At 62.0% G+C, this 55,476-nt stretch carries 53 protein-coding genes and 1 riboswitch (1 of these 54 only partly in view); of the genes, 34 read left to right on the top strand and 19 right to left on the bottom strand.

Annotation, left to right across the window (positions count from 1 at the left end; all coding sequences use genetic code 11):
• The 14 genes from AC07SU_RS03515 to madM form a co-directional block, all read left to right on the top strand.
• Positions 1-5,604, top strand: the 3' portion of a protein-coding gene (locus tag AC07SU_RS03515) for an Hpt domain-containing protein (protein ID WP_494996220.1). 216 nt of this gene lie to the left of the window's left edge; 5,604 of the gene's 5,820 nt are visible here — the last part of the coding sequence; its start codon lies off the left edge, out of view; it ends in the stop codon at positions 5,602-5,604.
• Positions 5,597-6,052, top strand: coding sequence for a chemotaxis protein CheW (locus AC07SU_RS03510; RefSeq protein WP_494996219.1), 456 nt, complete (start codon positions 5,597-5,599; stop codon positions 6,050-6,052). Before AC07SU_RS03515 ends, AC07SU_RS03510 begins: the two co-directional genes overlap by 8 nt.
• Before the next feature lie 253 nt (positions 6,053-6,305).
• Positions 6,306-6,689, top strand: a complete 384-nt coding sequence (locus tag AC07SU_RS03505; RefSeq protein ID WP_176996754.1) for a polymorphic toxin type 44 domain-containing protein — start codon at positions 6,306-6,308, stop codon at positions 6,687-6,689.
• The gene (locus tag AC07SU_RS03500; protein ID WP_494996315.1) at positions 6,667-7,086 is read left to right on the top strand and encodes a hypothetical protein; all 420 of its coding nucleotides are present in this window, start codon (positions 6,667-6,669) and stop codon (positions 7,084-7,086) included. Before AC07SU_RS03505 ends, AC07SU_RS03500 begins: the two co-directional genes overlap by 23 nt.
• Before the next feature lie 141 nt (positions 7,087-7,227).
• Positions 7,228-7,461, top strand: coding sequence for a DUF6124 family protein (locus AC07SU_RS03495; protein WP_494996218.1), 234 nt, complete (start codon positions 7,228-7,230; stop codon positions 7,459-7,461).
• A 299-nt stretch (positions 7,462-7,760) separates the two neighbouring features.
• The gene (mdcA, locus tag AC07SU_RS03490) at positions 7,761-9,431 is read left to right on the top strand and encodes a malonate decarboxylase subunit alpha (protein WP_494996217.1); all 1,671 of its coding nucleotides are present in this window, start codon (positions 7,761-7,763) and stop codon (positions 9,429-9,431) included.
• A complete protein-coding gene (locus AC07SU_RS03485; protein WP_494996216.1) occupies positions 9,432-10,265 on the top strand; it encodes a triphosphoribosyl-dephospho-CoA synthase in 834 nt (277 codons plus the stop codon). It begins immediately after the preceding gene.
• The gene (locus tag AC07SU_RS03480) at positions 10,265-10,564 is read left to right on the top strand and encodes a malonate decarboxylase subunit delta (RefSeq protein ID WP_494996215.1); all 300 of its coding nucleotides are present in this window, start codon (positions 10,265-10,267) and stop codon (positions 10,562-10,564) included. Before AC07SU_RS03485 ends, AC07SU_RS03480 begins: the two co-directional genes overlap by 1 nt.
• A complete protein-coding gene (locus AC07SU_RS03475; RefSeq protein ID WP_494996214.1) occupies positions 10,557-11,399 on the top strand; it encodes a biotin-independent malonate decarboxylase subunit beta in 843 nt (280 codons plus the stop codon). The genes AC07SU_RS03480 and AC07SU_RS03475 overlap by 8 nt, the downstream gene beginning before the upstream one ends.
• Positions 11,396-12,166, top strand: a complete 771-nt coding sequence (gene mdcE, locus AC07SU_RS03470) for a biotin-independent malonate decarboxylase subunit gamma (protein ID WP_494996213.1) — start codon at positions 11,396-11,398, stop codon at positions 12,164-12,166. Before AC07SU_RS03475 ends, mdcE begins: the two co-directional genes overlap by 4 nt.
• Positions 12,160-12,747: a malonate decarboxylase holo-ACP synthase gene (locus AC07SU_RS03465; protein ID WP_494996212.1), complete on the top strand. Its 588-nt coding sequence runs from the start codon at positions 12,160-12,162 to the stop codon at positions 12,745-12,747. Before mdcE ends, AC07SU_RS03465 begins: the two co-directional genes overlap by 7 nt.
• Positions 12,744-13,643: a malonate decarboxylase subunit epsilon gene (mdcH, locus tag AC07SU_RS03460; protein ID WP_494996211.1), complete on the top strand. Its 900-nt coding sequence runs from the start codon at positions 12,744-12,746 to the stop codon at positions 13,641-13,643. Before AC07SU_RS03465 ends, mdcH begins: the two co-directional genes overlap by 4 nt.
• A 67-nt stretch (positions 13,644-13,710) precedes the next feature.
• Positions 13,711-14,115 carry a malonate transporter subunit MadL gene (madL, locus tag AC07SU_RS03455; protein ID WP_429474993.1) on the top strand — a complete coding sequence of 135 codons (405 nt, stop codon included), beginning with the start codon at positions 13,711-13,713 and terminating at the stop codon, positions 14,113-14,115.
• Position 14,116: 1 nt separating this feature from the next.
• Positions 14,117-14,881: a malonate transporter subunit MadM gene (madM, locus tag AC07SU_RS03450; RefSeq protein ID WP_176996745.1), complete on the top strand. Its 765-nt coding sequence runs from the start codon at positions 14,117-14,119 to the stop codon at positions 14,879-14,881.
• 154 nt (positions 14,882-15,035) lie between these two features.
• On the opposite strand, the gene AC07SU_RS03445 is transcribed toward madM, so the two are convergent.
• The 3 genes from AC07SU_RS03445 to AC07SU_RS03435 are packed head-to-tail and all read right to left on the bottom strand — an operon-like array spanning position 15,036 to position 17,096.
• Positions 15,036-15,950, bottom strand: coding sequence for a LysR family transcriptional regulator (locus AC07SU_RS03445; protein ID WP_176996744.1), 915 nt, complete (start codon positions 15,948-15,950; stop codon positions 15,036-15,038).
• A 37-nt stretch (positions 15,951-15,987) separates the two neighbouring features.
• The gene (locus AC07SU_RS03440) at positions 15,988-16,530 is read right to left on the bottom strand and encodes a chromate transporter (RefSeq protein ID WP_259172171.1); all 543 of its coding nucleotides are present in this window, start codon (positions 16,528-16,530) and stop codon (positions 15,988-15,990) included.
• Complete coding sequence (locus AC07SU_RS03435) at positions 16,530-17,096, bottom strand: chromate transporter (RefSeq protein ID WP_494996210.1); 567 nt, start codon at positions 17,094-17,096, stop codon at positions 16,530-16,532. Before AC07SU_RS03435 ends, AC07SU_RS03440 begins: the two co-directional genes overlap by 1 nt.
• Positions 17,097-17,338: 242 nt before the next feature.
• Here AC07SU_RS03435 and trhA point away from each other — a divergent pair, with 242 nt between their 5' ends.
• Positions 17,339-17,956, top strand: a complete 618-nt coding sequence (gene trhA, locus AC07SU_RS03430; protein ID WP_176996741.1) for a PAQR family membrane homeostasis protein TrhA — start codon at positions 17,339-17,341, stop codon at positions 17,954-17,956.
• A gap of 88 nt (positions 17,957-18,044) precedes the next feature.
• Here trhA and AC07SU_RS03425 read toward each other — a convergent pair whose 3' ends face one another.
• The gene (locus AC07SU_RS03425) at positions 18,045-18,953 is read right to left on the bottom strand and encodes a LysR family transcriptional regulator (protein ID WP_494996209.1); all 909 of its coding nucleotides are present in this window, start codon (positions 18,951-18,953) and stop codon (positions 18,045-18,047) included.
• A gap of 108 nt (positions 18,954-19,061) precedes the next feature.
• Between AC07SU_RS03425 and AC07SU_RS03420 the strand changes: the two genes are divergently transcribed.
• Genes AC07SU_RS03420 through AC07SU_RS03410 form a run of 3 tightly spaced genes read left to right on the top strand, consistent with a single transcriptional unit; the run spans position 19,062 to position 21,582 of the window.
• A complete protein-coding gene (locus tag AC07SU_RS03420) occupies positions 19,062-20,294 on the top strand; it encodes a D-amino acid dehydrogenase (RefSeq protein WP_494996208.1) in 1,233 nt (410 codons plus the stop codon).
• Positions 20,295-20,303: 9 nt separating this feature from the next.
• Positions 20,304-20,654, top strand: a complete 351-nt coding sequence (locus AC07SU_RS03415; protein WP_494996207.1) for a RidA family protein — start codon at positions 20,304-20,306, stop codon at positions 20,652-20,654.
• A 25-nt stretch (positions 20,655-20,679) separates the two neighbouring features.
• The gene (locus AC07SU_RS03410; RefSeq protein WP_494996206.1) at positions 20,680-21,582 is read left to right on the top strand and encodes a transporter substrate-binding domain-containing protein; all 903 of its coding nucleotides are present in this window, start codon (positions 20,680-20,682) and stop codon (positions 21,580-21,582) included.
• Positions 21,583-21,724: 142 nt separating this feature from the next.
• Here the strand turns inward: AC07SU_RS03410 and AC07SU_RS03405 are convergent, their stop codons facing one another.
• Positions 21,725-22,444 carry a 16S rRNA (uracil(1498)-N(3))-methyltransferase gene (locus AC07SU_RS03405; RefSeq protein WP_176996736.1) on the bottom strand — a complete coding sequence of 240 codons (720 nt, stop codon included), beginning with the start codon at positions 22,442-22,444 and terminating at the stop codon, positions 21,725-21,727.
• Positions 22,445-22,567: 123 nt separating this feature from the next.
• Positions 22,568-23,974: an adenosylmethionine--8-amino-7-oxononanoate transaminase gene (locus AC07SU_RS03400; RefSeq protein WP_494996205.1), complete on the bottom strand. Its 1,407-nt coding sequence runs from the start codon at positions 23,972-23,974 to the stop codon at positions 22,568-22,570.
• A gap of 272 nt (positions 23,975-24,246) precedes the next feature.
• Between AC07SU_RS03400 and AC07SU_RS03395 the strand changes: the two genes are divergently transcribed.
• Together AC07SU_RS03395 and AC07SU_RS03390 are read left to right on the top strand one after the other, a co-directional pair.
• The gene (locus AC07SU_RS03395) at positions 24,247-24,798 is read left to right on the top strand and encodes a cytochrome b (RefSeq protein ID WP_176996734.1); all 552 of its coding nucleotides are present in this window, start codon (positions 24,247-24,249) and stop codon (positions 24,796-24,798) included.
• 32 nt (positions 24,799-24,830) lie between these two features.
• Positions 24,831-25,409 (top strand): YceI family protein, encoded by a 579-nt coding sequence (locus AC07SU_RS03390; RefSeq protein ID WP_176996733.1) that lies wholly within the window; start codon positions 24,831-24,833, stop codon positions 25,407-25,409.
• Positions 25,410-25,644: 235 nt separating this feature from the next.
• Here AC07SU_RS03390 and rhlE2 read toward each other — a convergent pair whose 3' ends face one another.
• The 5 genes from rhlE2 to ahcY all read right to left on the bottom strand — a co-directional run bounded on the left by rhlE2 (position 25,645) and on the right by ahcY (position 32,198).
• Entirely contained in the window at positions 25,645-27,522 is a 1,878-nt protein-coding gene (gene rhlE2 / locus AC07SU_RS03385; RefSeq protein WP_494996204.1) for an RNA helicase RhlE2, read from the bottom strand.
• Positions 27,523-27,743: 221 nt separating this feature from the next.
• A complete protein-coding gene (locus tag AC07SU_RS03380) occupies positions 27,744-28,547 on the bottom strand; it encodes a substrate-binding periplasmic protein (protein ID WP_494996203.1) in 804 nt (267 codons plus the stop codon).
• A 63-nt stretch (positions 28,548-28,610) separates the two neighbouring features.
• Positions 28,611-29,693, bottom strand: coding sequence for a hypothetical protein (locus tag AC07SU_RS03375; RefSeq protein ID WP_494996202.1), 1,083 nt, complete (start codon positions 29,691-29,693; stop codon positions 28,611-28,613).
• Between the two features lie 78 nt (positions 29,694-29,771).
• Positions 29,772-30,617, bottom strand: a complete 846-nt coding sequence (metF, locus tag AC07SU_RS03370; protein WP_176996729.1) for a methylenetetrahydrofolate reductase [NAD(P)H] — start codon at positions 30,615-30,617, stop codon at positions 29,772-29,774.
• Between the two features lie 171 nt (positions 30,618-30,788).
• Positions 30,789-32,198, bottom strand: coding sequence for an adenosylhomocysteinase (gene ahcY / locus AC07SU_RS03365; RefSeq protein ID WP_010207176.1), 1,410 nt, complete (start codon positions 32,196-32,198; stop codon positions 30,789-30,791).
• A 21-nt stretch (positions 32,199-32,219) separates the two neighbouring features.
• Positions 32,220-32,325, bottom strand: a riboswitch (S-adenosyl-L-homocysteine riboswitch).
• Between the two features lie 199 nt (positions 32,326-32,524).
• Between ahcY and AC07SU_RS03360 the strand changes: the two genes are divergently transcribed.
• The 3 genes from AC07SU_RS03360 (at position 32,525) to AC07SU_RS03350 (ending at position 35,881) form a co-directional block, all read left to right on the top strand.
• Positions 32,525-32,917, top strand: coding sequence for an acyl-CoA thioesterase (locus AC07SU_RS03360; protein WP_016977737.1), 393 nt, complete (start codon positions 32,525-32,527; stop codon positions 32,915-32,917).
• A gap of 100 nt (positions 32,918-33,017) precedes the next feature.
• A complete protein-coding gene (locus AC07SU_RS03355) occupies positions 33,018-34,937 on the top strand; it encodes a patatin-like phospholipase family protein (RefSeq protein WP_494996201.1) in 1,920 nt (639 codons plus the stop codon).
• A 56-nt stretch (positions 34,938-34,993) separates the two neighbouring features.
• A complete protein-coding gene (locus tag AC07SU_RS03350) occupies positions 34,994-35,881 on the top strand; it encodes a formate/nitrite transporter family protein (RefSeq protein WP_176996727.1) in 888 nt (295 codons plus the stop codon).
• Here the strand turns inward: AC07SU_RS03350 and AC07SU_RS03345 are convergent.
• Positions 35,875-37,134 (bottom strand): cation:proton antiporter, encoded by a 1,260-nt coding sequence (locus AC07SU_RS03345; RefSeq protein ID WP_494996200.1) that lies wholly within the window; start codon positions 37,132-37,134, stop codon positions 35,875-35,877. The two genes, AC07SU_RS03350 and AC07SU_RS03345, sit on opposite strands and share 7 nt — an antisense overlap.
• 195 nt (positions 37,135-37,329) lie before the next feature.
• Between AC07SU_RS03345 and AC07SU_RS03340 the strand changes: the two genes are divergently transcribed.
• Positions 37,330-37,716, top strand: a complete 387-nt coding sequence (locus tag AC07SU_RS03340; protein ID WP_176996725.1) for an MAPEG family protein — start codon at positions 37,330-37,332, stop codon at positions 37,714-37,716.
• A 125-nt stretch (positions 37,717-37,841) separates the two neighbouring features.
• Here the strand turns inward: AC07SU_RS03340 and mltA are convergent, their stop codons facing one another.
• A complete protein-coding gene (gene mltA, locus AC07SU_RS03335) occupies positions 37,842-39,026 on the bottom strand; it encodes a murein transglycosylase A (RefSeq protein ID WP_494996199.1) in 1,185 nt (394 codons plus the stop codon).
• Positions 39,027-39,155: 129 nt separating this feature from the next.
• On the opposite strand from mltA, the gene AC07SU_RS03330 reads away from it, so the two are divergent.
• Positions 39,156-39,605 (top strand): c-type cytochrome, encoded by a 450-nt coding sequence (locus tag AC07SU_RS03330; protein ID WP_176996723.1) that lies wholly within the window; start codon positions 39,156-39,158, stop codon positions 39,603-39,605.
• A gap of 6 nt (positions 39,606-39,611) precedes the next feature.
• On the opposite strand, the gene AC07SU_RS03325 is transcribed toward AC07SU_RS03330, so the two are convergent.
• From AC07SU_RS03325 to AC07SU_RS03305, 5 genes are all read right to left on the bottom strand, one after another.
• The gene (locus AC07SU_RS03325) at positions 39,612-40,007 is read right to left on the bottom strand and encodes a DUF1090 domain-containing protein (protein ID WP_176996722.1); all 396 of its coding nucleotides are present in this window, start codon (positions 40,005-40,007) and stop codon (positions 39,612-39,614) included.
• 71 nt (positions 40,008-40,078) lie between these two features.
• Positions 40,079-41,737, bottom strand: a complete 1,659-nt coding sequence (gene ligB / locus AC07SU_RS03320) for an NAD-dependent DNA ligase LigB (protein WP_494996198.1) — start codon at positions 41,735-41,737, stop codon at positions 40,079-40,081.
• A gap of 95 nt (positions 41,738-41,832) precedes the next feature.
• On the bottom strand, positions 41,833-42,183 hold the full coding sequence (locus tag AC07SU_RS03315) for a hypothetical protein (RefSeq protein ID WP_176996720.1): 351 nt from the start codon (positions 42,181-42,183) through the stop codon (positions 41,833-41,835).
• Between the two features lie 219 nt (positions 42,184-42,402).
• Complete coding sequence (gene metK / locus AC07SU_RS03310) at positions 42,403-43,593, bottom strand: methionine adenosyltransferase (RefSeq protein ID WP_176996719.1); 1,191 nt, start codon at positions 43,591-43,593, stop codon at positions 42,403-42,405.
• A 19-nt stretch (positions 43,594-43,612) separates the two neighbouring features.
• Positions 43,613-44,608 carry an ArsR/SmtB family transcription factor gene (locus tag AC07SU_RS03305; RefSeq protein ID WP_494996197.1) on the bottom strand — a complete coding sequence of 332 codons (996 nt, stop codon included), beginning with the start codon at positions 44,606-44,608 and terminating at the stop codon, positions 43,613-43,615.
• Between the two features lie 259 nt (positions 44,609-44,867).
• Here AC07SU_RS03305 and tkt point away from each other — a divergent pair, with 259 nt between their 5' ends.
• The 6 genes from tkt to fba all read left to right on the top strand — a co-directional run bounded on the left by tkt (position 44,868) and on the right by fba (position 51,213).
• Positions 44,868-46,865, top strand: a complete 1,998-nt coding sequence (gene tkt / locus AC07SU_RS03300; protein ID WP_176996717.1) for a transketolase — start codon at positions 44,868-44,870, stop codon at positions 46,863-46,865.
• 138 nt (positions 46,866-47,003) lie between these two features.
• On the top strand, positions 47,004-48,059 hold the full coding sequence (gene epd / locus AC07SU_RS03295; protein ID WP_494996196.1) for an erythrose-4-phosphate dehydrogenase: 1,056 nt from the start codon (positions 47,004-47,006) through the stop codon (positions 48,057-48,059).
• Between the two features lie 17 nt (positions 48,060-48,076).
• The gene (locus AC07SU_RS03290) at positions 48,077-49,240 is read left to right on the top strand and encodes a phosphoglycerate kinase (RefSeq protein ID WP_010207155.1); all 1,164 of its coding nucleotides are present in this window, start codon (positions 48,077-48,079) and stop codon (positions 49,238-49,240) included.
• Between the two features lie 29 nt (positions 49,241-49,269).
• A complete protein-coding gene (locus AC07SU_RS03285; protein ID WP_176996715.1) occupies positions 49,270-49,500 on the top strand; it encodes a hypothetical protein in 231 nt (76 codons plus the stop codon).
• A 47-nt stretch (positions 49,501-49,547) separates the two neighbouring features.
• Positions 49,548-49,883, top strand: a complete 336-nt coding sequence (locus AC07SU_RS03280; RefSeq protein WP_122488822.1) for an MliC family protein — start codon at positions 49,548-49,550, stop codon at positions 49,881-49,883.
• 265 nt (positions 49,884-50,148) lie between these two features.
• On the top strand, positions 50,149-51,213 hold the full coding sequence (fba, locus tag AC07SU_RS03275; protein WP_003177554.1) for a class II fructose-bisphosphate aldolase: 1,065 nt from the start codon (positions 50,149-50,151) through the stop codon (positions 51,211-51,213).
• Between the two features lie 161 nt (positions 51,214-51,374).
• Here fba and AC07SU_RS03270 read toward each other — a convergent pair whose 3' ends face one another.
• Complete coding sequence (locus tag AC07SU_RS03270; RefSeq protein ID WP_176996709.1) at positions 51,375-52,040, bottom strand: polysaccharide lyase family 7 protein; 666 nt, start codon at positions 52,038-52,040, stop codon at positions 51,375-51,377.
• A 307-nt stretch (positions 52,041-52,347) separates the two neighbouring features.
• Between AC07SU_RS03270 and AC07SU_RS03265 the strand changes: the two genes are divergently transcribed.
• The 3 genes from AC07SU_RS03265 to AC07SU_RS03255 are packed head-to-tail and all read left to right on the top strand — an operon-like array spanning position 52,348 to position 55,310.
• The gene (locus AC07SU_RS03265) at positions 52,348-54,453 is read left to right on the top strand and encodes a putative bifunctional diguanylate cyclase/phosphodiesterase (RefSeq protein WP_494996195.1); all 2,106 of its coding nucleotides are present in this window, start codon (positions 52,348-52,350) and stop codon (positions 54,451-54,453) included.
• Between the two features lie 41 nt (positions 54,454-54,494).
• The gene (locus tag AC07SU_RS03260; protein WP_176996707.1) at positions 54,495-54,995 is read left to right on the top strand and encodes a M48 metallopeptidase family protein; all 501 of its coding nucleotides are present in this window, start codon (positions 54,495-54,497) and stop codon (positions 54,993-54,995) included.
• Positions 54,996-55,013: 18 nt separating this feature from the next.
• Positions 55,014-55,310 carry a winged helix-turn-helix domain-containing protein gene (locus AC07SU_RS03255; protein ID WP_178920092.1) on the top strand — a complete coding sequence of 99 codons (297 nt, stop codon included), beginning with the start codon at positions 55,014-55,016 and terminating at the stop codon, positions 55,308-55,310.
• The last annotated feature ends 166 nt before the right edge of the window (positions 55,311-55,476 follow it).

Raw genomic sequence — 55,476 nt, 5'->3', positions numbered from 1 at the left:
GCCCTGGCACTCCAGGCCGGGCACGTCAGTCAGCGCGACGAAAGCATCCGCCTGCTGCAACAGGCCCTCAACCAGCTGCCGCTGTACCTGGACCGCGTGCACAGCGCCCGCCGCGACTTACCGCTGGTGGTCTTGCCACTGCTCAACGACCTGCGCAGTGCGCGCGGCGAAAGCCTGTTGTCGGAGACCAGCCTGTTCAGCCCGCAGTTGCTATCGATTGCGCCGCTGCCCGACGAAGCCCTGGCCCAGCGTGCGTTGCCCGACCTGCACGAACAGCTCCGTCAGTGGCACCAACTCTTGCAACAAGCCCTCGCCGGCCTGCTGCGCGAAGACCACGGCCCCAGCAACCTGGAAGACATGGCGCGGGTCTTTGCGCGCCTCGAAGCGCTGTGCCAAGGCGCGCCGCTGCTGCCGTTGTGGCAAGTCACCTCGGCGCTGGTCGAAGGCATGCTCACCGGCGTGATCGCCAACAGCCCGGCCCTGCGCAGCCTGCTCAAGGCCAGCGACAAGCAACTCAAGCGCCTGTTGGCCCAAGGCATCGGCGGCATCAACCAACCGGCGCCGGATGAACTGCTCAAAAGCCTGTTGTTCTACGTCGCCAAGGTGACCCGGCCGACGCCGCGCATGCAAAGCCTGAAAGAACGCTACGGGCTGGACGAAGCCTTGCCCGACAGTGCCGTGGTCGATGCCGAGCGTGCGCGCCTGGCCGGGCCGGACCGCAATGCCATGGGCTCGGTGCTTGGCGCGTTGTGCGAAGAACTGGTGCGGGTCAAGGAGCGTCTCGACCTGTTCGTGCGCAGCGATCGCCAGCACACCAGCGACCTTGAGGCCTTGCTCGCGCCGCTGCGGCAGATCGCCGACACCCTGGCGGTGCTGGGCTTCGGCCAGCCGCGCAAAGTGATCATCGACCAGTTGGCCGTGGTGCTGAGCCTGGTCCAGGGCCAACGCGAACCCAACGACGCCGTGTTGATGGACGTTGCGGGCGCCTTGCTTTATGTCGAAGCCACGCTGGCGGGCATGGTCGGCACCGTCGAACCGGAAAGCCGCGAAGAAAGCCGCCTGCCCACCACCGACCTGACTCAGATCCACCAGTTGGTGATCCGCGAATCCTGCCAGTGCCTCAAGCAAGCCAAGGAACTGGTGATCGACTGCATCGAGGCCCATTGGGACCGCCAGCGCCTGGAGTCTCTGCCGGAGTTGCTGAGCCAGGTGCGCGGCGCCCTGGCGATGATTCCCCTGCCACGCGCAGCGAGCCTGATGCGCGGCTGCACCGATTACGTCGATGAGCAGCTGATGAGCGGCGACACGACGCCGTCCGAGGTGCAACTGGGGCATTTTGCCGATGTGATCAGCAGCCTGGAGTACTACCTGGAACGCATGCTCCAGGACCCGGATGCCGCAGGCGAGCGGGTGCTGGAATTGGCCACCGAAGGCCTTGCGGCACTCGGTTACCTGCCGGCTGAAAAACCGTGGCGCCAGGCGCTGGTTGCGCCGGAGGGTGCGCTGACCACCGAAGCCACCCCGAGCCAGTCCCAGTTCGATGCGCTGGCCAGCCCGACGTCGCGCCTGAACCCGCCGGCCCTGCAACGCCCGGGCAGCCTGTTGCCACCCCCGGACGATGAAGAACCCATCGACGACGAACTGCGCGAAGTCTTCCTTGAAGAAACCGACGAAGTCCTCGAGGTGCTGCACCGCTACCTGCCCAACAGTGCCGACAAAACCGCCCAGGGCGAAATGCGCCGCGCCTTCCACACCTTGAAAGGCAGCGGCCGCATGGTGCGCGCCCTGGTGCTGGCCGAGCTGGCCTGGGCCGTGGAGAACCTGCTCAACCGCGTGCTGGAACGCAGCGTGGCTTTGGGCCCCGAAGTACAAGAAGTGTTGGATGAAACGGTGGCCTTGCTGCCGGAGCTGATCGCCGATTTCGCCACCGACGATCAACACCAGCGTGATGAAGTCGACGCCCTGGCCGCCCGCGCCCATGCCCTGGCCAGCGGCACGCCCGAGCCAGCGGCTGAAGCCCATGACCCGATGCTGCTGGAAATTTTCCGCAACGAAGCCCAGAGCCATCTGGACAGCCTCAACCACTTCCTGCGACAGGCCGCCGAGCATGTGCCGTTGCAAGTCAGCGATGAACTGCAGCGCGCCCTGCACACCCTCAAGGGCAGTGCCTATATGGCCGGCGTGTTGCCCATCGCCGAACTGGCCCGCCCGCTCGATCACCTGACCCGCGAGTACAAGGCCCACCGCCTGCCGCTGGACCTGGACGAAGTAGAGCTGCTGCTGGAGGCCGAGGGCCTGTTCCAGCGTGGGGTGCGCCAGCTGGACCGCGACCCGCTGGCGCCGATCAAGGGCGCCGAAGACTTGATCAGTCGCACCCAAAGCCTGCTCGACAGCCAACTGACCGCGCTGCTCGACGCCCCACACACGGGCCTGCGCATCAAGCGCGACCCGCAGTTGATCGCCAACTTCCTGGCCCAGGGCATGGACATCCTGCTCGACGCCGAAAACCTGCTGCGCCGCTGGCAACAGCACCCGGGCGAGCGTCAGGAACTGACGGCGCTGCTGGATGAGCTGACCACCCTGGGGGAGGGCGCGCACATCGCCGACCTGCATGCCATCGACGCCCTGTGCGAAGCGCTGCTCGACCTGTACGGCGCGGTGGAAGAGAGCAGCCTGGCGGTGAGCGAGCGGTTTTTCCATGAGGCCGAACAGGCCCATGAAGCCCTGATCAACATGCTCGACCAACTGGCGGCCGGCCAGGAAATCAGCCCGGCCCCTGCTCGGGTCGAGGCGCTGCGTGAGCTGCTGGATGAGGCGTTGGATCCATCTGCCACTGGCCTGATCAAAAGCGATGGCAGCCGAGCGCTGAGCATTGCCGAGCTGGGTGCCGCGACCCAGCAGTTGGAGCATGAAACGGCCATGGACGACGAGATCGTCGAGATCTTCCTCGAAGAGGCCGTGGACATCCTCGACAGTGCCGGGCAGTCGCTCAAGCGTTGGCTCCTGGAGCCTGAAAACGCCGCGCCGTTGTCGTCGTTGCAACGCGACCTGCACACCCTCAAGGGCGGCGCGCGCATGGCCGAAATCGGCCCGATCGGCGACCTGGCCCATGAGCTGGAATGCCTGTACGAAGGCCTGGTAGACCGTCGCTACAGCTACAGCGCCGAGCTGTCCCAGGTGCTGATGGCCAGCCATGAACACCTGGCCTTGCAGCTGGAAGAGCTGCAAGGCCAGCAACCCTTGAGCGACAGCCGTGAGCTGGTCGACAAGCTGCGCGCCGTGCGCCAGGGCAACCCACCGACGGCACCCGCGGTGGTGGCGCCAGCGTCGGGAGCCGACCCTGAGTTGCTGGATATCTTCCTCGAAGAAGCCGCCGACATTCTCGACAGCTCCAGCAGCGCCTTGGTGCGCTGGCAAGCCGAGCCTGGCAACCGCCAGGAAGTGGAAACCCTGCTGCGCGACCTGCACACCCTCAAGGGCGGTGCGCGCATGGTCGAGATCGGGCCGATTGGCGATCTGGCCCACGAGTTGGAGACGCTGTACGAAGGGCTTTCGGCGGGGTTGTTGGTGCCGTCGGCAGAACTGTTTGCGCTGCTGCAAGGCTGCCATGACCGCCTGGCCCAGATGATCGACGCGGTGGCCGATGGCTTGCCGGTGGGCTCGGTGGACAAGCTGATCCAACGCATCAAAAGCCTGGTACACCCCAGTGATGAGCCGGTAGTACCGGTGGCATTGCCGGCGGGCAAGGCCGAGGCGGCGGTCGATCCGACGGCCGACATGGTGAAGATCTCCGCTGAGCTGCTGGACGACCTGGTTAACCTGGCGGGTGAAACCTCGATCTTCCGTGGCCGCATCGAGCAACAAGTCAACGACGCGCGCATCGCCCTGACCGAAGTGGAAACCACCATCGAGCGGATGCGCGACCAACTGCGCCGGCTCGACACCGAGACCCAGGGCCGCATCCTCAGTCGCCAGCAGGCCGAGGCCGAACGCCTGGGTTATGAAGAATTCGATCCGCTGGAAATGGACCGCCATTCCCAGTTGCAGCAACTGTCGCGTGCGCTGTCCGAATCTGCCTCCGACCTGCTCGACCTCAAGGACACCCTCGACCGTCGCAATCAGGATGCCCATGACCTGTTGCAGCAACAGGCACGCATCAACACCGAGTTGCAGGAAGGCCTGATGCGCACGCGCATGGTGCCGTTCGAACGCATGCTGCCGCGCCTCAAGCGCATCGTGCGGCAAGTGGCGGGCGAGTTGGGCAAGGACGTGGAGTTTGTGGTCGGCAACGCCGAGGGCGAGATGGACCGCAACGTGCTTGAGCGCATGGCGGCGCCCCTGGAACACATGTTGCGCAATGCAGTGGACCATGGCCTGGAATCCCGCGATGCGCGGCTGCTGGCCGGTAAGCCGGAGAAAGGCCGCATCACCCTGGACCTGACCCACGAAGGCGGCGATATCGTTTTCGACATGCGCGACGACGGCGCCGGTGTGCCGCTGGAGGCCGTGCGGCGTAAGGCGATCAAGCGCGGGTTGCTCGACCCGAACCAAGAGATCAGCGACCGCGACGTGTTGCAGTTCATCCTGCAGCCGGGTTTTTCCACGGCCGAAAAAATCACGCAGATCTCCGGGCGTGGCGTGGGCATGGACGTGGTGCACGAAGAGGTGCGCCAGTTGGGCGGCTCGATGTTCATTGATTCGACGCCGGGGGTGGGCGTGCACTTCCGTATTCGCTTGCCGTTTACGGTGTCGGTCAACCGGGCGTTGATGGTGCAGTGCGCGGACGACCAATACGCGATCCCGCTCAACACTATCGAAGGCCTGGTGAGCGTGCTGCCCCATGAACTCGCGGGGCATTATCAGCAGGACCCGCCACGTTATGAATACGCCGGCCAGCGCTACGAACTCTTCTACCTCGGCGACCTGTTGCACACCGTCAGCCGTCCGAAACTGCTGGGCCAGTACCAGCCCGTGCCGGTGCTGCTGGTGCAGTGCAACGAGCGGCGCGTGGCGGTGCAAGTGGACGCCATGGCGGGTACGCGGGAGATCGTGGTCAAGGGGCTGGGGCCGCAGTTTGCGGGGGTGCAGGGCTTGTCCGGCGCGACCATCCTGGGCGACGGCCGTGTGGTGCTGATCATCGACTTGCTCGCGCACATCCGCGCTCGGCAGCCGGTCTTGCCGGCCCAGACATTCGACGCGCCGCTGGTCCTCAATGACCCGCTGAAAAAGCGCCCATTGCTGGTGCTGGTGGTGGACGACTCGGTCACCGTGCGCAAAGTCACCAGCCGCCTGCTGGAACGCAACGGCATGAACGTGCTCACCGCCAAGGACGGCATCGACGCCATCGCGGTGCTGGAAGAACACACGCCGGACCTGATGCTGCTGGACATCGAAATGCCGCGCATGGACGGCTTCGAAGTGGCCACCCAAGTGCGCAACGATCCTCGGCTGATGCGCCTGCCGATCATCATGATCACCTCCCGCACCGGCCAGAAACACCGCGACCGCGCCATGGCCATTGGCGTGAATGACTACCTCGGCAAGCCGTACCAAGAGTCGGTGCTGCTCGAAAGCATCGCCTACTGGAGCAAGTCCCATGCTTGACCACCGCACCAGCCAACTCACCGGCCTGCTGCTGCCCCTGGCCGACCGCCACCTGGTGTTGCCCAACGTCGCGGTTGCCGAGCTGATCGACTTCCAGCGCGGCGAACCCGCCAGCGACGCGCCGCCGTGGTACCTGCGGCAAGTGACGTGGCGCGATCAGCAACTGCCGCTGATCAGCTTTGAAGCCGCGTGCGGCGAAGCCATCGTCGCCGGCGAACGCTCACGCATCGTGGTGCTCAACGCCCTGGGCGGGCGGCCGACGTTGAAGTTCATTGCGCTGGTAATCCAGGGGATCCCCCGCTCGTACAAGCTCGACAGTCAACTCAGCTACGTGGACGTGCCGCTGTGCCCGCTGGAACTGGCGGCAGTGCAGGTGGGTGAGCATGTGGCGAAGGTGCCGGATTTGATGGGGCTTGAAGCCCTGTTGATAGAGTCCGGCCTGGCCTGAACCTACGCCCTCTGAAGATCCAATGTGGGAGCTGGCTTGCCTGCGATAGCGGCTTGTCAGTCACTGCATCAACAGCTGGCCTACCGCCATCGCCGGCAAGCCGGCTCCTACAAATTGCTGTGCGACCTCCACCCCTCGGTGTAGGGCCCGGACTGAAAGTGGGTCTGAAATCTCTTTAAGTCTCTCGCGGGGATTTTTGCCGATTGTTGAGTGCTAGCGTTTCTTGCTCAACCCCATCAGCAAGGACTCGCAAATGGCCGTTCCACCCGCGCCCCCAGGCGTTTCGCTGCAAGACAATATCGCTATCGCCAACAACCGCAGGCTGCATTTGAAGCCCGGTTCGGCGTTCATGTATTCGTGGTTCTACTCACAGGTCCGAGGGCGTGGCCCTTGGGATTACAAACAGAAAAGCCTGAAGTATGAGGCGTTCGGAAACTTCAATTATGGTGCCACAGGTACGGTGCTGGGCATTCCCGAGCATGTCCTGTTGCGGGCAGCAGGTGCCGCTCAAACATTCGCAGAAACCACCAAGCCGGAATATGGGTCATGGTGGGGAGGAGAACCTTTTGGCGATGATCCTCGCGATCAATATTGGATAAGGAGGGGGATTGAGTATGCAATTTCTCAGGGCTACTAAAGGCCTCTTGCCGGTCCTGCGCAACTGCCTGCTGGTAGCCTGCCTGATGTATATCGGGGGCAATTGGATCATGTCATCCGGCACGCCGGATTTGGACGAAGTGGTTTTGAAACACTCTTTGGGCAACGGCAACTCAATTTATGGAGCGCGTGACGGACAAGGCGGCGCGACAGTGGGATTTTCCTACAGGTACTACGTTTATAAGGACTTAGGCAGTGACCGGGAGATACTGACAGCGCTGATGTCGGCACACCCCTTTTTGAAAACCAAAGAGCCTGGTGTCCAAGTGACTCGGGTGGATGGCGTCATCCACCTCATTGTTCGTGGTGAGGTTTATGAGTACCGCAGCTATCCGCTCGAAGGTTTGGGGGGGGTGAGCATAGACATGAAGTTGTAGACCGGCGGGCTTCGGATTTTTCCTGCAGGATTTTGGGCTGTACATGAACTTGTCGCGTGCAGCCAGCGCGCCTAGTCTTCGTCCGGTCATCGCAAAAAAACGGTGACACGGACGTGCAAGTCCGACGAAATCTGTTTAAGCATGTCGAACCCTTCATCCAACCTCTTCAGCGTAAATCCGCACGAAAACACCGAAACCCTGCTGGTCAACGCCAGCGAAACCCTTTCGTCCCTCAGCGCATTGACCTGCAATCTCGCCTTCGACCTGGACACCTCCCAGCGCGCAATCCTGCTCGGCATCCAGCAAATGGCGGAGCTGGGGCTGCTATTGGTGGATCGGGCGTTGGAGCAAGTCAGCCCGGCGCCAGCTGCTTAAAACGGTCCCAAGCAGGGACTGATCTTTCCTTTTGGGGACCGCTATTTAACAAGCGCCACTGAACAAATGTGGGAGCTGGCTTGCCTGCGATGGCGGACTGTCAGTTGACCTATCTACAGCTGACCCACCGCTATCGCAGGCAAGCCAGCTCCCACAGTTTTAATATTCATTCGGGCGAAGTCCGTGTCTGTTGAGGTTTTGTTACTCCATCCGTAACGATCCACCACTCGGCTTGATTGATACCTCCCCCGATTCACTCCTAAGGTACAGCCCACGACAGCAAACCCCGTGGAGCGACCATGACAACAACCATCACCCCCGACTCGCGCTGGACGCGGCGGCGCGACGAGAAGCAGCGGCGGCTCGGGCTGGTCAAACAGTACGCAGACGGGGCCGTGTTGCCCAGCGACAAGATCGTCGAGGCTCTGGAAGCCCTGATCCTCCCCGGCGACCGTGTGGTGCTGGAAGGCAACAACCAGAAACAAGCCGACTTCCTCTCCCGCTCCCTGGCCAAGGCCGATCCCTCCAAGCTCCACGATTTGCACATGATCATGCCCAGTGTCGGCCGTTCCGAGCACCTGGACCTGTTTGAAAAAGGCATCGCCCGCAAGCTCGATTTCTCCTTCGCCGGTACCCAGTCCCTGCGCATCAGCCAGTTGCTCGAAGACGGCCTGCTGGAAATCGGCGCGATCCACACCTACATCGAACTCTACGCACGGCTGGTGGTGGACCTGATCCCCAACGTCGTGCTGTCTGCCGGTTTCATGGCCGACCGCGCCGGCAACATCTACACCGGCGCCAGCACCGAAGACACCCCCGCGTTGATCGAGCCCGCGGCCTTCAGTGATGGCATCGTGATCGTGCAGGTCAACCAGTTGGTGGACGACGTCACCGATTTGCCCCGCGTCGACATCCCGGCCAGTTGGGTGGACTTCGTAGTGGTGGCTGACAAGCCGTTCTACATCGAGCCGCTGTTCACCCGCGACCCGCGCCACATCAAGCCGGTGCACGTGCTGATGGCGATGATGGCGATCCGTGGCATCTACGAAAAACACAATGTGCAGTCCCTCAACCACGGCATCGGTTTCAACACCGCCGCCATTGAATTGATCCTGCCCACCTACGGCGAATCCCTGGGTCTCAAGGGCAAGATCTGCCGCAACTGGACTCTCAACCCGCACCCCACGCTGATTCCCGCCATCGAAAGCGGCTGGGTGGAAAGCGTGCATTGCTTTGGTACCGAGCTGGGCATGGAGAACTACATCGCCGCACGGCCGGATGTGTTCTTCACCGGCCGCGATGGTTCGATGCGTTCCAACCGAATGTTCTGCCAACTGGCCGGCCAATACGCGGTGGACCTGTTTATCGGCGCCACCCTGCAAGTCGACGGCGACGGCCATTCCTCCACCGTGACCCGTGGCCGGCTCGCCGGTTTCGGCGGTGCGCCGAACATGGGCCACGACCCACGTGGTCGTCGTCATGGCACCCCGGCGTGGCTGGACATGCGCCACGACGACGCGCCCGAAGCCCTGTTGGAGCGCGGCAAAAAGCTCGTCGTGCAAATGGTCGAGACCTTCCAGGAAGGCGGCAAACCCACCTTCGTCGACACCCTCGACGCGGTGGAAGTCGCGCGCAAAAGCGGCATGCCCCTGGCGCCGATCATGATCTACGGCGACGACGTCACCCACCTGCTCACCGAAGAAGGCATCGCCTACCTGTACAAGGCGCGCTCCCTGGAGGAGCGCCAGGCGATGATCGCCGCCGTCGCCGGCGTCACCGCCATCGGCCTGCGCCACAACCCCAAGGACACCGCGCGCATGCGCCGCGAAGGCCTGATCGCCTTGCCCGAAGACTTGGGCATCCGCCGCACCGACGCCACCCGCGAGCTGTTGGCCGCCAAGAGCGTGGCCGACCTGGTGGACTGGTCCGGTGGCCTGTACAACCCGCCCGCCAAGTTCAGGAGCTGGTAAATGCGCGCTCTAAAACTGCATGAATTGACCCTCGCCGACCGCCTGGCGGACATGGCCGTCGACGCCTTGATCGATGAGGCGGACCTGTCGCCCAAGCCGGCCTTGGTGGACCGTCGCGGCAACGGCGCCCACAGCGATTTGCACCTGGGCCTGATGCACGCCTCGGCGTTGTCGTTGTGGCCGATGTTCAAGGAAATGGCCGAAGCGGCTATCGAGTTTGGCGAAGTCGGCTTGCCCCTGCGTGAAGCCTTGGGGCGGATCGGCCGCGAAGGCGAGCAAGCCATGCTCGCCACCACCGATGGCGTGAATACCCATCGCGGCGCGATCTGGGCCCTCGGTTTGCTCACCGCTGCGGCAGCGCTGGCACCCCGTGCCGTCACGCTGACGGCTGCCCGCTTGGCCTTGCTCAACGACCGTTATGCCCCACAGCCGATGAGCCACGGTGCCCAGGTCGCGCAACGCTACGGCGCACGCGGCGCCCGTGAAGAAGCGCAATTGGGCTTCCCTTCGGTGATGCAGCGCGGCCTGCCGCAACTGCGCAAAAGTCGTCAACAAGACGCCGGCGAGCAGAACGCCCGGCTCGACGCCTTGCTCGCGATCATGACCGAGCTGGCCGACACCTGCGTGCTCTACCGCGCAGGCCCTGAAGGCATCAGCGCCATGCAACACGGCGCCCAGGCCGTGCTGGATGCGGGCGGCAGCGCGACCCTGGCCGGTCGCCGCCACCTGCATGCGCTGGACCAACACCTGCTGGCCCTGAATGCCTCCCCGGGCGGCGCCGCCGACCTGTTGGCCGCCTGCCTGTTTATCGACCGCCTCGACGGAGCGTTGTGATGGAAACCTTATCCTTTGAATTCCCCGCCGGGCAGCCGCCCAAAGGCCGTGCGCTGGTGGGGTGTGTCGGCTCCGGCGACCTGGAAGTGCTGCTGGAACCGGGCACGTCGGGCACCCTGACCATCCAGGTGCAGACCTCGGTCAACGGCGCCGAGCAGCGCTGGCAACACCTGTTCGAACGCATTTTCCAGGAACAGACGCCACCCGCCTTGAAGATCGATATCCACGACTTCGGCGCGACGCCCGGCGTGGTGCGCCTGCGCCTGGAGCAAGGGCTTGAGGAGGTCGGCCATGACTGACTTACTCGCCAAACACAGCTTCGTCGAACTGGGTGCCCGCCAGCGTGCCAAGGCCTTGCTGGACGCTGGCACTTACCGCGAACTGATCGACCCGTTCCAGCGCGTCATGTCGCCATGGCTCAGCCGCCAGGGCGTGGTGCCGCAAGCCGATGACGGCGTGGTGATCGCCAAGGGCAGCGTCGCCGGCAAACCGGTGGTGATCGCGGCCATCGAAGGTAACTTCCAGGGCGGCAGCCTCGGCGAAGTCGGCGGTGCAAAAATCGCCGGGGCGCTTGAGCTGGCGGCCGAAGACAACCGCCAGGGCATTCCCACGCGTGCCGTGCTGTTGCTGGAAACCGGTGGCGTGCGCCTGCAGGAAGCCAACCTGGGGTTGGCGGCGATTGCCGACATCCACGCGGCGATTGTCGACCTGCGCCAGTACCAGCCGGTGATCGGTGTGGTGGCGGGCAGCGTCGGTTGCTTTGGCGGCATGTCCATTGCGGCCGGGCTGTGCAGTTACCTGGTGGTCACCCGCGAAGCACGGGTGGGCCTGAACGGCCCGCAGGTGATTGAGCAGGAAGCCGGCCTGGACGAATACGACTCCCGCGACCGGCCATTCATCTGGAGCCTTACCGGTGGCGAACAACGCTTCAACAGCGGGTTGGCCGACCGTTACGTGGCCGATGATGTGGCCGAGATTCAGCAGACCGTCAACGCCTTGCTGGAGCAGGGCCTGCCCGCTCAACCACGCAGTCGCCAGGCCGAGCACTACCTGGCGCGCCTGGCCGAACTGGACGCCACGCCACAAATCGACGCGGCGACGGTGCGTGCGCTGTATCAAGGAGATCGCTCATGAGAGGTTTGCAGTGGTTCAACGCATTGAGCGCGGGGGCAACGCCTGTCGAGGGTTTGCCGGCTTCGCTGAAAGTGGCTGACGGCCTGTTGGGCGGACAACCTGTGCGCTTTATCGCCGTGGTCACCGACCCGCACAACCGCTTTCCCCGCGCACGCAACGGCGAGGTCGGTTTGCTCGAAGGCTGGGGCCTGGCCAAGGCGGTGGATGAAGCCATCGCCCGTGGCGACAAGCGCCCGCTGATCGCCATCGTCGACGTGCCGAGCCAGGCCTACGGCCGTCGCGAAGAAGCCCTCGGTATCCACAAGGCCCTGGCCGCCGCCGCTGACAGCTATGCCCGCGCACGGCTGGCCGGGCACCCGGTGATTGCGCTGCTGGTGGGCAAGGCGATGTCGGGTGCGTTCCTCGCCCACGGCTACCAGGCCAACCGCCTGATCGCCCTGCGCGACCCGGGCGTGATGGTGCACGCCATGGGCAAGGCCTCGGCGGCGCGGGTGACCCTGCGCAGTATCGAAGAGCTGGAAGCGTTGGCCGCCAGCGTGCCGCCCATGGCGTATGACATCGACAGCTATGCCAGCCTGGGTTTGCTGTGGGAGACCTTGTCGGTTAAGCAGATTGAACAGCCGACGCCACAGGATGTGGCGCGGGTGGGCGATTGCCTGGTGAATGCGATCAAGGACATCGACGGCACCGATTTGAGCAGCCGCCTGGGCGCCCCTCACCGTGCGGCGTCCAGCCATGTCCGCCAACTGCTGCGGGAGCAATGGTGAACGCGCACGACTTGCTCTGGGGCATGACCCCGGCGCACCTGCCCGCTGACGCCCCGGTGTGGGCGGCGCAGGCGGTGGGCACGGTGGTGGTGCGCCGCGCCACCGTTGCCGCTGGTTATGTCCCGGTGGGCGTGCGCGGCCGTTCGCGTGAGCAACGGTTTGCCGCGCTGATGCCGCTGGCTGCCGTGCAACGGCGGGTAGCACCGGAAGCATTGCGTGACGTTGTCTCTCGACGGGACTTGCCCGCATTGCAGGCTCTGGATCAATTGCGGCCGGTGCTGGCGACCTTGAATTGGGGGGTCACCGGCAGCGCCGGATTTGAATTGGCCACGGGCATTGAAGCGCTGCATGCCCAGAGCGACCTGGATCTGATGCTGCGCACGCCCCAGCCGCTGGACCGCAGCGAGGCGCGCGACCTGCTGGCAACCTTGGACCAGGCGGTGTGCGCCGTGGACCTGCAATTGCAAACGCCCTTCGGCGCAGTGGCCTTGCGCGAATGGGCCGGCTCCTCACGGCGGGTGCTGTTGAAAACCGCCAGTGGCGCCCATCTGGTGCTCGACCCTTGGCAGGCTGTGGTATGAGCAGCCTTCTGGTGTTCCCTGGGCAAGGCGCCCAACGGCCGGGCATGCTCCAGGCGCTGCCAACCGATGTGCTGGATGAAGCCAGCCAGGCCTTGGGTGAAGACGTTTGCACCCTGGATTCAGCGCACGCCTTGGCCGATACCCGCGCCGTCCAGCTGTGCCTGCTGATCGCCGGCGTGGCCCACGCCCGGCTGTTGCAACACACCCCGGATTACGTCGCGGGCCTCTCCATCGGGGCGTACCCGGCCGCCGTGATCGCCGGTGCCCTGGAGTTTGCCGACGCGGTGAAACTGGTCAGCCTGCGCGGCGAGCTGATGCAAAACGCTTATCCACACGGCTACGGGATGACGGCCATCATCGGCCCGCCGTTATCCACCGTCGAAACGCTACTGGCTGACGTGAATAGCCCTGACACCCCGGTGTACCTGGCCAACATCAACGCCGATAACCAGACCGTGATCGCCGGCAGCGACGTCGCCATGGCGCGTGTGGCCCAACGTATCAAAGGCAACGGCGTGGCCAAGCGCCTGGCCGTGAGTGTGCCGTCTCACTGTGCATTGCTGGAGCAACCGGCCCAGGTGCTGGCCCAGGCGTTTGTTGCGCTCAAGCCGCCGCGCATCACCTACCTGAGCAGCACCCGTGCGCGGCCTGTGCACAACCCCGAACAACTGCGTGACGACCTGGCGTTCAACATGTGCCGCGTCGTCGACTGGCGCGGCACGGTGCAAAGCGCCTACGAGCGTGGCGTGCGCCTGCAAATCGAACTGCCCCCCGGCGCCGTGCTCACCGGCTTGTCACGCCGCGTGTTCGAGCAAGGCACGGTGATCGCCTGCGAGGGCGCACGCCTGGACACCTTGCAGGCCCTGCTGCAAGAGGAGGAGCGCCGCCACCGATAAAGCACCACCCAAGGCTTTCGAAGCACAACAACAACAATTTCGATCGAGCACTTTGAGGACAACAACGATGATTATCTACGGTGTGGCATTGCTGGCGATCTGCACGCTGGCGGGCGTGATCATGGGCGACATGCTCGGCGTGTTGCTGGGCGTCAAATCCAACGTGGGCGGGGTGGGCATCGCAATGATTCTGCTGATCTGCGCCCGTTTGTGGATGCAAAAACGCGGCGGCATGACCAAGGACTGCGAGATGGGCGTGGGCTTCTGGGGCGCCATGTACATCCCGGTGGTGGTGGCGATGGCGGCGCAACAAAACGTGGTCACGGCCTTGCACGGCGGTCCTGTCGCGGTCCTGGCGGCGATTGGTTCCGTGGTGGTCTGCGGTTGCACTATCGCGCTCATCAGCCGCACCCATAAGGGCGAACCTTTGCCCGCCGAAGAGCCGCTGATCGCTGCTGCGGGAGGTCGCTGATATGTGGGATCTCATCGAAAAAGGGTTGGAGCATAACGGCCTGATCACCGCCTTTGCCTTCGTCGGCGTGGTGATGTGGATTTCCGTGGTGCTGTCCAAGCGCCTCACGTTTGGGCGCATTCATGGTTCGGCAATTGCCATCGTCATCGGCCTGGTTCTGGCGTGGGTCGGTGGCACGGTCACCGGCGGGCAAAAGGGCCTGGCCGACATGGCGCTGTTCTCCGGCATTGGCCTGATGGGCGGCGCGATGCTGCGTGACTTCGCCATCGTTGCCACGGCGTTTGAAGTGCAAGCCACCGAGGCGCGCAAGGCCGGGTTGATTGGTGTGATTGCGCTGCTGTTGGGCACGGTGTTGCCGTTCATTGTGGGCGCCAGCATGGCGTGGGCATTTGGTTATCGTGATGCGATCAGCATGACCACCATCGGTGCTGGCGCGGTGACGTACATCGTCGGTCCGGTGACCGGGGCGGCCATTGGCGCGACCTCGGATGTGATGGCGCTGTCGATTGCCACAGGCTTGATCAAGGCGATTTTGGTGATGGTCGGCACACCGGTGGCGGCACGTTGGATGGGCCTGGACAACCCGCGCTCGGCCATGGTGTTTGGTGGGTTGGCTGGCACCGTCAGCGGTGTGACAGCGGGGCTGGCGGCGACGGATCGGCGGTTGGTGCCCTACGGCGCGCTGACGGCGACGTTCCATACCGGGCTTGGGTGTTTGCTCGGGCCTTCGGTGTTGTATTTCATCGTACGCGGCCTCGTCGGCTAACCCCCGGCCCGGCGTTGTCTGGCCTGGCGTCTTCGCGGGCAAGCCCGCTCCCACATTTTGATTTGTGAATACAGTTAAATGTGGGAGCTGGCTTGCCTGCGATGGCGATTTTGAGGACGACATCGCCGGCAAGCCGAGCTCCTACAAGGGATGGTCAAGATTGGCGATTGGCGTACATCCGACACTCTGCCAACAACGCCAACAGGTTTGGGTCCCTTTCCTTGGCTTTGAGGAACACCACCCCAATCTGCTGCTGCAACCGGTACCGGGGTTGCAGCGGGATCAGCTTCACCCGGTTCTCGTACACCGCTGCAATCCGCCCCGGCAGCAGCGCATAACCCACGCCGGAGCTGACCATGCTCAGCAGGGTGAAAATGTCATTGACCTGCATCGCCACCTTCGGCTCGAACCCTGCCTGCTGGAACACGCGGTTGCCATCCTGGTGGGTGGCGAAGCCTTGGGTGAGGGTGATGAAGGTGGCGTCGCGTACATCCGCCAGGTCGATCTGCTGTTCGCGGTCGAAGGGTGAGTCGGCCGGGGTAGCCAGGAAGATGTCATCGGAAAACAGCGCGATCTGCTCGCAATCGGGGTCGTTGGCATGCTCATCCAGGGAGATGAGGATGGCGTCCACTTCCATGTTCTTGAGCTTGTAGAGCAGGTCGAAGTTGGAGCCCAGGATCAGGTCGATGTTGAGTTCGCTGCGGCGGATCTTCAGGCCCATGATCAGTTGCGGCACGGTCTTCACCGTGAGCGAATACAGTGAACCCAGCTTGAAGCGCTCCGCCGAATAACCCGCCGCTTCGCGGGTGAGGCGCACGCTGTCGACCACGTCGGCCACCAGTTTCTGTGCGCGTTCCTCCAACACGTAGGCGCTCTCCAACGGCGTGAGGTTGCGCCCTTCGTGCTTGAACAGCGGGCATCGCAGGGCGTTTTCCAGGGAGTGGATCGCGCGGTGCACGCTGACGTTGCTGGTTTGCAGCTCGGCGGCGGCACGGGCCAGGTTGCCGGTGCGCATGAACGCCAGGAAGATTTCCAGCTTCTTGAGGGTGAACTCTTCGTCGATCAGCATGGCGGTCACTCTTGTTCGAATGCCGTCGATTGTGCCCCTAAAACCAATTCACTCCCAGCCATGCACTGCCCAGGCCCAGCAGCACACCGAATATGATCAGCCAGATCGCGTTGAGCCGCGTGTAATAGACCACGGCGGCGCTGGCCAGGGTCAGGACCAGGCTGGTGGTGTTGTTTTCCAGGCTGTTCATCAGGATGTAGGTGGAGGCGAGGATCAGGCCGATGGAGATCGGCAACAGGCTGCGCTTGACCCGTTGCACCCAGGGCGTCTGGGTGTGTTTTTCCAGCCAGCCGGCGCCGACGTAGGCCAATACCGAGCAGGGCACGAGCTTGGCCAGCAAGGCCACCAGCGCCCCCGGCAGCCCTGCCGCCTGTTGGCCGATGAACACCAGGAACATGCCGTTGGGCCCCGGCAGCGCCTGTGACAGGGCGAAGAACGCGACGAATTGCGCGTCGGTGATCCAGTGCATGTCCACCACGGTGTAACGGTGGATGTCGCCAATGGCCACGGTATTGCCGCCAATCGCCATCAGCGACCACAGCGCGCATTGGATCATCAGGTGCAGGAGGACGGTCTGCATCAGCCGGCCACCTTTTTCGTGTCGATGAAACTCAAGGCCAGGGAGCTGGGGATGCTGATCAGCAATACCATCCACAGTGGCAACACCAGCACCGCCATCAACACGAAGGTCAGCACAAAGGCGCTGTAATTGGCCAGGTTGCGGGGCATGGCCTTGAGCAAGCGCAGTGTTGTACCCAGCATCAGCCCGGTGGCAATCGGCATCACCGCGCCGAAAATTTGCTGCACCACCTCATGGCTCCACCACTTGGCATAAGCGAAACCGGCCAACACGGTGATCAGCGAGGGGAACAGGTACAGCCCGCAGACGGTCACAACCGCACCCGGCAAGCCGTGCAGGCGACGGCCGAAGATGATGCCGACGTTGGCGATGTTCGGGCCGGGGAAGAATTGGCCGGTGGTGAGCAGTTCGTTGAAACCCTGCTCGCTGACCCAACGCCTGCGGTCGACCATCATCTGCCGCGCCCAGGGCATCACGCCGCCAAAGCCGAACAGGCCGACCATGGCGAAGTTGTAAAAAAGCTGCCATAGGCTGGGGGGCGGCGCGTCGGGTTCAAGCTCGGGCATGGATAACACCACTCTAAAGGGCGGAAACACCCCCTGCAGGAGCCGGCTTGCCGGCGATGGCGGCAGTCAGGCCACCACCACGCTCAAGGGCCTCATCGCCGGCAAGCCGGCTCCTACAAGGATTGTGCGAATCATCCGATGGGCAGTGGTCGTTGGGCAAATGAAGAAAGGGTGTTACCTGAAAGTGAGTGTCTGGCGTCAGAATGCTCGAGGTGATAACGGTTATTCGAGGTGAGTGACACATGTATCACGGGGAACGATTCAACGCCTGGAGCCATTTGCTCGGGGCAGTCGCAGCCTTTGCCGGCGCAGTGTGGATGCTGGTGGTGGCGAGCCTGGATGGCAGCCCCTGGAAGATCGTCAGCGTGGCGATCTATGGCTTTACGCTGCTGGTGCTGTACAGCGCGTCCACCGTGTACCACAGCGTGCGCGGACGGCGAAAAGAGATCATGCAGAAGGTCGATCACTTTTCGATCTACCTGCTGATCGCCGGCAGCTACACGCCGTTTTGCCTGGTGACCCTGCGCGGCCCATGGGGCTGGACGCTGTTCGGCATCGTCTGGGGGCTGGCGGTGATTGGTATCCTGCAGGAGATCAAGCCGCGTTCCGAAGCGCGGATCTTGTCCATCGTGATCTACGCGGTGATGGGCTGGATCGTGCTGGTGGCGGTCAAGCCACTGATCGCCGCGCTGGGCACGGCGGGGTTTACCTGGCTGGCGGCCGGTGGGGTGCTGTACACCGTGGGCATCATCTTCTTTGCCCTGGAAGATCGCCTGCGGCACTCCCACGGCATCTGGCACCTGTTTGTCATTGGCGGCAGCCTGCTGCACTTTGTGGCGATCATGCATTACGTGCTGTAACGAACACCTGTAGGAGCCGGCTTGCCGGCGATGAGGCCCTTGAGAGGTGCAGTGATCTCGAGGCCGCCATCGCCGGCAAGCCGGGCTCCTACAGGAATAGGCGTTTCAGCAGGTCCTGGGCGCGCGTGCCGAAGATCTTGAGCAACTTGGCCAACATATGCGGCGGCGGTTCGTCGGCACGGGTCAGGGCGTACAGGGTGATCGGCAGCGGCGGGGTGAGTGTGCGGATGCAGGTGGTGGCCGTGGAGGCGCCGAGCGCCGTGAAGGGGTCGATGACAGTGAGCCCGGCGCCGGACTCGACCATGGCGCGTGCCAGGGAATAGGTTTGCACCGAGATCGTCACCCGAGGCGCGGGGTCGACGTTTTCCAGGTAGCTGTCGAGCTTGGCGGCCAAGGGGTCGGCGCTGGAAAGGCCAATCAACGGCGCACCGGCCAGATCCGCCAGGGGCAACGGTGTGCTCGATTCTGCGTCAGACCAATAGCCTTTCGACGCCAACGCCACCAGCACACCGTTGGCCAACACCTGCGTGGTCAGCCCCGGATGCCCGGAGAAATTGAGGGTCAGTGCCAGGTCGATCTCGCGCATCAACAGCTTCTGCACCAGCTCACGGCTGTGGTCGCTGGACAGCTCGCAGGCGATGTCCGGGTAGTCGCGTTTCCATTCCAGGATCGCCGGTGGCAGCAGCGACAAGGCCAGTGCCGGGATTGCGCCAATGCGCACGCTGTGCCCGGGTTCGCGCCGCAAACTCTTGGCCAGGCGCCGCACACCTTGGAGGCTCTCGGTGACTTTCTCCACTTCGCTTTCCAGCGCCAGGGCTTCCGGGGTGGGCTGCAACTTGCCGCGCACCCGCAGGAACAGGGGAAAGCCCAGCTGCAATTCGGCGTGTTGCAACACCTTGGTCACCGCCGGCTGCGACACGTGCAGCAACTGCGCGGCGGCACTGACGGAACCGGTTTGGCGGATGGCCTGGAAGATTTCGATATGACGCAAGCGCATGGCGAGTCCATAACCTTTGTTTATAGGTGACCCATCTTTATTCATTGTCGATGGCCTGTCACCTGCCCCTACGCTTGAGGCCTCTTCATTCAAAAGCTGGGGGCTGGGATGGCCAAGCAGGTTTGCATCATCGGCGGTGGGGTTATCGGCCTGGCCAGCGCCTATGCGTTGGTTCGCGCCGGTCACGAGGTCACGCTGATCGAAGCCCGCGACACGCTGGGCAGCGAAACCAGTTTCGCCAACGGCGGGCAGTTGTCGTACCGCTATGTCGCGCCGCTGGCGGATGCTGGCGTGCCATTGCAAGCCATCGGCTGGCTGCTGCGCGGGGACTCGCCGCTCAAGCTGCGCCCGCGCCTGGACCCTCAGCAATGGCGCTGGATGGCCGCGTTTCTCGGTGCCTGCCGTGGCTCGGTCAACACACGCAATGCCGCGCACCTGTTGCGCCTGGCGTCCTTGAGCCAGGCCACGTTGCAGCAATGGCGCGAGGACGATCATCTGGACGGCTTCCACTGGCGCCGCAACGGCAAGCTGGTGACCTTCCGCAACGCCAGCAGCTTCGAGCATGCCCGCAGCAAAGTCACCGATATCCTGCAGCAGCAGGTGTTGTCGGCTGATGACTGCGCGCGGCTGGAACCGGCGCTGGCGGACGGTGGTTTTGTCGGCGGGATCTATACGCCAAATGAAGAAGTGGCCGATTGTCATGCCTTCTGCCAACGCTTGGCGGCGCGGCTTGAAGCGTCCGGGCGCTGCCGTTTCCTGCTGGGGCGCAAGGTCACTGGCCTGCGCCATGCTCACGGCGCCGTACAGGCGGTCGAGATGGGCGACGAGGTGATGCCGGTGCAGAACCTGGTGCTGGCGGCGGGGTATCGCAGCGCGGAGTTGGGTGTTTCGCTGCCGTTGTATCCGCTCAAGGGTTACAGCCTCAGCGTGCCGATTGGTGCACAGCATCAGGCGCCGAACGTGAGCATCACCGATTACGACCGCAAGATCGTCTACGCCCGTATCGGCGAGCAACTGCGGGTGGCGGCCATGGTGGATATCGTCGGCTTCGACGCTCGCCTGGAGCCCAAGCGGTTGGCATTGATGAAACGCCAGGCGCTGGAGACTTTTCCTAATGCCGGTGACTACGCCCACGCGGTGGAATGGGCCGGCATGCGCCCGGCCACGCCGACCGGCGTGCCGCTGATCGGCGCCAGTGTCTACCGCAACTTGTGGCTCAACCTGGGCCACGGCGCGCTTGGTTTTACCTTGGCCAGCGGCAGCGGCCAATTGTTGGCCGAACTGATCGACCAGCGCATGCCTTCCATTGACCTGCAGGGCCTCGCGCCCCGCGCCGCTTGAGGTGTACCCATGAGCATCAACCGCATCAGCAGCAACGACCGGCTTTCTGGCGCTGTGACCTTCAAAGACCTGGTGTTTCTCTCGGGCCAGGTGCCCGGCGATGGCCAGGACGTGGCGACCCAGACCCGGGAAGTGCTGACCAGGATCGACGGGCTGTTGGCCCAGGCCGGCAGCGACAAGGACCACCTGCTTAACGCGACGATTTACCTGAAGGACATCGGCAGCGGTTTCGCGCCGATGAACGAAGTGTGGTCCGCGTGGTTGTCGCCAGGCTGCGCGCCGACGCGCACCACCCTGCAAGCGGAGCTGGCGCGGCCGAGTGTGCTGGTGGAAATCAGCGTAATTGCTGTCCGTAAATAACGTTAAAGACCAACGGAGCATAACAATGAAAACAATCCTGTTGACCGGCTGCACCCTGGGGCTCTTGTTCGGCGCACAGGCACAGGCCAATCAAGCGCCTTTGGAAGGCACGCTGGGCAAGATCGCCAGTGCCCAATCCATCACCTTGGGTTATCGCGATGCCTCGGTGCCGTTTTCCTATGTGGGGGATAACAGCGGCAAGCCGATGGGCTACTCGGTGGACCTGGCGAACAAGATTGTCGAGCGCGTCCAGCAGAAAATCGGGGTGACCCACCTCGCGGTGAAATACAACCTGGTGACGTCCCAAACGCGTATCCCGCTGGTGCAGAACGGCACCGTGGACCTGGAATGCGGCTCCACCGGAGTGACGGCCGAGCGGCAGAAGCAGGTGGCGTTTTCCTACGGGTTTATCTACGTGAAAGGCCAGTTGCTGACGGCCAAGGACAGCGGCATCAAGGGCTTTGCGGACCTGACCGGCAAGAACGTGGTAACCACGGCGGGCACCACCAATGAGCGCTTCCTCAAAAGCTACAACGCCGAGCACAAGGCCAATATGTTTGTGATCAGCGCCAAGGACCATGGAGAAGCGTTCAAGATGCTCGAGACCGGCCGTGCGGCCGCGTTCTACATGGACGACGCCTTGCTCTACGGCGAGCGCGCCAAGGCCAAGGACCCGCACAACTGGGTGGTGGTGGGTAAAGAACAGTCGCGGGAAATCTACAGCTGCATGGTGCGCAAGGACGACCCGCAGTTCCTGGCGGTGGTCAACGACGCACTGGGCGACCTGTACCGCTCGGGGGCGATCAACGGGATTTACCAGCGCTGGTTTGAACAGCCGATTCCGCCCAAGGGGCTGAACCTGGAGTTCCCGATGACCAGCGAGTTGAAGGCGATCATTGCCACGCCGGTGAGTGACCCGGTGGAATAGTTGCCTGGTAACCCAATCAACACTGTGGGAGCTGGCTTGCCTGCGATAGCGGTGGGTCAGGCGCCAGTGGGGTTGGCTGGAAGACCGCCATCGCAGGCAAGCCAGCTCCCACAGGGGGGATTGGGTTTGCAAAGGAAGGGCGTTAGAAATCGCCCCACAGTTGTTGGGCCACCGACAGCGCCACCACCGGCGCGGTCTCGGTGCGCAGCACACGCGGGCCGAGGCGGGCGGCGTGGTAGCCGGCCGCTTGGGCGCTCTGGACTTCGTTATCGGTCAAACCGCCTTCAGGCCCGATCAGGAAAGCCAGGCTGGCTGGCTTGGCATGGCTGACCATCGGCTCGGCCACCGGGTGCAGCACCAGCTTCAAATCGGCCTCGGTCTGCTTCAGCCAGTCCGCCAGCAACAGTGGCGGGTGAATCACCGGCACGGTTGAACGCCCACACTGCTCGCATGCGCTGATTGCCACTTGGCGCCAGTGCAGCAGGCGTTTGTCGGCGCGTTCGTCCTTGAGGCGTACTTCGCAGCGGTCGCTGAAAATCGGCGTGATTTCATTCACACCCAATTCGGTGGCTTTCTGAATCGCCCAATCCATACGCTCGCCCCGGGACAGGCCCTGGCCGAGGTGGATGTGCAACGGCGACTCGGCCTGGCCGTTGAAGCGTTCTGTGAGCTGCACGGTGACGCGCTTCTTGCCGACTTCCAGCAGGCTGCCCAGGAACTCCTGGCCGGAACCGTCGAACAATTGCACGGCGTCGCCTTCGCCCATGCGCAGCACGCGGCTGATGTAGTGCGCCTGGGCTTCGGGCAGTTCATGCTCGCCAAGGCTCAGCGGGGTGTCGGTGAAAAAGCGGGACAGTCTCATTTCTGTTCTCTGGAAATAGGGTTTTTCTGTAGGAGCCGGCTTGCCGGCGATGAGGGCGCTGGCTATGCGGTGAATGTGAGACCGCCATCGCCGGCAAGCCGGCTCCTACAAGGGTGTGGGTGATCAGCCGGGGTCGCGGAAGCCAGGATGGAAGTTTTCTGGCACGGCAACGCTGACCTTGCTGTTGGTGGCGATGTCGATGCCTTCGCTGGCAACCTCGGCCAAGAAGTCGATCTGCTCGGGCGTGATCACGTAAGGCGGCAGGAAATACACCACGCTGCCCAACGGCCGCAACAGCGCACCGCGCTCCAGGGCGTGCTCGAACACCTTCAGGCCGCGGCGCTCCTGCCACGGGTAGGCGGTCTTGGTGGCTTTGTCCTGGACCATCTCAATGGCGAGTACCATGCCGGTCTGGCGCACTTCCGACACGTGGGGGTGGTCCACTAGATGGGCGGTGGCGGTGGCCATGCGTTGGGCCAGGGCCTTGTTGTTTTCGATGACGTTGTCTTCTTCGAAAATATCCAGGGTCGCCAGGGCCGCCGCGCACGCCAGCGGGTTGCCGGTGTAGCTGTGGGAATGCAGGAAGGCGCGCAGGGTTGGGTAGTCATCGTAGAAGGCGCTGTAAACATCTTCGGTGGTGACCACGGCTGCCAACGGCAGGTAACCGCCGGTGAGGGCCTTGGACAAGCACAGGAAGTCCGGACGGATGCCGGCCTGTTCACAGGCAAACATGCTGCCGGTGCGGCCGAAACCGACGGCAATTTCGTCGTGGATGAGGTGCACGCCGTAGCGGTCGCAGGCTTCGCGCAGCAGCTTGAGGTACACCGGGTGGTACATGCGCATGCCGCCCGCGCCTTGGATCAACGGTTCGATGATCACCGCAGCGACGGTGTCGTGGTGCTCAGCGAGGGTCTGCTCCATCACCTGGGCCATCGTGCGCGAGTGGTCTTCCCAGCTCACACCTTCGGGGCGCAGGTAGCAATCCGGGCTCGGCACTTTAATGGTGTCGAGCAACAGCGCCTTGTAGGTCTCGGTAAACAGCGGCACGTCGCCCACCGACATCGCGGCGATGGTTTCGCCGTGATAGCTGTTGGTCAGGGTGACGAAGCGTTTCTTGTTCGGCAGGCCACGGTTGAGCCAGTAGTGAAAGCTCATTTTCAGCGCGACTTCGATGCACGACGAGCCGTTATCGGCGTAGAAGCACCGCGTCAGGCCTTCGGGCGTCATCTGCACCAGGCGTTCGGACAGCTCGATCACCGGCTGGTGGCTGAAACCAGCGAGGATCACGTGCTCCAGTTGGTCCACCTGGTCCTTGATGCGCTGGTTGATGCGCGGGTTGGCGTGGCCGAATACGTTGACCCACCAGGAGCTGACGGCGTCGAGGTAGCGCTTGCCTTCGAAGTCTTCCAGCCAAACGCCTTCACCCCGCTTGATCGGGATCAACGGCAGCTGCTGGTGGTCTTTCATCTGGGTGCAGGGATGCCACAGCACGGCGAGGTCGCGTTGCATCCACTGGTTATTCAAGCCCATCCGGGGTCTCCTCGAAGCGGCCCGCGTGGCACGCGGGCGTAACAATCGCGCAAGCCTATGCAATGGATGGCCGTGTCACAACCCATAACCTGCGAATAGGCAGTAAACACAGGACGGTCTGTCACGTTTCTTCTGGATAGTCCTTAATCCGTTGTTAATTTACGCTTCATACCCTCAAGATCGTATTTCTCGATATTTCAAAGCGAAAATTTCCGCTTTAATTCGATAGGTAAATCGCTAGTCTTGGGCGCAGCTCTTACGGGATTAAGTACATGCAGTTACGCAATTCTCCGGCCCGCTACGGTTGGGTCAGCATGGTGTTGCACTGGGGCGTGGCCCTGGTGGTGTTCGGTCTGTTCGCCCTGGGCTTGTGGATGGTCGGTCTGGATTACTACAGCGCCTGGCGTAAAGACGCGCCGGACCTGCACAAAAGCATCGGCATCACGCTGTTTGCCATCATGCTGGTGCGTATCGTCTGGCGTCTGGTCAGCCCGCCACCACCACCGCTTGCCAGCTACAGCCGCTTGACCCGTATCGGTGCTGCATTTGGCCACGCGTTTCTTTATCTCGGGCTGTTTGCCGTGATGATTGCCGGATACCTGATTTCCACCGCAGACGGTGTCGGTATTCCGGTGTTTGGCCTGTTTGAGATTCCTGCCGTGGTTTCCGGGCTACCGGACCAGGCAGACAACGCCGGCGTGGTGCATCTGTACCTCGCCTGGGTATTGGTGGTCTTCGCCGGCTTGCACGGCGTGGCGGCCTTGAAACACCACTTTATCGATCGTGATGCGACCCTCACGCGAATGCTGGGGCGCAAAGCCTGATGTTCAACCTCGACTCACAAGGAATAGAACGCATGTTGAAAAAGACCCTCGCTGCTCTGGCAATCGGTACTGCCCTGCTGTCCGCAGGCCAGGTAATGGCTGCTGACTACAAGATCGACAAAGAAGGCCAGCACGCCTTCATCGACTGGAAAATCAGCCACCTGGGCTACAGCTTCATCCACGGTACCTTCAAGGACTGGGATGGCACCTTCAGCTGGGATGCCGCCAAGCCTGAAGCCAGCAAAATCGCTGTCGACGTGAAAACTGCCAGCCTGTGGTCCAACCACGCAGAACGTGACAAGCACGTTGCCAGCAAGGACTTCCTGGACGTTGCCAAGTTTGCCGACGCCAAGTTCGTGTCCACCGCCGTTAAATCCACCGGCGAGAAAACCGCTGACGTGACCGGCGACCTGACGTTCCACGGCGTGACCAAGCCGGTGACCTTCAAGGCAACCTTCAACGGTGAAGGCAAGGACCCATGGGGCGGTGAACGTGCTGGCTTCAACGCCACCACCACGCTGAACCTGAACGACTTCGGCATCAAAGGCCCAGGCCCGTCCTCGCAGACTGTAGACCTGGACATCTCGCTGGAAGGTGTGAAGCAGAAGTAATTTCTGCCCGCACAAAAAAACCGGATCTCGCGATCCGGTTTTTTTATGCCTGAAATGCAATCAATGTGGGAGCTGGCTTGCCTGCGATAGCGGTGTGTCAGTTGAAGCATATCTCACTGATGCACCGCTATCGCAGGCAAGCCAGCTCCCACAGAAAAGCCCATTTGATTTTGCTCAATCGAAAAAAATGCCCCGCATCTTTCGAGGCGGGGCATTTTTTATGGGGCTTTGAAAATCAGCGGTTGCGGGTCAGCAGCGCTGGCTTTTCACCACGAGGACGGCCCGGCAGTTGATCCAACTGCTCAGGTGTCGGGAAGCGGTCTGCTTTCGACTCCTTGTGGATGATCTTCGGTGCCGGGCCGCCGCGTGGGTTCTGCACGGCTGGCTCGGACGAACGCGATTGGTCGTCACGGGACGGGCGGCGGTTGCGCGAGTCTTCGCGACGGGCCTGGCCGTCACGCGGTGCACCGTTGCGTGGGCCGTTGCGTTTACCTGGCGGGGTACCGGTGGTGCCGCCGCTGCTGTTGCGCGGACCGTTCTGACGGCCACCTTGTGGCTGACCGCCACGTGGCGCGCCTGCACCCGCACCTTGTGCCGGGGCACCTGGGCGGCGGCCACGGCCTTGGGCTGGCTTGGCCTGGGGCACATAATCGACGCGGTTACCGAAGTTATCCACGTCGTCGTCCAGGAACTCGTCCGGGGCGCGGTCGGCTGCGGCGCGTGGCGGTTGGCTCGGCTGGCGCTGTTCGCGGGCCGGGGTGCCTTCACGTGGTTTTTGCTCACGGGCCGGGCGTTCGCCACGGCTGCTGGAGGCGGATTTCTCCTTGCCCTTGTCTTTGCCCTTGTCGCGACGACCACCGCCACCACCGCCGCCGTTCGGGCCATCGCCCTTCGGACCGCGTGGGTTGCGCGGGTTGCGCACGTCCGGACGTTCGCGCGCTTCTGGCTTTTCGGCCTCCACGGCGCTGGCATCGAAGCCCATCAGGTCGCCGTCGGCGATTTTCTGCTTGGTCATGCGCTCGATGCTTTTCAGCAGTTTTTCTTCGTCCGGTGCAACCAGGGAGATGGCTTCACCCGAACGACCGGCACGGCCGGTACGGCCGATACGGTGCACGTAGTCTTCATCGACGTTTGGCAGCTCGAAGTTGACCACGTGTGGCAATTGGTCGATATCCAGGCCGCGGGCGGCGATATCGGTGGCGACCAGGATGCGCACGGTGCCGGCCTTGAAATCAGCCAGGGCCTTGGTGCGTGCGTTCTGGCTCTTGTTGCCGTGGATGGCGACGGCGGTGAGGCCGTGCTTGTCCAGGTACTCGGCCAGGCGGTTGGCGCCGTGCTTGGTGCGGGTGAACACCAGCACCTGTTCCCAGGCGCCTGCGGTGATCAGGTGAGCCAGCAGCGCACGCTTGTGGCTGGCGGCCAGGCGGAACACGCGTTGCTCGATGCGCTCGACCGTGGTGTTCGGCGGCGTGACTTCGATGCGTTCCGGGTTGTGCAGCAGCTTGCCAGCCAGGGCGGTGATGTCCTGGGAGAACGTGGCCGAGAACAGCAGGTTCTGGCGTTTGGCCGGCAGGCGGGCGAGGACCTTTTTCACGTCATGGACAAAGCCCATGTCGAGCATGCGGTCGGCTTCGTCCAGCACGAGGATTTCCACGTGGGACAGGTCGACGCTGCCTTGGCCGCACAGGTCGAGCAGGCGGCCAGGGCAGGCCACCAGCACGTCAACACCGCGGGACATGGCCTGAACCTGCGGGTTCATGCCGACGCCGCCGAAGATGCAGGCGCTGACGAACTTCAGGTCGCGGGCATACAGCTTGAAGCTGTCGTGCACCTGAGCGGCGAGTTCGCGGGTGGGGGTCAGGACCAGTACGCGCGGTTGGCGCGGGCCGTGACGCTGGGATTTGTCCGGGTGACCATTGGGAAACAACCGCTCCAGGATCGGGAGGGCGAAGCCGCCGGTTTTACCAGTACCTGTCTGAGCCGCAACCATCAGGTCGCGACCTTGCAACACGGCGGGAATGGCCCGCTGTTGCACCGGAGTAGGCTCGGTATAGCCCGCTGCCTCGATGGCGCGGACTAAAGCCTCGGAGAGACCGAGGGAAGCAAAGGACATGAGTAATCCTGTTTTAGTTAGGGCTTGGCCCAGAGGGATAATCTTGCCGGGCGTGAATGACGCTTAGGGGAGCGTTATCCCGTCCGGTCCTGCTGCGTCTGGCGGGCACTCCACCGGCTCGCGCGGGCTGAAAGCTGCGCAGTAGCGGGGTTGGGTGCCTTTTTCAAGACCTCAGCGGCCGGGCGTAAGCCTGGCGGAAAGGCCGGAGTATAACAGAGCAATCACGGTGCGCTGCTTTCCTGCTGCTCAACGGTGTGTTCGGGGGCGGGTATCGAAGCCGTTGGAGTGGGGCTACCGCCGTATTTTTCGCTCAAGGCGGCGTAGGCGGGCTCTTGTTTGAAGCGTTTGAGCTCGGCAGCAAAGCGTTGCACCAGCAGGTCCATGCCCGCGCCACGGCGTACTGCCAGGAATTGCTGCTGGCGGCTGACCACCATGGGCGCCTGGCTGACCTTGCCCTCCAGGCCCAGGGCCTTGATCACATGCTGACCCACGCGGCGGTCGGTGATCACCAGATCAATGCGGCCCAGGGACAACTTGCCGAAGTTGGCCTCGTGGCTGGGAGCCGGCTCGTGATTGAACAGGGTGGACTCCCTGAACGCCTCGCTATAGAGGTAGCCCGGTGAGGTGCCGACCGTGAGGCCGCGCAGGTCATCAAGGGTTTCGGCGGGGTGAGGGCGCTCGTTGGCGTAGTACAGCGCGAACTCGACTTCCGACAATGGCTCGCTGGGGTAAAGCAGCAGGGCATCGCGGTCGTGGCTGTGGAAAATATCCAGCGCGCCATCGGCGTGGCCCTGGTCGAGCATCGCCAGGCAGCGTTTCCAGGGCAGGAACTGCCATTCCACATCGACCCCCAGACGCTGGAACACGATCACCGTGGTTTCGTAGTCCAGCCCGCGCATGGTGCCGTTGTCGTCGTAGACGTAAGGCGCCCAGGGCTCGGTGACAATGCGCAGTTTTTCGCCATAAGCGGCAAAGCTCAGGCAAGTGAAAAGCGCAGCGGTCAACAGCTTGAGAAGAACGGGCATGCCCTGAGGTTACGACGCTCCTGCCTTAAAGAGAAGCTCTGGCACACGCATTGGCGGGTAGTCTTATTTGGCCGGTGCGTCCATCAGATGCTCGTGGATGGCATTGCGCCGCTCGCCCAGAATCAGGCGCACCACCGGGTTGGCGAACCAGTGCTCCAGTTGGTGTGCGTCAATCGGCCGCTGCTGGCGCTCTTCCTGGTTTTGTCGCGCTTTGTCCCACCAAACCGGGCCACACGCCTGGTCGAATTCATTCTCGTGTTCGTAGCAACCGTAGAGGATTTCGCGGATGAACTGCTGCTGGTGCTTGGGCAAAAGCAACGTGATCATCTTGTACATCAGGCGCTGCAGGCGTGGTGGACGTGGCAGGTGCGAGGACACCTGGCGGGTGTCGGCCATCGCCAGTTCGCTGGTAGGGTCGGCCGCGTGCTTGGCGATCCACGCCTTGACCTTGGCGCGAAACAGCTGCTTGCGGCTCCAGTAGTGGTGGATCAGGTCCGGGCACTCGCGCACGTTGACGGTACGGTAGGCGGCGATGGACAAGCAGAACTCTTCCAGGGTGTAGGCGCCCTGGGCATGGGGGAACAACTCGTCCATCAACTCGATCGAGCGGTCGAGGATGTGTGCGTCCTGCTGCGTCAGGCCCATGACGCCGGAGTTGAGGGTCATCATGTCATCGTCGGCCACGCCCATGTCCAGCAAGCGCTGGTGCAGGGCAGTGTAGAGGATGCTTTCGTGGTTATCGCCGTACTTGGTGTAGAAGGCGTTGCACAACAGGGTGCCGGGCTGCACGCGCTCGAACAGGGCCATGGGCGAATGATGGAAGAAGGTGTCGGTGTCGATCAACAGCGCGACCGGTGATTCTTCCAGCACTTGGCGCAACACCACGTGCTTGGTGCGGAAGTGGTAGCCGTGGGGCTCGCTCCAACGTTTGCGCGTGGCCTCGTCCAGCGGGCGTACGCGCACGGGCAGCAGGCGATAGGGCTCGGGGTTGTCGCTGAATACCTGGATATCAAGGGCCGCGTCCGGGGTTTCCTGCAGAAAGGCCAATGCGCTGGCGATGCTGAAGACCGCTTCCTGGTGGTAGGTCTCGGAACCGAAGACCAGGTAGACCAATTGCGGGCGGGAAGTCGAAGGCGCTGTGTTCATGGACTGCAGGGTTCCGTGGGCATTTAAAACGACAAAGGCCCTCGTCGAAACGAGGGCCTTGGTACAGCCAGACAACCCTTAGCGTGGCAGCTTGAGGTTGTTCCAGATGGCAAGGCTGGGTTCAGCCTGGTTCAGGGTATAGAAGTGCAACCCTGGCGCGCCACCTTGTAACAAACGTTCACACATTTCGGTGATGACCTGTTCGCCGAACGCCTGGATGCTCTTGACGTCATCGCCGTAGGCTTCCAGTTGCTTGCGCACCCAGCGCGGGATTTCAGCGCCGCAGGCGTCGGAGAAGCGCGCCAGCTTGCTGTAGTTGGTGATCGGCATGATGCCCGGCACGATCGGGATGTCGACGCCCATGGCCCGTACACGCTCGACGAAGTAGAAGTAGCTGTCGGCGTTGAAGAAGTACTGGGTGATGGCGCTGTCGGCGCCGGCGTTGGCCTTGCGCACGAAGTTGTGAAGATCGTCTTCGAAATTGCGTGCCTGGGGGTGCATCTCCGGGTAGGCCGCCACTTCGATGTGGAAGTGATCGCCGCTTTCTTCGCGGATGAAGCTCACCAGGTCATTGGCGTAGCGCAGCTCGCCGCTGGCCATGCCCATGCCGGACGGCAGGTCGCCACGCAAGGCGACGATGCGCTTGATGCCGGCTTGCTTGTATTGGGTCAGCAGGCCGCGCAGGTCAGCCTTGCTGTCGCCCACGCACGACAAGTGCGGAGCGGCGGGAACTTTGACTTGACTTTCCAGCTGCAGCACGGTGTTGATCGTACGGTCACGGGTCGAGCCGCCGGCGCCGTAGGTGCAGGAAAAGAAGTCGGGGTTGTAGCTGGCCAACTGAGTGGCAGTCGCCATCAGTTTTTCATGCCCAGCATCGGTCTTGGTCGGGAAGAACTCGAAGCTGTAGCGACGGTCTTGGGACATGGTCGTATCCTTGGAAACTCAAAGGCCTGTAAGACGTGCGCAATCCCTGTAGGAGCTGGCTTGCCGGCGATGCAGGCACCTCGGTGGCGCAGCAAAACCGAGTTGAAGCCATCGCCGGCAAGCCAGCTCCTACAAGAGCCCGCCTCCAGAAGGAGGCGGGCAGCAGGCAAATCAGTAGCGGTAAGCGTGAGGCTTGAACGGACCTTCAACGGTCACGCCGATGTAGTCGGCCTGGGTCTTGGTCAGTTGGGTTACCACGCCGCCGAAGCCGCGGACCATTTCCAGGGCCACTTCTTCGTCGAGTTTCTTCGGCAGTACTTCCACGGTCAGGCGCTCGGCTTTCTGGGCAGGCGACAGGTCGGCGTATTTCTGGCCGAACAGGAAGATCTGGGCCAGCACCTGGTTGGCGAACGAGCCGTCCATGATGCGGCTTGGGTGGCCAGTGGCGTTGCCCAGGTTAACCAGACGGCCTTCAGCCAGCAGGATCAGGTAGTCGTCGTTCTGCGGGTCGAAATCGCCAGCGCCGGTACGGTGAACCTTGTGTACCTGTGGCTTCACTTCTTCCCACGCCCAGTTCTTGCGCATGAAAGCGGTGTCGATCTCGTTGTCGAAGTGGCCGATGTTGCAGACAACAGCGCGCTTTTTCAGGGCTTTGAGCATGTTCGCGTCGCAAACATTCACGTTACCGGTGGTGGTCACGATCAGGTCGATCTTGCCCAGCAGGGCCTTGTCGATGCTCGCTTCGGTGCCGTCGTTCTGGCCATTGATGAACGGCGAAACCACTTCGAAACCGTCCATGCAGGCTTGCATGGCGCAGATCGGGTCAACTTCGGAGACTTTAACGATCATGCCTTCCTGACGCAGGGACTGGGACGAACCCTTGCCCACGTCACCGTAGCCGATCACCAGGGCTTGCTTGCCCGACAGCAGGTGGTCGGTGCCGCGCTTGATGGCATCGTTCAGGCTGTGACGGCAGCCGTACTTGTTGTCGTTCTTGCTCTTGGTCACCGAGTCGTTGACGTTGATGGCCGGGATTTTCAGCTCGCCCTTGGCCAGCATGTCCAGCAGGCGGTGAACGCCAGTGGTGGTCTCTTCGGTCACACCGTGGACGCGGTCCAGAATCTGTGGGTACTTCTTGTGCAGCAGCTCGGTCAGGTCGCCGCCGTCGTCGAGGATCATGTTGGCGTCCCATGGCTTGCCATCTTTGAGGATGGTTTGCTCCAGGCACCACTCGTACTCTTCTTCGGTCTCGCCTTTCCAGGCGAATACCGCGATACCGGCAGCAGCAATGGCGGCAGCGGCCTGGTCTTGAGTCGAGAAGATGTTGCAGGACGACCAACGCACTTCGGCACCCAGGGCAACCAGGGTTTCGATCAGCACGGCAGTCTGGATGGTCATGTGGATGCAGCCGAGGATCTTGGCGCCTTTGAGCGGCTGCTCAGCGGCGTACTTGCGACGCAGGCCCATCAGGGCTGGCATTTCGGATTCGGCGATGAAGGTTTCGCGACGGCCCCAGGCAGCGAGGGACATGTCGGCGACCTTGTAGTCGTTGAAATCTGCAGGCGTGTTTACTGCGCTCATGAAGAGCCTCCATTCGTAGTGTGCGAATGGGCGCCGTTGTGCGTTTAGTATCCAGCTGGCTAAGCAGGCCGGACAACGCCCCATCCGAGCCTGACAGGTTGAACCTGCTGCAGCGCCCCTCGGACAGGTGGCGGGAGAACGGTATCAATCGAAGATGACCGTTTTGAAGCGGGGGCGATTATAGCCGTCTGGTTACGCGTTCTAAAAGCCTTTCCGTCGGCCATATGAAGATCGCACATGGGGTTGATAGACAATGGCTCATAGAGCTCGGGCGCGGGCTCTGCCATGATGTGCCCCATCATTCGGCAAGACGCTTTGGAGTGACCATGAACTTCCACACCCGCAAATGGGTAAAACCCGAAGACCTCAACCCCAACGGCACCCTGTTCGGTGGCAGCCTGCTGCGCTGGATTGACGAAGAAGCGGCCATTTACGCGATTGTCCAGTTGGGCAACCAGCGTGTGGTGACCAAGTACATCTCCGAAATCAACTTTGTCAGCGCTTCGCGCCAGGGCGACATCATCGAGTTGGGTATTACGGCCACCGAGTTCGGCCGCACCTCCATCACCCTGACCTGCGAAGTACGCAACAAGATCACCCGCAAAAGCATCCTGACCGTGGAAAAAATGGTTTTCGTCAACCTCGGTGAAGACGGCCTGCCAGCACCGCATGGCCGTACCGAGATCAAGTACGTGAAGGACCAGTTCCAGGACGAATAACCCCAACGACGGTTTGATTTGCTTTACCAAATCATTCCGCCTGGATCTTTCTCAGGCTCTCTCATCACACAGGACCACAACCTGTAGCGAGAGCCTGCGTATGAAAGTGTCCAACTCCCCTGTCCAAATCCGTCCGCCGTTGCCTCAAACCGTCGACCAGGACGTCAGGACGCCTCTGGTCAAAGATGTAGGGCCGCGCAAGTTGAGCCTCTATCGTTATAGCGATGGGCGAGTGCAGGTGAGCGTGTCTCCGTCGCCGCCCAGCCACTTGGTGCCCAGCGGTGGTGGCGCCAAGGGCATTGCGTTTCCGGGGATGGTGCAGGCGCTGGAGGATGGCAAGAAACTGCAAGGCATGAAGGTGATTTCCGGCTCATCCGCCGGCGCGATTTCCGCGACCTTGCTGGCCAGCGGCATGGGCGCCAAGGCGTTCGGCGAGCTGTCGAACAGCATCGACCTGCCAAGCCTGCTCAATAGCAACGATCCGGTGACCGCTTGGTTGCAAGGCGTCAGCACCCACCTCGGCAAGCTCGCCGGTCGCTTGCCTGGGCCTGCCGGCAACATCTCCCAATTGCTGCTGACGTTGCTGCCGCGCCTGCAAACCGAGGCCTCCCCCCTGGAAGAGATGATGCGCAGCGAGTCTCGCAAATCGATCCTGGTGCATATTGCCGAAATGCCAAGGGCTGCTCGGCCCGCTGAAGTCATGAAGATCGCCGACAGGCTGAGCGCCGGTGATGCGCCGACCTTTCGCGACCTTGAAGTGTTAAGCCGTCATATTCCGGCGATCAAGCAACTCAATATCACCGGCACCGGCATGTTCGACGGTCGTCCGCAATTGGTGGTGTTCAATGCCAACCTCACACCGGACATGGATATCGCCCGCGCCGCGCGCATTTCAGGCTCGCTGCCGGTGGTGTTCAAGAGCCCTCAAGAACAAGGCCATGGGTTTCAGGAAGCGGCTGAAGTTACTGCGTTCCAGGACGGTGGCTTGCTGGCCAACACGCCCGCGCCCGGCGTGGTCGGCTCGTCGCTGTCGCTGGGCCCGTTGAGCAAGCCTGAGTCGCTGGTCGTCAAGTTTGAGTCCGAAGAGGCAGCGCCGAAAAAAAGCGGCGGGTTTATCAGCCACATCGTCGATAAAGTGACCGGCACCCCACATGCCGCTGCTGGGGCTTATCAAACAGAACGGCTCAAGGCCTATAGCGACCAGACGGTGACATTGCCGCTGCACACGGACAAAGGCGATTTTCGCGGCCTGCTCAACGGCACCGTCAACTTCACCATGACCCCCGAACAGAAACAGCACCTGCAGGCGAAGGCTCATCAGGCAGTGGCTGCGCATTTGGACAAACGTGAGGTGGTCCGCGAGCAGTATCCGTTTGCTTCATTGGAGAGCGCAGTGCTGGCGATGGACGATGAAATGCTGGCCAGCGTGAGCGATCAGTTGGCGAAGGACCCGGCGGGTGCGGATGTGTTGCTGTTTCACAAGGGGGCGCTGCAGGCGTTGCGGGTACTGGATGTCGCGATTACCGAAGCGAATCAGGCCAGCGATACCCTGAAAATTACGCCGAAACTGGCGGCGGCATTACGTAACCTGGATGCGCTTGCCCGTCGACCTGAGCATGTTGAGTGGCTGGGGAAGCGTCTGAATGCGCCGGGTCAGCACAACTTCCAGCAACTGATGCAGGTGGCTCAAAAACCGGCGTCAGCCACCGGAGAGCCCCTCTCGAGGGTGATGACCAGTGCTGTCGCCGAAATGAAGCGGCGCGATATCGCGGTGAAAGCTGAAAACTTCACGCGAGAGGTCATCTACCCGTCGCTGTACCGCCCGGGCCAGCCGGCGTCCAACGTTGAATTGCTGCAACGCGCCGCGCGGGACCTGGGCGAAGCCACCACCCCCGCCGAGTTCAACCGCGTGCTGGATGTCATCATTGAGCATTACAAAGCGCGCAATAAACCCTGGGGCAAGCCGTTCAGCTCGACCACTGTGGAAATGGCCAAGGCCTGGCGTATACCGGGCCACTGAACAGCTGTCGTCGCGGCGTGTCGTAGCTACAGGCACCCCTCGAGCGCTGAACGATCATGGCTACTGAAGAAGACGGCAAGACCCCCAACCTGTCGCAGGAAGAGCAGCAGGACGTGGACAAGAACCAGCCGCCCCGCGCGGCGGTCCTGCATGAAATCATCCGCACCCAGGGCGACCAGGAACTGGAGCGCAATGTCGCGGCGCTGTGGTGGTCGGCGCTGGCGGCCGGCCTGACCATGGGCTTGTCCCTGATGGGCATGGGACTGCTCAACTCACGGTTGCCGGACGGTGAGGAATTCAAAGTCATCGCCAGCTTCGGTTACTGCGCGGGGTTCCTCGCGGTGATCCTGGCGCGCCAGCAACTGTTCACCGAAAACACCCTGACCGCCGTTCTTCCTGTGATGAGCAAGCCGACATTGGCCAATGCTGGCCGGTTGCTGCGCCTGTGGACGGTGGTGCTGGTGGGTAACCTGTGCGGCACCTTGCTGGTGGCGTACGTGATGCTGCATCTGCCGATCTTCGACACCAAGACCGACATGGCCTTCCTCGACATCGGGCGCAAGGTCATGGAGAACGACCCCGGGCAGATGTTCGCCAAGGGCATTGTCTCTGGTTGGATGATTGCCACCATGGTGTGGATGATCCCGTCGATGGAAAGCGCCAAGCTGTGGATCATCATCTTGATCACCTACTTGATGGCGCTGGGGGACTTCACCCATATCGTCGTGGGCTCGGCGGAGGTGTCCTACCTGGTATTTGCCGGCGAATTGCCGTGGAAGGACTTCTGGCTGGTGTTCGCCGGGCCGACGCTGGCGGGCAACATCATTGGCGGCAGCTTTATCTTTGCGCTGATCAGCCACGCGCAGATCCGCAGTGAAAACAGTCTGCCGGGCAAGAAGGCTGCGGACCCGAGGCATCCGCAGCCAATCAGCAAGGATCAGTGAGCGTCAGGCGTAGCCTGGGGTTCGTCCCGGGTCACGCGTTTGACCAGCTTGCCGATGCTCAAACCCTGCAACAGGATCGACGACAGCACCACGATATAGGTGATGCTCAGCAGCAGGTCGCGCTCCGGGCCCAGCGGCAGAGCCAGCGCCAGTGCTACCGAGACGCCGCCGCGCAAACCACCCCAGGTGAGAATGCGGATGGTGCCCCGTGGCACCGTGCGCCAGCGGCGCAGCAACAGGATCGCCGGGGCGACGGTCAACAGGCGCGAGAGCAGGATCGCCACTGCCAGCAGGCTGGCGGCGAACACATGCAGCCAGTTGAACGGCAACAGCAACAACTCCATGCCGATCAGGGCGAACAGCAGGGCGTTGAGCATGTCATCGAGCAGCTCCCAGAAACCGTCCAGGTAGCGGCGGGTCATGTCGTTCATCGCCAGCTTGCGGCCCAGGTTGCCGATGATCAGGCCGGCCACCACCATCGCGATCGGTGCCGAAACGTGCAATTCAGTGGCCATCGCCGAGCCGCCGATCACTAGGGCCAAGGTCAGCATCACTTCGATCTGGTGCTGCTCGATGCTCTTGATCATCAGGTACACCAGGTAGCCGATCAGACCGCCGAACACCACACCGCCAATCGCCTCGTGGGCAAACAGCATGGCAGTGGCGCCCACGGTGGGCGTCTCACCCAGCTGTGCGATGCCCAGCAAGACGGTAAACACCACCACCGCCGTGCCGTCGTTGAACAGCGACTCGCCGACAATGGTGGTTTTCAGCGGTTTGGATGCATTGGCGGTTCGTAGCACGCCGAGTACCGCAATCGGGTCGGTGGGGGAGATCAGCGCGCCGAACAACAGGCAGTACAGGAAACTCACGTGCCAGCCAAACAAGGCAAAGATGTAGTACGCCAGGCTGCCAATCACCACGGTGGCGATCAACACGCCAAAGGTTGCCAGCAGGCCAATGGGCCAGCGGTAGCTGCGCAGGTCGTTCAGGTTGACGTGCAAGGCGCCGGCAAACAGCAGGAAGGACAGCATCCAGTTCATCAGCAGGTCGCCGAAGTCGATCTGGCCGATCAATTGCTGGATACGTTCTTCGAGGCCGGGGTAGCCAAGGACGCTCAAGCCTTGCAGGATCAGGGAAAACAGCAGGGCCGTGACCATCACGCCAATGGTGGGCGGCAGGCCGATAAAACGGAAGTTCACATAGGTGAGCAGGGTGGTCAGGCAAATGAAGGCGGCGACAAGTTCAAGCATCCGGGGTCCTTGGAAGTGGGGGGTAGACGATCGTTAATGGTGGATGGACCGCAATTGCGGTGGGTGGTTGCAGGCTCTCTGGCAAAAGCCGGATAGAACCTTTGCGCACTCCGTCGCTCATAGCGGGTGGGTGCGGCGTGGCTTTATTAGTGCTAAAACTCTAACTCCTGACTAAAACGACAAAAGGAATCAGTGATGACGGTCGCTTTCTGGTGTGTGTTGATCGCAATTTTCCTGCCTTATCTGTGCACGGGCGTGGCCAAGTTCAGCGGCGGCAAGTTCGGGCCACGGCAGAACCACGACCCTCGTGCCTTCCTGGAAACCCTTGACGGGTTCGCCAAGCGCGCCCACAACGCCCAGCTCAACAGCTTTGAAGTCACCCCGGCGTTTGCCGCGGCGGTGATCATCGCGCACCTGGCCGGCACCGCGTCACTGGTGACGATCAATGTGTTGGCGGTGCTGTTTATCACCAGTCGCCTCCTGTACATCATCTGCTACCTGGCAGACTGGGCGATGTTGCGTTCGCTGGTGTGGTTTGTCGGCATGGCGTTGATTGCGAGTTTCTTCTTTGTCTCGATCTAAAGTTTGACGCAGCCCGATGTGGGAGCTGGCTTGCCTGCGATCGCGCAGTGTCAGCCAGCAAAGATGTATCTGACAGGCCGCCATCGCGGGCAAGCCCGGCTCCCACACGGGTTCGGTGATGTTCTTCAAGTCCCGGCAGGGGCATCGGGTACTTGCGGCAGCGCAGCCCCCTTGGGCCATAGCATCCAGATTTGCCCCTGCTGCTTCATGTTGCCGGCCAGCTCCCCCGCCTCAGCGCCAGTCCCCCAGAACAGATCCGCGCGCACTTCACCCGTAATCGCGCCGCCTGTGTCCTGCGCCGCGACGGGCCTTGCGATAGGCGAACCATCCGGTTTAGTCGTCGACAGCCACAACAAGCTACCCAGCGGAATCACCTTGCGGTCCACCGCCACGCTGTAGCCGGCAGTCAACGGCACGTTCAGCGAACCCCGAGGGCCTTCGTTGCTGTCGGGGCGGGCGCTGAAGAACACATAGCTGGGGTTGCTCGCCAGCAGTTCCGGAATACGTTGCGGATGTGCCTTGGCCCAGGTGCTGATGGCACCCATGGTCACGTCATCCTTTTTCAACTCGCCTTGTTCCACCAGCCAGCGGCCGATAGGACGGTACGGGTAGCCGTTCTGGTCGCCATAACCGATGCGCAGTTGCCGCCCGCCTGCCAGCTGGATGCGACCTGAGCCCTGGATCTGCAGGAATTGCAGGTCCATCGGGTCTGTCAGCCAGGCGATCGGCTTGGCATTGGAGCCTTGGTCATTGATGGCGCTGGCATCGTCATAGGGCTTAAGTACACGACCTTCAAGGCGACCGCGCAGGCGCTTGCCCTTGAGTTCCGGGTAGATGCTTTCGAGGTTGACGATAATCAGGTCGTCCGGCACGCCATACACTGGCACGTTGGCGGTGGCGGTCTTGGTCAGGCTGCCGGAGTAGACCGGTTCGTAATAGCCGGTGATCAAGCCGTTCGGGGTGTTGTCCGCCGAGCGCAAGCCGAAGACATCCAGACGCTCCTTGAGAAAGCCGCGAACCGCTGCGGCGTTGCCCGGCACGCTGGCTGCAGCGGCACAGGTCGCGCCCCAGACCGGGTCGGCCTTGAGGCGTTGGCAGGCACTGCGCCAGGATTCAAAACCGGCCAGCAAATCCGTGTCGGACACCGCGGGCAAAGCTTCCCAAGGCGCGCTCACGTAGGTCGCGACGGCATGGGGTTTTACGATTTCATCTTTGCCCGCATCCTTGCCGCCATCGCAGCCGGCCAGCAGCGCGATCATTGGCAGAGCCCACGCCAGGCGGCGGCTCCAGGCTTTTCGGGTGACATTCATACAAGCACTTCCTGAAGCGATTGCCCGTGCATTGGCGCATTCGGGCAACCCTTATTATTAATAGGGCTATTGGTGTTTACGGGCGGGGCGAGGATACTGGCCGCCGTTTCCCGTGACCTCGAAGCCATCATGACTTTTAAAAGACTGACCGTTGTATTGCTGGCCTGCCTGACGCTGTCCGCCTGTGGCGGTGTCGACCCGAATTCGCCGTTGGGCCAGCGCAAGGCGATCTTCAAGCAGATGCTCAAGACCGGCGAAGACCTGGGCGGCATGTTGCGTGGGCGTATCCCGTTCGACGGTGCGAAGTTCGCTGAAGGCGCGGTCAAGCTCGATGCGTTGTCCCACGAGCCGTGGAAGCATTTCCCGAGCGTGCGTGAGGAAGATCACACCAGTGCTAAAGACAACGTCTGGCAGCAACAGGCACGCTTCCAGGAACTGGCGCGCAACCTTGAAGCGGCCACCGGCGAGTTGGTAATCGCAAGCCAGGTGCAGCCTTACAAGGCCAGCAACCTGGGGCCGGCCGTGCAGAAAGTCGAAGACGCCTGCACGGCCTGCCATAAGCAGTTCCGCGACCACTGACCGGTTTTACTTGTCGAGCTCTTCGACTGCGTCCTGCAGTTCTTTGCGGGACTGGGCGAGCTTGTCCTTGCGCTTGTTGATCTTGTCGGCGTCGCCCTTTTTCATCGCCTTGTCGAGGTCGGCCTGACGGCGGCTGACTTCGTGCTTGGCGTCGAGCACCTTGTTCTCACGCTCCTTCTTCAAGGAAGCATCAGTGCAATTGGCGGTCACTTCGCTCAGGGCTTTTTCCAGGCCGGCTTGCTGTTCGCTGTTGCCGTGGGCCTTGGCTTGATCGATCTGGGTGCTGATGGCTTGGCGCTTGGCGGCACAGCCGGTGAGTTGAGGGGCTTCTTCTGCGGCCAGCAACGGCGTGGCCATGAAACTTGCGACGGTCAACAGGGCAAACGGGGCGAGAAACTTCATGTAGGGCTCCAAGGTCGCAAACGGGTGGCAGGGTGAATTCTGCCGTTGGGTTAAAGAGCGGTGGGCCGGGTTCAAAACCCGTCGATCCCAGCCACGTGTAATGTTTCGGCCAAGGCCTGTACCTGCGGGTCGTGAAAAAAAGCGCTGAGTTGCGCTGCACGCCCTGGGCCGATGCCATCTGCGGCCTGCCAGGCTTTGGTGTCTCGAGCGACCAGGTTTTGCCAGCCGCCGTCCAGGTTGTTGCGTGCCGAGGGCGGTACGCCCAGGGCTTTTAGCCATTGTGCAAAGGGCCGTTGCCGGGCGCTGTGAATGCTGTTGAGCACGCGCGCACGGCTGCGATCACCGAAGCCATCAATGTTAGCAAGCTCTGCCTCATCCAGGGTTAACCAATCGAGAAAGCCTGCGATTAGACCGGCCTGGAGCAATACGTTCCAGGTTTCACGGCCCATATGGGGCAAAGCCAGGCCCTGGTCGCTGCTCATCCAGGTCAGGCGTGCCAGCAACTGCTCCTCGCAGCCCGGATCCAGTTGCCAGCAGCTCAAGGGGTGAAAGTCCCGGGCTTCGGGTACGGTGAGCGGCACCCTTGTCTCGTTCCTCAGGATCACCTGGTCCAGTCGCGGAATTACCTGGCCGGCCAGGCTTATGGACACGTGGTCGCCGGGGCGTATATCCAGCGCCTGCCAGCGCTTGAGGGAGCCGACGCTGACTCGGCTGATCTGCCGGTCGTCCAGCCGCACAGGTTCCAGCTCCAGGATGGGGGTGATGCGCCCGGTTCGCCCGATCTTGAATTGCACCTTGCGTACCAGCGCCAGGGCCTTGGCCGCCGGGTACTTCCAGGCAACCGCCCAGTAGGGTGTGCTGGCCTGCCAACGTTCGGCGGGTGCGTGCACGGCTTGATGCAGCACCACCCCATCGCTGGCGAACGGCAACGGGTGGTTGAACCAATAGCTGCGCCAGTGTGCGGCCTCGGTGAGGGTCTGGAGGGGTTGGCTGTAGCGCTGGCTGTCCGGGAAGCCCCAGCGTGCGAGGGTCGCCAGGCGTTCGGTAAAATCGGGCGGGCCATCCGGCCAGGCCCAGACGAACAAGCCGATACCACCAGCTTCGGCATCGTTCAGTTGGCGCCGGTTCATCAGGCCGGCAACCTTGCTGCGGGCGCTGAGGCCTCCGTTTGCCGACTGCACATGATCAGTGAGGCGCCAATAGAGTTCGCCTTGCAGCACCAGGTCAACAGGTTCCGGGAGATGCTGGACGATGCCTGGGATCTTGCGTGCGGCGGCTGACCAGTCCTGGCCGAGCAGCCCGTCGCCGCGACTGATGAGCTGGCTCAAGCGACCCTGGCGATACACCAGTGTCACCGCCACACCGTCGATCTTGGGCTGGATCCAGACGTTTTGCCGTGTACCGAGCCAGTCGCCGACCGCCGCCTCATCCAGCAGTTTTTCCAGGCCCGTGTGAGCGACTGGGTGACGCACTGTGCCTCGCGAACTCGCCAGCGGGTTGTCAGGCTGGGTTTGAGGAAAACACTGGCGCCATTGGGCCAGGCGACCCCGGGCCTGATCGTACAACTCATCGCTGACAGGCGACTGGCCAAGCCGGTGGTAGCTGTCATCCCATTGACTGACCTGTCTGGCCAGACTGTCGAGTTGAGATCGGGCGTCATCCGGGCACGCTTCGGCCCACGCCAGAAACGGCACCGCACTCAATAAAAGAGCAATCAGAAAACGCATCATGAGCATCCTTGCCCGAAAAGGACGCACAGCCTAAGTGATCCTCACGGCCACAAAAAAGCCCCGACAGCGCGGGGCTTTTTACCGGGTGTTTCTACTTACTTGAACAGACCGCCCAAGGCTTTCACCGGGTCGGCTTTATCGGCCTTGGCTTCCTGTGTTTGCGGCTTGGCGTCGGCTTTGGCCTGGGTCTCAGCGAGTTTGTTGCAACCTTTGTTGATCTGGTCTTGAGCGGCTTTGAAGGCTTTCTCTTTGAGATCGTCCTTGGCGGCCTTGGCAGCATCGATCTTGGCTTGCAGGTCGTTGGCTTGTTGCTGGCAATCGCCGGAATTGCTCACGCCCAGTTTGGACGTCAGGGCACCACCCAGGGCGCTCAGGTCGGCAGCATGGGCCGGCAGGGCGAACAGGCTGAGCAGAAGGGCGGCAGGGGCGAGTGTGGAAATACGCATGAAAACCTCAATGTTCGATTGCCCGCGCGCGTGTCTATCCCGGGCTGGCGCAGGGCAATATCCAAATAAGGTGAAGGGCCCGAGAGGGCGCGGATTCTAGAGGGCCATTATTTGGCCTGCAAGTATTGGATCCAAAAAACGTGAAGGTCGTCCCGTAAACGCCAGCCATAAAAAAGCCCTGCCGGGACAACCCGGCAGGGCTCTGTGTGCCGCGAGCGATTACAGGCCGGCAGCAGTGCGCAGGTCGTTGGCGCGGTCAGTTTTTTCCCACGTGAAGGTGGTGAAGGTGTCGTCGCCGACAGTCTTCTGCGCAGGGGTACGACCGAAGTGGCCGTAGGCTGCGGTTTCCTGATACATCGGGTGCAGCAGGTCGAGCATGGTGGTGATGGCGTAAGGGCGCAGGTCGAAGATCTCACGCACCAGCTTCACGATCTTGTCGTCGCTGATCTTGCCGGTGCCGAAGGTGTTCAGCGAGATCGACGTAGGCTGGGCCACACCGATGGCGTAGGAAACCTGGATCTCGCAACGCTCGGCCAGGCCGGCCGCCACGATGTTCTTGGCCACATAACGACCGGCGTAGGCAGCGGAACGGTCAACCTTGGATGGATCTTTACCCGAGAATGCGCCACCGCCGTGACGGGCCATGCCGCCGTAGCTGTCGACGATGATCTTGCGACCGGTCAGGCCGCAGTCGCCCACCGGGCCACCGATAATGAACTGGCCAGTCGGGTTGATGTGGAACTGAGTGTCCTTGGTCAGCAGCTCGGCAGGCAGTACGTGCTTGACGATCAACTCCATCACGCCTTCACGCAGGTCGGCGTAGGAAACGTCCGGGTTGTGCTGGGTCGACAGTACGACGGCGTCGATACCGACAACCTTGCCACCTTCGTAACGGCAGGTCACCTGGGACTTGGCGTCCGGGCGCAACCATGGCAGCAGGCCGGCTTTGCGGGCTTCGGCTTGCCGTTGCACAAGCTGGTGCGAGAAGGTGATCGGTGCTGGCATCAGCACGTCGGTTTCGTTGCTGGCATAGCCGAACATCAGGCCTTGGTCGCCGGCGCCCTGATCTTCAGGCTTGGCACGGTCCACACCTTGGTTGATGTCGGGGGACTGCTTGCCGATGATGTTCATCACGCCGCAGGTCGCGCCGTCGAAGCCGACGTCGGAGCTGGTGTAGCCGATGTCGGTGATCACGTCACGAACGATCTGCTCCAGGTCAACCCAGGCCGACGTGGTGACTTCACCCGCGATGATCGCTACACCGGTTTTCACCAGAGTCTCGCACGCCACACGGGCGAACTTGTCTTCAGCAATGATGGCGTCCAGCACCGCGTCAGAAATCTGGTCGGCGATTTTGTCCGGATGCCCTTCAGACACGGACTCGGAGGTGAAAAGGGAGTATTCGCTCATCTCGATGTTTTCCTGATATTTACCGATGGTGAGTGTCGCCAGCCGGTCGCTGAAAGTGGCGGACCTGGATCTGGAAACCATTACGTAAACCTACATAGAGGCTTTCCCCGGGAACGAGTCCCGCAGCGGTGGCCCAACGGGCCAAATCGTCCTGTTCAAAACCCAACCAGAGATCACCGCAGGCCTCCTTGGCCCAATTCTGGTTGTGGCTGCATAAATCCGTAACCAGCAGGCTACCGCCAGGGTGCAGCAACCCGGCCATTTGCTTGAGGGCGTCGGCCGGTGCGGCGAAATGGTGCAAGACCATGTTCAGCACCACGCAGTCGGCCCGCAGGCTGGTGTCATTGAGCGCGTCGGCCAACTGCAGGCTGACGTTGCCCAGTGCTTCGCGCTCGCACAGCTGGCGCGCCAGTTCGAGCATCGCCGGGCTGTTGTCGAGTGCCGTGACCTGTTGGAAGCGCCGCGCCAGTTCGGGCAGGAAACCGCCGTCGCCGGGGCCGACTTCCAGCGCCGTCGCCTCATCACTGAAGCTCAGCTTGTCCAGCAGCGCCAGTACGCTTTCGCGGTACTGGGGCAGGCCGGCAATCAGGTCCTGCTGGGCGCGAAACTTCTCAGCGACCCGTGAGAAAAAGTCCTGGCTGGCGGCAGCCCGTTGCCCGTGGACCTGGCCGATGCGCGACTGTACGTCGGTGGGCAGGCTCAAGTTATCCACTTCTTCGAGCAGGGCGGTATGCAGCTTGCCGCCCAGCAGATCGGTGTGGGGCAGGGCGCGGCGGTAGAAAATCGCATTGCCTTCGCGGCGGGTGGCCACCAGGTCGGCCTGGGCCAGTACCTTCAAATGGTGGCTCATGCCGGACTGGCCGATGGCGAAGATCTGCGCCAGTTCCAGTACGCCGAACGAGTCGTTGGCCAGTGCGCGCAAGACGTTCAGGCGCAACGGATCACCAGCGGCCTTGCATAAGGCTGCCAGCTCTTCGCCATCGTCGGGACGCAGGGAGGGCACAGGTAGGTTCATAAGGCCAGCAGTCTAGTGACGGGTGGAAATCCCTGCAAGGCCAATATCAAAAAGTTTTGATATTGATCGATAAGTGGCGGTTATAAGCAGCCGCTATAGCCTTTAGACGAACCGGTGACCGGTTTCTGCAGACGAATGCCGCCCAAAGCACAGGAAAAACACCCTCAAGTGACTATCTGTCATTGCCCGCAGGCGGTGGCTGAGGGAAAATGCGGGTCCTTTTTTCCGTTTCTTTTCAGCAAACCCCAGGAGATCAGCGATGCCCAGCCGTCGTGAGCGTGCCAACGCTATTCGTGCCCTCAGCATGGATGCCGTGCAAAAAGCCAACAGCGGCCATCCAGGTGCCCCAATGGGCATGGCGGATATCGCCGAAGTACTTTGGCGTGACTACCTGAAACACAACCCGAGCAACCCATCGTTTGCCGACCGTGACCGCTTCGTGCTGTCCAACGGCCACGGCTCGATGCTGATCTACTCGCTGCTGCACCTGACCGGCTACGACGTCACCATCGACGACCTCAAGAGCTTCCGCCAGCTGCACAGCCGCACCCCGGGCCACCCGGAATTCGGCTACACCCCAGGCGTCGAGACCACCACCGGTCCCCTGGGCCAAGGCCTGGCCAACGCCGTTGGTTTCGCGCTGGCTGAAAAAGTCCTGGGCGCGCAGTTCAACCGCCCTGGCCACGACATCGTCGACCACCACACCTACGTGTTCCTGGGTGATGGCTGCATGATGGAAGGTATTTCCCATGAAGTCGCTTCCCTGGCCGGCACCCTGGGCCTGGGCAAGCTGATTGCCTTCTACGATGACAACGGCATCTCCATCGACGGCGAAGTCGAAGGCTGGTTCACCGATGACACCCCCAAGCGTTTCGAAGCCTACAACTGGCAAGTGATCCGCAACGTCGACGGCCACGATCCGGAAGAGATCAAGACCGCCATCGACACCGCCCGCAAGAGCGAGCAGCCGACCCTGATCTGCTGCAAGACCACCATCGGTTTCGGTTCGCCGAACAAGCAAGGTAAAGAAGACTGCCACGGCGCCCCATTGGGTGACGCGGAAATCGCCCTGACCCGTGAAGCCCTGAAGTGGAACCATGGCCCGTTCGAAATCCCGGCTGATATCTACGCCGAGTGGAGCGCCAAGGAAAAAGGCCTGGCGACCGAAGCCGAGTGGGACCAGCGTTTCGCTGCCTACTCCGCTGAATTCCCAGAACTTGCCAACGAGCTGGTTCGCCGTCTTGCCGGTGACCTGCCTGCCGACTTCTCGGAAAAAGCCTCGGCCTACATCGCCGAAGTCGCAGCCAAGGGCGAGACCATCGCCAGCCGTAAAGCCAGCCAGAACACCCTGAACGCCTTTGGCCCGTTACTGCCTGAGATCCTCGGTGGTTCGGCTGACCTGGCCGGTTCCAACCTGACCCTGTGGAAAGGCTGCAAAGGTGTGTCGGCTGAAGACGCCAGCGGCAACTACATGTACTACGGTGTACGTGAGTTCGGCATGAGCGCCATCATGAACGGCGTTTCCCTGCACGGTGGCCTGGTGCCTTACGGCGCGACCTTCCTGATGTTCATGGAATACGCCCGTAACGCGGTACGTATGGCGGCGCTGATGAAGAAGCGTGTAATCCATGTGTACACCCACGACTCCATCGGCCTGGGCGAAGACGGCCCGACGCACCAGCCGGTCGAGCAACTGACCAGCCTGCGCACCACGCCGAACCTGGACACCTGGCGCCCAGCCGACGCGGTGGAATCCGCCGTGGCCTGGAAGCACGCCATCGAGCGCAAGGACGGCCCTTCGGCGCTGATCTTCTCGCGTCAGAACCTGCAACACCAAGTGCGTACCGACGCGCAGATCGCCGATATCAGCCGTGGTGGTTATGTGCTCAAGGACTGCGCGGGCGAGCCGGAGCTGATCCTGATCTCCACCGGTTCCGAAGTGGGCCTGACCGTTCAGGCCTACGACAAGCTGACCGAGCAAGGCCGCAAGGTGCGTGTTGTTTCGATGCCGTGCACCAGCGTGTTCGAAGCCCAGGACGCCGGCTACAAGCAATCGGTACTGCCACTGCAAGTCGGCGCGCGTATCGCCATCGAAGCGGCTCACGCCGACTACTGGTACAAGTACGTGGGCCTGGAAGGCCGCGTGATCGGCATGACCACCTACGGTGAGTCGGCGCCGGCGCCAGCATTGTTCGAAGAGTTCGGCTTCACCCTGGAAAACATCCTGGGTCAGGCTGAAGAGCTGCTGGAAGACTAAGTCAGTCTGCGTTGTCTGTACTGGCGCTATCGCGGGCAAGCCCGCTCCCACATTTGGATCGCGGTCTAATGTGGGAGCGGGCTTGCCCGCGATGGCGTCCGAACATTCAACACCGAACTAACCTTGATCGAGAACCCCATGCCTCAACCGCGTCCCTACAAAGTTGCACTCAACGGCTACGGCCGCATTGGTCGTTGCGTCTTGCGTGCTCTGTTCGAGCGAGGGGCGGCGGCCGGGTTTGAAATTGTGGCGATCAACGATCTGGCCGACATGGCCAGCATCGAATACCTGACACGCTTTGACTCCACCCATGGCCGGTTCCCAGGCGAAGTGCGGGTCGAGGGTGATTGTCTGCACATTAATGGCAACTGCGTGCAGGTGTTGCGCAGTGCCACCCCCGAAGGCATCGATTGGAAAGCACTGGGCGTCGACCTGGTGCTGGAGTGTTCCGGTGTCTATCACACCCGTGCCGATGGCCAGCGTTTTCTCGACGCCGGCGCGCCGCGTGTGCTGTTTTCCCAGCCGATGGCCAGCGAGGCGGATGTCGACGCCACCATCGTCTATGGCATCAACCAGGATTGCATGACCGGTGATGAGCTGCTGGTGTCCAACGCCTCCTGCACCACCAACTGCAGCGTGCCGCTGTTGCGTCTGCTGGATCAGGCGATCGGCCTGGATTACGTGTCGATCACCACGATTCACTCGGCGATGAACGACCAGCCGGTGATCGATGCCTATCACCATGAAGACCTGCGCCGTACGCGTTCGGCGTTCCAGTCCGTGATTCCGGTGTCCACCGGCCTGGCTCGCGGTATCGAAAGATTGTTACCGGAACTTGCCGGGCGAATCCAGGCCAAAGCCGTACGGGTGCCGACGGTGAACGTGTCCTGCCTGGACATCACCATGCAAACCGTCAGCGATACTGATGCGACGGAGGTCAACCGGATCCTGCGCGACGCCGCCACCAGCGGCCCGCTCAAAGGCTTATTGGCCTATACCGAGTTGCCCCACGCCAGTTGTGATTTCAACCATGACCCGCATTCGGCGATTGTCGATGCCAGCCAGACCCGCGTTTCCGGCCCGAGGCTGGTGAACATCCTGGCCTGGTTCGACAACGAATGGGGTTTTGCCAACCGCATGCTGGATGTTGCGGAACATTATCTGCACATCGCCTCTAAACAACCTCAACAGTAATTCAGGAACTGCGACCCATGACCGTGTTGAAGATGACCGACCTCGATCTGCAAGGTAAGCGCGTACTGATTCGCGAAGACCTCAACGTCCCCGTCAAGGACGGTGTTGTCGCCAGCGATGCGCGAATCCTGGCCTCGCTGCCGACCATCAAGCTGGCCCTGGAAAAAGGCGCGGCCGTCATGGTCTGCTCCCACCTGGGTCGTCCGACCGAAGGTGAGTTCTCCGCTGAAAACAGCCTTAAGCCCGTAGCCGATTACCTCAGCAAAGCCCTGGGCCGCGACGTGCCGCTGGTGGCTGACTACCTGGGTGGCGTCGACGTCAAAGCCGGCGATATCGTGCTGTTCGAGAATGTGCGCTTCAACAAGGGCGAGAAAAAGAACAGCGACGAACTGGCCCAGCAATACGCTGCGCTGTGCGACGTGTTCGTGATGGACGCCTTTGGTACTGCCCACCGCGCTGAAGGTTCGACCCACGGCGTGGCCAAGTTCGCCAAGGTTGCAGCTGCCGGCCCATTGCTGGCCGCTGAACTGGATGCACTGGGCAAGGCCCTGGGCGCTCCGGCCCAGCCGATGGCCGCCATCGTGGCTGGCTCCAAGGTGTCCACCAAGCTGGACGTGCTCAACAGCCTGAGCCAGATCTGCAACCAGTTGATCGTCGGTGGCGGCATCGCCAACACCTTCCTGGCCGCAGCCGGCCACCCGGTGGGCAAATCCCTGTACGAGCCGGACCTGCTGGACACTGCCCGCGCCATTGCCGCTAAAGTCAGCGTGCCGTTGCCGGTGGACGTGGTCGTCGCCAAGGAATTCGCCGAAAGCGCTGAAGCCACCGTCAAGCTGATCGCTGACGTGGCCGCCGACGACATGATCCTGGACATCGGCCCGCAAACCGCTGCCAATTTCGCCGAACTGCTGAAAGCCTCCCAGACCATCCTGTGGAACGGCCCAGTGGGCGTGTTCGAATTCGACCAGTTCGGCAACGGCACCAAAGTGCTGGCCAAGGCCATCGCTGAAAGCTCGGCATTCTCCATCGCGGGCGGTGGCGACACCCTGGCGGCCATCGATAAATATGGCGTTGCTGACCAGATCTCCTACATTTCTACCGGTGGCGGCGCATTCCTCGAGTTCGTCGAAGGCAAAGTACTGCCGGCCGTTGAAGTGCTGGAAACTCGAGCCAAAGGCTAAGGCTCGTGATCCGGAAAAGGAGTATTCCCATGATCAAGTCGTTGGCACTGGTGATCGCAGCGGGCCTGTTGGCCGGCTGCGGCAGCACGCCAAGCGCGGCCCCGGAGGCGGGTAACCCTGCGCCGGGGCAGCCGAAAAAAAGCTGCTACCAGGCGGACTGGCAGGCGGAGACCATGCCGGTGATCAACAAGCGCATCGGCAACGAGCGCTTGGAGAAATACGACGCCGCGCCCAACGGTCAGGAACAGGGTTGCCCTTGACGGGTCTGATCAACTGGCGGCTGTGGGCCGCCCTACGAGGATTGGCAATGAAAGGCGTTTTCGCCCTGGCAGCCCTGGCCCTGTTGGCCGGCTGCAGCAGCATGAACATGTTCAACAGCAAGGCCGAGCCTGCCGACAAGTGGACCACCTGGACCTGCGACAGCAAGGCTGAGGTCAACTGGCGCTTTGCTAATCAGGCTAAATCCGAGGTGGACGTACGCCTCGGCGGTTCCGACCAGGTTTATCGCCTTAAACAGGACGTCGCCGCTTCGGGCGTGCTGTACGCCAACGACCAACTGGCGTTTCACACAAAAGGTGAGGAAGGCCTGGTTTACTGGGTAGCCACCGACGATCTGATCGGCCGTGGTTGCAAAGCCCAGTAGTGGGATCAATGAAGATCAAATGTGGGAGCGGGCTTGCCCGCGATTGCGGTGGGTCAGCCACTGAAGATGTCGGGAGGTAAGTCGCCATCGCAGGCAAGCCAGCTCCCACATGATTCGGTTCCAGATTGGAATTTGAGTCGAGCCCAGTTGCAATAACGATTCAGCAGGCCAAGGCCCAACCCCTTGATCTGCAATAACTTGAATAGCAGCCCCCGCTACGGCAGGCTTGCACGATTAACGACCCTCGACCGGGAGAGACAACACAATGGCACTTATCAGCATGCGTCAAATGCTGGACCACGCAGCCGAGTTCGGCTACGGCGTCCCAGCCTTTAACGTCAACAACCTTGAGCAGATGCGCGCCATCATGGAAGCCGCTGACAAGACTGACTCCCCCGTGATCGTCCAGGCTTCGGCCGGTGCGCGCAAATACGCTGGCGCGCCGTTCCTGCGTCACCTGATCCTCGCGGCCATCGAAGAATTCCCGCACATCCCGGTGTGCATGCACCAGGACCACGGCACCAGCCCTGACGTGTGCCAGCGCTCCATCCAACTGGGCTTCAGCTCGGTCATGATGGACGGCTCCCTCGGCGAAGACGGCAAGACCCCAACCGACTACGAGTACAACGTACGCGTGACCCAACAAACCGTCGCCATGGCCCACGCCTGCGGCGTGTCGGTTGAAGGCGAGCTGGGCTGCCTGGGTTCGCTTGAAACCGGCATGGCCGGCGAAGAAGACGGCATCGGCGCCGAAGGCGTGCTGGATCACAGCCAAATGCTGACCGACCCGGAAGAAGCCGCTGACTTCGTGAAAAAGACCCAAGTCGACGCCCTGGCCATCGCCATCGGCACCAGCCACGGCGCCTACAAGTTCACCAAGCCACCGACCGGCGACGTGCTCGCCATCGACCGCATCAAGGAAATCCACAAACGCATCCCGAACACCCACCTGGTGATGCACGGTTCTTCCTCGGTCCCGCAAGAGTGGCTGGCGATCATCAACCAGTACGGTGGCGACATCAAAGAAACCTACGGCGTACCGGTTGAAGAAATCGTCGAAGGCATCAAGTACGGCGTGCGCAAGGTCAACATCGATACCGACCTGCGCCTGGCGTCCACTGGTGCGATGCGTCGCCTGATGGCCACCAACCCGAGCGAGTTTGATCCGCGTAAGTTCTTTGGTGCGACTGTGACGGCAATGCGTGACGTGTGTATCGCGCGTTATGAAGCGTTTGGTACTGCGGGTAATGCTTCGAAGATCAAGCCGATCTCGTTGGAAGCGATGTACCAGCGGTATTTGAAAGGTGAGTTGAACGCTAAGGTGAACTGAGCCTTAGACGTTTAAAATGAAGCCCGCAGTGATGCGGGCTTTTTTGTGCCTGCCTTTGTAGGAGCTGGCTTGCCGGCGATCGTGGGCTACCAGTTAACATGCCTGTGACTGACACGCCGCCATCGCCGGCAAGCCGGCTCCTACAGGTATTGAGGCCGCTTTCACTCGTGATCAATATCCAATTTGGCAAACGTCACCCGCGCGCCCTCCTTGCTGTTCCCGCTATTGTCCTGCACATACACCCCCGCCTTGAAATACAACTGCTTGGCGCCCCAGGCTGCACCAATACGCTCATTCCACTCCCCGTCGGCGGCATACACACTGAGCAGTCCGGCTTTGTTCAGGTTGATCACGTAAGTGAAGCTTTTCTCCAACGGCACATTCGACGCCACGATGATCACCCGCCCTTCGTCCTCATCCGGGCGCATGCGCACTTTGGCGACGATGTTGCCGGTCTGGGTCTTTTCCTTGAACTGGTACTCCAATTTGATCAGCGGCTTCTGGCTGTCATAGGCATGGATCTGGCCAATGACGACCTTGCCGGTGGAGGGCACTTGATTGACCGCCAAGGTGGCGCGCAGGAAGTTGTCGGCATCCGGGTAGGTCCAGTTGCGCAGGCGCCCATCGGCGTAGGTCTCGCGCAGTTCACTGCGGGGGTAGATGGCGTTCTCGGTGCGGCTGCCGGTCACCGGGGTCCAGAATTGCACGTTGCTGCCTTCGGCCTGGAAATACTGGTCTTTGAAGCCGCTGAGCAGTTTCGGGGTGTCGATGGTCGCCGGGGGCGAGCCGACCGGAATGCTCAGGTTCCAGGTAGAGAGGTCGATCATGGCGTTGGCCTTTTACAGAGGGTGAAAGCTTTAGCCCGGGGGCTCACAGGTTCTTTATAGGCGCTGGCGGCTCACTTGTTAAACGGTCGATGGCGATTTATTGGCGTCAACGGAATGCCAAAAAGCCATGTTTCCCGTGAATCGGGGCTTGCAGGGGCTGACCGTTAGTCGGCTTCCTGAGCTTTGGATCAATGATGGCACCCGTGTCACTTCTGATTTTCGGGAACCGGGGCTAGAGTGAGGCCTCAGCGTTTGTCCGGTTTTTCTCTCAGAAATGACCGGAAGCTCCCCAAGGAAGAGACGTAGCATGGATGGCGCCCCACACCACGGCGATGGCGGTTCGGTTCTTCTGGTGGTCGATGACTACCCGGAAAACCTGATCAGCATGCGCGCGCTTTTGCACCGGGAAGACTGGCAGGTCGTCACCGCCAGCTCCGGGGTGGAGGCGTTGGAGTTGCTACTGGCGCACGAAGTCGACTTGGTACTGCTGGATGTGATGATGCCCGGCATGGACGGCTTTGAAGTCGCACGGTTGATGCGCGGCAGCCAGCGCACGCGCATGACGCCAATCATTTTCCTCAGTGCCCATGCGCAATCACCGTCTGCGGTACTGGAAGGCTATGCCAGCGGCGCCATCGACTACCTGCTCAAACCCTTCGACCCCAATATTCTCAAGCCCAAGGTCCAGGCTTTGCTGGAGCACCAGCGCAACCGCCGCGCGCTGCAACGCCTGAGCCATGACCTGGAATCCGCCCGCGCCTTTAATGCCTCGGTGTTGGACAACGCCGCCGAAGGCATCCTGGTGGTGAGTGAAGAGGGCGTGATCGAGTACGCCAACCCGGCGATCTCGCGCCTGCTCAACGCGACGCTCCAGGAGCTGCAAGGTCGGGAGTTCCTGGGCTTCCTGCAAAAACCCCATGTGCCCGTGTGGCTGGAGTCGCAGATGATGGCCGGGTACCGCAAGGGCGAGACCTGGCGTTTGCACGACGCCATTTTGCGTACCGATCGCGGCCAGCAGGTGCCGGTGGCCATGTCTTGTGCATCGCTACCGGCCGAGCGCAAGGCAATGGTAGTGACGGTGTTGGACATGTCTGAGGTGCGCCACCTGCACCAGCAACTGGAGTTCCAGGCGGTCACCGACCCGCTGACCGGGCTGTTGAACCGTCGAGGGTTCTACCAGGCCGTGGAAAACACCTTGTTACGCAGCGAGCGGAGCGAACAGTCCCTGGTCTTGCTGTACCTGGACCTCGATGGTTTCAAGCGGGTCAATGATTCGCTGGGCCATGACGCCGGTGACCGGGTGCTGCGCTGGGTGTCGGAGCAGTTGCAAAGCTGCCTGCGCTCTTATGATGTGCTGGGGCGCATGGGCGGCGACGAATTCACCGCGTTGCTGGAACTTGAGTTCCCGGAGCAGGCGGCCAAGATTGCGGAAAAACTGATCGAACGGGTGTCGGTGTGCCAGCAAGTTGAGGGGCTGGACGTGATGCTTGGGGTCAGTATTGGCATCGCCACGTTCCCGGATTGCGGCTCGGACTTGAACGGCCTGCTGCGGGCCGCTGACATTGCCATGTACGAGGCCAAGCGGGCGGGGCGTCAGCAGTATCGCTATTACGATCAGGAAATGAACGGTCGTGCCCGTTCGCGCCTGATGCTCGAAGACAGTGTGCGCACGGCCATCCAGAACAAGGAATTCACCCTGGTGTATCAGCCGCAGGTGTCCCTGGAGGATGGGCGTTTGCGCGGCGTCGAAGCGCTGTTGCGCTGGCAGCACCCCAGCGTCGGCGATGTACCGCCCGGTCTGTTTCTACCGCTGCTGGAAGAGGCACGCCTGATCAGCCAGCTCAGTGCGTGGATCTACCAGCAGGTCGCGGCCCAGCGCCAGGCCTGGCAAGCCAGCTTTGACAGCGAGCTGGTGCTGAGCGTGAGCCTGAGCAGCAGCCAGTTCAACATGCCCAACCTGGCCAACCAACTGCAGCAGGTGCTCGAACGACATGGGTTGCAGGGTCGGCAGCTGGAGGTGGAAATCAGTGAAGACAGCCTGATGAGCAACCTCGAAGAGTCGACCAAACAGCTGCGGCTGCTGCGCCAGATCGGCGTGCGGATCGCCTTGGATGACTTCGGTTGCGGCCACTGCTCCCTGGCCCATTTGCGCGACCTGGAGTTCGATACCCTCAAGCTGGACCCGCGACTGGTGGCGCGCTTGCCGGCCTCGGCGCGGGATGCGGCGTTGGCGCGCAGCATTATTGAGTTGTGTGGGCATTTTGATGTGCTGGTGGTGGCCGAGGGCGTCGAGACGCTGGAGCAATCCCAGTGGCTCAACGCCAACGGTTGCCCATTTATCCAGGGGCCGCTGGCGGCGCAGCCGCTGATGGCAGAGGAAGTGGCGGGCTGGTCGTCCCCGCGCTTGCGCTGAATTCGCTACACTGGCGCCATTCCAACCCTGTTGCAGACCCCATGACCGTCCTGAAATACCTCCAGGCCTATCCCGCCGCGCTCCAGGAGCAGGTGCGCCAGCTGATCGCCAAGGACCAGTTGGGCGACTACCTGGAAAAACGCTACCCCGAGCGCCACGCCGTGCAGAGCGACAAGGCCCTGTACGCCTATGCGCTGGCCTTGAAGCAGGAACATCTGCGCAACGCGCCGGCCATCGACAAAGTACTGTTTGACAACCGCCTGGACCTGACCCACCGCGCCCTCGGCCTGCACACCACGATTTCACGGGTGCAGGGCGGCAATCTGAAAGCCAAGAAGGAGATTCGCATCGCCTCGCTGTTCAAAGAGGCCGCGCCGGAATTCTTGCGCATGATCGTGGTGCACGAACTGGCGCACTTCAAGGAATCGGACCACAACAAGGCGTTCTACAAACTCTGCGACTACATGATGCCGGGCTACCATCAGGTGGAATTCGACCTGCGGGTGTACCTCACGTATCGCGACCTGCAGGGCAAACCCTGACCGCACAAGGCGACCACCATGGATGTGAGCAAGACCAAGAGTAGCTTCTACCGCCGCCTGTACGTGGCCTACCTGATCGACAGCGGGCTGGCCAGCAGCGTGCCTGCGCTGACCGACGTGACCGGCATGCCCCGGCGCACCGCGCAGGACACCATTGCGGCGTTGGCCGACCTGGATATCGTGTGTGAGTTCGAACAGGAAGACGGCGCCCGCAACCATGCGGGGCACTATCGGATTCGCAGCTGGGGGGCGATTGATCGGGGGTGGATTGAGGCGAATCTGGCTTCGGTGAAGCAGGTGTTGGGGTATCCCTGAAGCTCGGTGTTGATCGTACTGGCGCCATCGCTGGCAAGCCAGCTCCTACATTGGATCGGATTTGCACGGTCAACATGTGGGAGCTGGCTTGAACTGGCCTAATGATTTTGGACACTTCAATCGGGCGCTATGATGGCGCCCAAATCTGAGGTGTTTGGGTATGCGT

The sequence above is a fragment of the Pseudomonas sp. GW821-FHT05H12 genome, assembly GCF_059419385.1.
This window is presented reverse-complemented; position numbering and strand designations above follow the sequence as displayed.

What these genes read in the sequence shown, in the direction of transcription:
- AC07SU_RS03510 (WP_494996219.1), top strand. Translation starts at nt 5,597, where the DNA reads ATGCTTGACCACCGCACCAGCCAACTCACCGGCCTGCTGCTGCCCCTG.
- AC07SU_RS03505 (WP_176996754.1), top strand. Translation starts at nt 6,306, where the DNA reads ATGGCCGTTCCACCCGCGCCCCCAGGCGTTTCGCTGCAAGACAATATC.
- AC07SU_RS03500 (WP_494996315.1), top strand. Translation starts at nt 6,667, where the DNA reads ATGCAATTTCTCAGGGCTACTAAAGGCCTCTTGCCGGTCCTGCGCAAC.
- AC07SU_RS03495 (WP_494996218.1), top strand. Translation starts at nt 7,228, where the DNA reads ATGTCGAACCCTTCATCCAACCTCTTCAGCGTAAATCCGCACGAAAAC.
- mdcA (WP_494996217.1), top strand. Translation starts at nt 7,761, where the DNA reads ATGACAACAACCATCACCCCCGACTCGCGCTGGACGCGGCGGCGCGAC.
- AC07SU_RS03485 (WP_494996216.1), top strand. Translation starts at nt 9,432, where the DNA reads ATGCGCGCTCTAAAACTGCATGAATTGACCCTCGCCGACCGCCTGGCG.
- AC07SU_RS03480 (WP_494996215.1), top strand. Translation starts at nt 10,265, where the DNA reads ATGGAAACCTTATCCTTTGAATTCCCCGCCGGGCAGCCGCCCAAAGGC.
- AC07SU_RS03475 (WP_494996214.1), top strand. Translation starts at nt 10,557, where the DNA reads ATGACTGACTTACTCGCCAAACACAGCTTCGTCGAACTGGGTGCCCGC.
- mdcE (WP_494996213.1), top strand. Translation starts at nt 11,396, where the DNA reads ATGAGAGGTTTGCAGTGGTTCAACGCATTGAGCGCGGGGGCAACGCCT.
- AC07SU_RS03465 (WP_494996212.1), top strand. Translation starts at nt 12,160, where the DNA reads ATGGTGAACGCGCACGACTTGCTCTGGGGCATGACCCCGGCGCACCTG.
- mdcH (WP_494996211.1), top strand. Translation starts at nt 12,744, where the DNA reads ATGAGCAGCCTTCTGGTGTTCCCTGGGCAAGGCGCCCAACGGCCGGGC.
- madL (WP_429474993.1), top strand. Translation starts at nt 13,711, where the DNA reads ATGATTATCTACGGTGTGGCATTGCTGGCGATCTGCACGCTGGCGGGC.
- madM (WP_176996745.1), top strand. Translation starts at nt 14,117, where the DNA reads ATGTGGGATCTCATCGAAAAAGGGTTGGAGCATAACGGCCTGATCACC.
- AC07SU_RS03445 (WP_176996744.1), bottom strand. Translation starts at nt 15,950, where the DNA reads ATGCTGATCGACGAAGAGTTCACCCTCAAGAAGCTGGAAATCTTCCTG.
- AC07SU_RS03440 (WP_259172171.1), bottom strand. Translation starts at nt 16,530, where the DNA reads ATGCAGACCGTCCTCCTGCACCTGATGATCCAATGCGCGCTGTGGTCG.
- AC07SU_RS03435 (WP_494996210.1), bottom strand. Translation starts at nt 17,096, where the DNA reads ATGCCCGAGCTTGAACCCGACGCGCCGCCCCCCAGCCTATGGCAGCTT.
- trhA (WP_176996741.1), top strand. Translation starts at nt 17,339, where the DNA reads ATGTATCACGGGGAACGATTCAACGCCTGGAGCCATTTGCTCGGGGCA.
- AC07SU_RS03425 (WP_494996209.1), bottom strand. Translation starts at nt 18,953, where the DNA reads ATGCGCTTGCGTCATATCGAAATCTTCCAGGCCATCCGCCAAACCGGT.
- AC07SU_RS03420 (WP_494996208.1), top strand. Translation starts at nt 19,062, where the DNA reads ATGGCCAAGCAGGTTTGCATCATCGGCGGTGGGGTTATCGGCCTGGCC.
- AC07SU_RS03415 (WP_494996207.1), top strand. Translation starts at nt 20,304, where the DNA reads ATGAGCATCAACCGCATCAGCAGCAACGACCGGCTTTCTGGCGCTGTG.
- AC07SU_RS03410 (WP_494996206.1), top strand. Translation starts at nt 20,680, where the DNA reads ATGAAAACAATCCTGTTGACCGGCTGCACCCTGGGGCTCTTGTTCGGC.
- AC07SU_RS03405 (WP_176996736.1), bottom strand. Translation starts at nt 22,444, where the DNA reads ATGAGACTGTCCCGCTTTTTCACCGACACCCCGCTGAGCCTTGGCGAG.
- AC07SU_RS03400 (WP_494996205.1), bottom strand. Translation starts at nt 23,974, where the DNA reads ATGGGCTTGAATAACCAGTGGATGCAACGCGACCTCGCCGTGCTGTGG.
- AC07SU_RS03395 (WP_176996734.1), top strand. Translation starts at nt 24,247, where the DNA reads ATGCAGTTACGCAATTCTCCGGCCCGCTACGGTTGGGTCAGCATGGTG.
- AC07SU_RS03390 (WP_176996733.1), top strand. Translation starts at nt 24,831, where the DNA reads ATGTTGAAAAAGACCCTCGCTGCTCTGGCAATCGGTACTGCCCTGCTG.
- rhlE2 (WP_494996204.1), bottom strand. Translation starts at nt 27,522, where the DNA reads ATGTCCTTTGCTTCCCTCGGTCTCTCCGAGGCTTTAGTCCGCGCCATC.
- AC07SU_RS03380 (WP_494996203.1), bottom strand. Translation starts at nt 28,547, where the DNA reads ATGCCCGTTCTTCTCAAGCTGTTGACCGCTGCGCTTTTCACTTGCCTG.
- AC07SU_RS03375 (WP_494996202.1), bottom strand. Translation starts at nt 29,693, where the DNA reads ATGAACACAGCGCCTTCGACTTCCCGCCCGCAATTGGTCTACCTGGTC.
- metF (WP_176996729.1), bottom strand. Translation starts at nt 30,617, where the DNA reads ATGTCCCAAGACCGTCGCTACAGCTTCGAGTTCTTCCCGACCAAGACC.
- ahcY (WP_010207176.1), bottom strand. Translation starts at nt 32,198, where the DNA reads ATGAGCGCAGTAAACACGCCTGCAGATTTCAACGACTACAAGGTCGCC.
- AC07SU_RS03360 (WP_016977737.1), top strand. Translation starts at nt 32,525, where the DNA reads ATGAACTTCCACACCCGCAAATGGGTAAAACCCGAAGACCTCAACCCC.
- AC07SU_RS03355 (WP_494996201.1), top strand. Translation starts at nt 33,018, where the DNA reads ATGAAAGTGTCCAACTCCCCTGTCCAAATCCGTCCGCCGTTGCCTCAA.
- AC07SU_RS03350 (WP_176996727.1), top strand. Translation starts at nt 34,994, where the DNA reads ATGGCTACTGAAGAAGACGGCAAGACCCCCAACCTGTCGCAGGAAGAG.
- AC07SU_RS03345 (WP_494996200.1), bottom strand. Translation starts at nt 37,134, where the DNA reads ATGCTTGAACTTGTCGCCGCCTTCATTTGCCTGACCACCCTGCTCACC.
- AC07SU_RS03340 (WP_176996725.1), top strand. Translation starts at nt 37,330, where the DNA reads ATGACGGTCGCTTTCTGGTGTGTGTTGATCGCAATTTTCCTGCCTTAT.
- mltA (WP_494996199.1), bottom strand. Translation starts at nt 39,026, where the DNA reads ATGAATGTCACCCGAAAAGCCTGGAGCCGCCGCCTGGCGTGGGCTCTG.
- AC07SU_RS03330 (WP_176996723.1), top strand. Translation starts at nt 39,156, where the DNA reads ATGACTTTTAAAAGACTGACCGTTGTATTGCTGGCCTGCCTGACGCTG.
- AC07SU_RS03325 (WP_176996722.1), bottom strand. Translation starts at nt 40,007, where the DNA reads ATGAAGTTTCTCGCCCCGTTTGCCCTGTTGACCGTCGCAAGTTTCATG.
- ligB (WP_494996198.1), bottom strand. Translation starts at nt 41,737, where the DNA reads ATGATGCGTTTTCTGATTGCTCTTTTATTGAGTGCGGTGCCGTTTCTG.
- AC07SU_RS03315 (WP_176996720.1), bottom strand. Translation starts at nt 42,183, where the DNA reads ATGCGTATTTCCACACTCGCCCCTGCCGCCCTTCTGCTCAGCCTGTTC.
- metK (WP_176996719.1), bottom strand. Translation starts at nt 43,593, where the DNA reads ATGAGCGAATACTCCCTTTTCACCTCCGAGTCCGTGTCTGAAGGGCAT.
- AC07SU_RS03305 (WP_494996197.1), bottom strand. Translation starts at nt 44,608, where the DNA reads ATGAACCTACCTGTGCCCTCCCTGCGTCCCGACGATGGCGAAGAGCTG.
- tkt (WP_176996717.1), top strand. Translation starts at nt 44,868, where the DNA reads ATGCCCAGCCGTCGTGAGCGTGCCAACGCTATTCGTGCCCTCAGCATG.
- epd (WP_494996196.1), top strand. Translation starts at nt 47,004, where the DNA reads ATGCCTCAACCGCGTCCCTACAAAGTTGCACTCAACGGCTACGGCCGC.
- AC07SU_RS03290 (WP_010207155.1), top strand. Translation starts at nt 48,077, where the DNA reads ATGACCGTGTTGAAGATGACCGACCTCGATCTGCAAGGTAAGCGCGTA.
- AC07SU_RS03285 (WP_176996715.1), top strand. Translation starts at nt 49,270, where the DNA reads ATGATCAAGTCGTTGGCACTGGTGATCGCAGCGGGCCTGTTGGCCGGC.
- AC07SU_RS03280 (WP_122488822.1), top strand. Translation starts at nt 49,548, where the DNA reads ATGAAAGGCGTTTTCGCCCTGGCAGCCCTGGCCCTGTTGGCCGGCTGC.
- fba (WP_003177554.1), top strand. Translation starts at nt 50,149, where the DNA reads ATGGCACTTATCAGCATGCGTCAAATGCTGGACCACGCAGCCGAGTTC.
- AC07SU_RS03270 (WP_176996709.1), bottom strand. Translation starts at nt 52,040, where the DNA reads ATGATCGACCTCTCTACCTGGAACCTGAGCATTCCGGTCGGCTCGCCC.
- AC07SU_RS03265 (WP_494996195.1), top strand. Translation starts at nt 52,348, where the DNA reads ATGGATGGCGCCCCACACCACGGCGATGGCGGTTCGGTTCTTCTGGTG.
- AC07SU_RS03260 (WP_176996707.1), top strand. Translation starts at nt 54,495, where the DNA reads ATGACCGTCCTGAAATACCTCCAGGCCTATCCCGCCGCGCTCCAGGAG.
- AC07SU_RS03255 (WP_178920092.1), top strand. Translation starts at nt 55,014, where the DNA reads ATGGATGTGAGCAAGACCAAGAGTAGCTTCTACCGCCGCCTGTACGTG.